Genomic DNA, 57,671 nt, shown 5'->3' with positions numbered 1-57,671 from the left:
ATCGTGCATATCAAGGACTTTCCTCAGCTCATATGGATTGTCATTTTTAAATAATTTTCCTTTTCTGCAACGAGGGCATTTATTTTCCAAAATGCCAGTAATAAAATTAGATTTCTTCATCACAATATTTTCTTCTGATCTTCATGTATATGCCAGATAGATGCATTCCCGATGCGGATAAGGACGAAGCGGCAATCCGATACTGCATTTGAGAGGTAAGATGCCCGTTAATACTATCCGTTAAGTTTCACCAAGATGTTTCGCATTATTATTAAATAATCAATTGGCCACTTTGGATCGGATTAATTTCTGATAGTTTTCAGGTGAAAGAAGCGGGTCCTGGTTGTGGAATTTAAGCGGGGGCACGAAAAATACCCAGCCATTGTCTTGCGGGCTTTCCAATATAAGATTTAGATTCCCTGATAATTTTTGATTCCGGCCAAGATATTTACAACCAAGAGGAGCATGTATAGGTATAATTTGGTCACCGGTATGGATCTCGGCAATAATGGTTCCTTTATCGATAATACCTTTCGGATTATACCATATTATATTGACTATATTTTTAATTCCTTTTAGCCTGTGTGCAGAAACACCTACAAACCCAACACTTCCGTTTAAATCAATCCACTCATGATTATTTGTAAAATTGATTCTCGGGCGAGAAATAGTTGATATTTTCATATTGCAAAGGTACCTTTGATGGTGGTTGGTTTCATTGATACTTTTCAATTAAAAACCTGCAAAAAATCACTTTTTAGCCCAATGGGTCAATTATTATGAGTTTAGACGGTCTGTTTCCCATTTATAAGTGGAATTTTAAATCCCAGTCCATTCTGACTAATCTACCGGAGGATGAATGTGCAGATCTTTATTCCCATATGCAGGAGCAACGATACGGGAAAGGAGAAGTTATATTTAGAGAGGGAGCTGTTGCTTCCGGTATTTTCTTTGTAAAAAAAGGTAAAGTTAAAAAATACCAGGTGGATCAAACTGGCAGGGAACAAATTATATACGTTGCCAATGCAGGGGAATTAATCGGATATCACGCTATTTTAGCCGATGAGCGTTATCCAGACTCTGCTGCTACATTAGAAGAAAGTGTCATTGCATTCATACCCAAAGAAGATTTTATGACTATTATGGGAAGATCCAGCGTGCTGCCGCGTAGATTACTCAAAGCACTCAGTCATGAATTCACTGTATTGGCAAATAGCATTTCTGTATTTGCACAGCGTTCTGTTAAAGAGAGACTTGCAATCACGTTAATTGTTTTGCGTGAAAAATTTAAACAGGAAACAGTTGCAGGGGAAGATATTATGATTAATCTTTCCCGTAGTGATCTGGCAAATATGGTAGGTACCGGTAAAGAGAATATTGTTAGATTTCTAACAGAGTTTAAAGCTGCCGGTATTTTGACATCACATAGCAGGAAGATCTGTATTAAAGACATCAAGCAACTTATTAAGGTATCTGGTTGTGGCCTGGATTGAGTGTAAATAATTTTTGTCCCTTTGCAATGCAGACCATAGTGCGGATTTAAATGATCTAAGCCTGTAACCGATATCTTGTATCACGTAAAAAAAATTGCCAACTTCATTAGAGTGGCCGACCTGCTACCTGTTTCCAGGAGTAGTAATATCCAAATTCATTTCCGGAAATGAAACCGGGTAAATATTTCCTGGAAGCCAACATGCCTTATTCCTTATCAGGAACATATATAGAAAAGATAGGGAGTGCCAGCGACAATGCCGGCAACACTATTACAATAAGTGGTCCAACGCAAAGTTATAATGTAGATCTTGCTCCTCTGGCGGAGAAGTATGTAGAAATAACCAAAGAAGGGGAGACGATTAGTATAAAACTGAACTCGCAGGGATATACGCTGTACCAGTTCAGGGATCCGCTGGCCTCGCGCTGGCAAATGCAGTTAGGGCTGCGATATAGTTTATAGGGATCGGGTGAGAATTCCTAATTCGTAATTCTCAATCCCTGTTGTCACAACATTTGGAGAAACCATCTGCTTTCATTAATTTGCGCCTGCAACTGGTTATTCTAGCATGTATGCAAGAATATTAAAAGGGAATCCGGTGTAAAACCGGAGCTATCCCCGTAGCTGTAAATCCTGCTGCCTGTGTGACCACAGGTATCGTTTTTTCGGAGTTAATTCCTCCTTGCCACTGTTCCGCTTATCTGGAACGGGAAGGCGACCGAAAAAGCAGGAAAGCCAGAAGACCTGCCCTTTGCAACTATATATCATGTTTTCGGGTGAAGAACATGGATGTATTTTTCCCGGTGTTCCGGTTTTTTATTTTTGGTAAAAATGAATTTTTGTATCTGATTGACTGTGCCTGATAGCGCATGTCATCACCTATAACATGTATGTTTTCTTTCGTGAGAGATCATTTGATTTCTTCATGCAGAATCCCTATTCCCTTTATAATAACTATTAACAATGTCTGATAAAAAAATTGACCCACGTTTTCTAGTTTTACTTGTTTTTATTTTAGGCGCAGGCCTCATACGTGTATTAGGTGCGGGTAATCTGATGCCTTATCCAAACTTTACACCGATTGGCGCTATGGCGCTTTTTGCGGGCGCTTACTTCAGTAATCTTTTCAAGTCGTATGCCTTTCCTATTCTGACATTATTCATCAGCGATATCATCATATCTCACCTGATATATCCGGAATACGCTACAGGATTGCTTTATAGTGGCTGGGTATGGAACTATGCCGCCTTTGCACTCATGGTAACAGTGGGCAGAGTGATCATCAAAAAAGTAACGCTTCTCCGCATACTTCTTTCCGCGCTGTCTGCCGGATTGATACATTGGATCGTTTCTGATTTCGGCGTATGGATCAATCATGGTATTGATATTACTACCGGTAAACCCTATACGTACAACCTTGCAGGTTTGTTGCAATGTTACTACCTCGCTTTACCATTTTTAAAGAATATGCTCGTGGCAAATCTTCTTTATTCAGCGGTATTCTTTGGTTCTTTTGAAATACTGAAATACCGGTACCCCAAAGCATTACATGCATAATTGAAACAACTGGAGCTTAATCATCAATCAAATATATAAACATGCGATTTTCGGGAAGTACTTTCTTTGTAGTTTCTATTTTAGCACTGGCGATGTCATGTAAAAAAAATGACGACACCATTCCCGGTCCCGGTGTGGATAAAACCGGAGGTGCAGATTCTATACATATTGGCGCTACGCTTTCTTATCACCCCAGGATAAACAATCCCGTTGGCGCTACGTTCAGCTGGAAAATAAATGGAAATGTAGTCGGAAATGATTCGGTGTATACTTTCACGGCAGGTGCCCGCGGTGATTACCATATCGTATTTACAGCCAGCAATGCCGGCGCTTCAGACTCCGCGATCTACCAGGTAAAGGTGTGGGGTAAGTATGAAAACGGCTTTTGGGTAGTACAGGAAGGACAGTATGGTACTACCTCCGGCGACTTATTCTATTATAGTTATGACAGTAATAAGATTGTTAAAGATGTATTTAAAACAGAAAATCCCGGTAAAGATTTTGGTCCGACCAGCGCAACACTGCAGTTCGCCACCGTCCATAAAGGCAAGGTGTATATGTCAGTAAAAGTAGGCGGTCCTTTGGTGGTAGCTGATGCATATACCATGAAAGAAACAGGCAGGGTAGATCATCTTCCGCAGGACGAAGGTCATGCCTTTACGGGAATAGATGATACAAGAGGTTTGTTAAGTGCAGTAGATGGCGTATACCGTGTAAACCTCGCTGGTCCGACCATAGGGACTAAGATAGATGGCATTAATTCATCTGCCGGTGATATGATGGTGGCCGGAGACTATGTATTTGTACTTACACAAAATGATGGTATCGTTATATTGAAAACATCTGACTACAGCATAGTAAAGAAATATCCCAAAGGTACTATCGGCTTTGCCCGTACTAAAGATGGCGCAGTGTGGGCGGCAGGTGACTCCGCACTGTTACGCATTGACCCTGTTAGTCTTGCTGTGACTGAAACCCCTGTACCATTTAAAGTAACCAACCCATGGGCTTTATGGTCATGGCATTCAGGTGGTATCACTGCCAGCAGATCCGGTAACGATGTATTCATTGCTGAACGTAAAGATGGACCTGGTATTGGTGGTACGCTGGAATACAGCGGAACCAAAATATATAAATACACAGCCGGCAACGAGGCTTCTTTTGCAACGCCATTCATCACGATTCCCAATGGTCAATATTTTTATGGCTCGGCGGTTAGATTCAATGAAAGAACAAAAGAACTCGTAGTGCTGACACTGACAGACGAGTGGGGTAGCAGCAATGATAACAGATGGTTATTCTATGATGCTACTACTGGTTCTTTAAAACAAACAGTACGTTATGCCGGATATTATTTCCCTACACTTCCCGTATTTTATTAAGACGGGAACTATTTAACTGTTTTTAAACCTCAACAATAATTAGTATGCGAAAATCCTATTTGACATCTTTAGGCCTTGGTAGTCTTTTAATGTTGGCTGCCTGTCAGAAAGAGAATCTTTCTGCCGGTCTTGAACCTATGAAGAAGTCTTCCGCTTCGCTTGTCAGCAACGTAGCGGTAAGACCTGCTTTACTGACCAGCAGTCCCCTTATCAGCCATGTATATACGTACATGCCTGCCGCAGGACAGTTTATCAATGATGCGTCGTATGGTACTACTACGGTAGCGCAAAGCCTGGTGGGCAGTACCAGCAACCTGGTATCCCTTGGTGGCTTTGGCGGTTACATTGTATTTGGATTTGATCACTCTGTCGTGAACAGTGCCGGCAATGATTTGGGTATTTATGGTAATCCCTTAGGGCCCACCTATCAATGGTCAGAGCCGGGAGTGGTGATGGTTAGCCAGGATACCAACGGTAATGGCATTCCTGATGATACCTGGTATGAGTTGGCCGGTAGCCAGTATACCGCAACGGGTACTATCAAAAATTATCGCATCACTTATTATAATCCTCATGCTGCGGGTACCAGTGTGTTGTGGAAAGATAACCAGGGCGCTACCGGTTATGTGCAGGCTAACGCTTATCACACTACGAACAACTATTATCCGGCTATGGCGCCTAACCAGGATTCAATCGCCTTTACAGGTACCAAACTTGTAAATACATTACAAACTGGTGGCATCATTACCAATCTTGCGTTCGCATGGGGATATTCCGACAGTTATTCCAGCGAGTATCCGACACTCGGCTATAATACTTTCGACATCTCCTGGGCTGTAAATGCCAGTGGGACAGCAGTAACCTTGAATGCGATTGATTTTGTAAAGGTATATACCGGTCAGAACTGCAGTGCAGGAACGATGTTAGGTGAAATATCTACAGAAGTAAAAGGAGCAAGAGATCTTCATTTATAAGATGTTGTTTAAAGCGAATGGGTTGCAGTTACGTTACTGCAACCCATTATTTTAAAGGAAACCATATCCTGATTCATTAAAACCGTGAAGTATGTGCGAACATGAGCAGAAATATTGCCCGCGCTGTAACAGCGAATTTCAGTGCAAGGTAGGATCCATTCTGATTTGCCAATGTACTTTGCTGCCATTGGATGACCTGGAAAGAAGTTATATCCAGGAACAATTTTCAGATTGTCTCTGTCTTAATTGTCTGAAAGAAATGAAGGCTGCTTATCACGCGAAGCTGTTCCAGGACAGGTTAATGAATATTTCATCCTTGCGTTTTAAGAAAGATAAGTAAGCTGGCAATACGATTATAATACGATTATAGGCCTTTATAATATCATTACAAGATTTCCATCTTCTGGCATTACTACACCTTTGTGGAAGCAGACCATAAACAATTGTCATGAAAGACCTGACCCATCTCGCTTATTCCGAAGACCCGCTCTGGCAAAGGATAAACGATTTTAGTATTGATGACCCTGAAGCCCTTATCCCGTTCTCCGGCAAACTGGCCAGGATGCAAAACTGGAGTGAAGACTTTACCCGGAGAGCCATTCATGAATACAAACGTTTCGTATACCTCAGCTGCATATCCTCTATAGGTGCTTCCCCTTCTCAGGTTGTTGACGCAGTATGGCATCTTCATCTCGAATACACCCAAAATTACTGGGAAGAATTCTGCGATAAAACCCTCGGTAGAAAATTGCATCATCATCCTTCGAAAGGAGGGCCACACGAAAAAAAGAAGTACGAACACTGGCTGAAAGATACACTGATAAACTATAGGCAGGTTTTCAGGAAAGATCCTCCTGCTGATATCTGGAAGAAACATTTCCCGCTGGGGTTGCCCCGTCAGCGATCTACTCCATTCAAAAACTGGTCTTTGGTCTTTCTCTTTTTTTCCGTCATTGTGATGTTGTCGGGTTGTCGCGCAAACTGGATGGTGATTGGGATCCTGGTGTTGTTTGGTTTCTTTGCCCTGCTCATTATTTCGGATCTGACAAGTACAGGTGTGAAAGAGGTGAAGAGCGAGGAGGAGTGTGGAGGAAGGTGTGGTGCATAGCATAAAAAAAGACCTTACAGCTATCTGCTGCAAGGCCTTTCTTTAGGAAACTTATGCTAGAAAATAAAATTAGTACTTAGGAAGTCAGAGCTGTGTTGATTCACGATATCTTCCAGCAGCTTTTTGTTGGTGTCGTTCATCTTGGTAGTTACCAGTGAGCGGATAGAGAATGAACGCAGCGCATCATGCACAGAGAGCGTACCTTCTGCACTGTCTTTCCGGCCGGTGAAGGGGAATACATCCGGTCCACGCTGGCACTGGCTGTTGATATTCACCCTGCTTACCTGGTTTACCAATGGATCGATCAGTGAAGCCACTTCATCAGGATTATTACTAAAGATGCTTACCTGTTGGCCATGTGGCGATTCGATCAGGTAATCGATCGTTTCTTCTATCTCATCATAAGGTACAACAGGGATTACAGGTCCGAATTGTTCTTCCTTATAGAGTTTCATTTTATCATTTACCGGGAATACCACCGCAGGGAATACAAACGATTCATTGCTGGCGCCGCCATTTTCATTGATCACAGCAGCACCGTGGGCGATAGCATCTTCAATCACTTCATGAATGTAGGCAGGCTTGCCAGGTTCTGCTACGGGTGTGAGTTGTACGCCTTTTTCCCATGGCATACCGAATTTCATTTTGCTGATAGACTCACTGAGACGCGCATTGAATTCATTGGCAATGGAGCGGTGTACAAATAATATTTTGATGGCGGTACAACGTTGACCGTTATACGATAATGCCCCCAGGATACATTCATTTACGGCCACCTGTATATCCGCATGTTGCGTGATGATAGCGGCATTCTTGGCATCCAGGCTGAGTACTGCACGCAGGCGGTTCAGTTTGGGATGGTGTTTACGCAGGTCGTTGGCCACTTTACTGGAGCCGATAAAGGCCAGTACGTTGATCTTACCGGTAGCCATGATGCCTGGTATTACGGAGGCGCCGCGACCATATACGGTGTTCACCACGCCTTTCGGGAATGATTCCATGAATGCACGTAGTAATGGATAATGCACCAGGGTACCGTGTTTTGGTGGTTTGAAGAGAATGGTATTACCCATCAGCAGCGCAGGAATCAGCGTAGTAAAGGTTTCATTCAACGGGTAGTTGAATGGTCCCATACAAAGTACCACACCCAGTGGAGAACGGCGGATCTGTGCGATGGTGCCTTCTTTGATTTCGAAGCGGGACGAGCTGCGGTCAATTTCCTTGAGCGCGTCTATGGTCGCGTTAATATATTCTATGGTGCGGTCAAATTCCTTGACAGAGTCAGCATAGGATTTTCCAATTTCCCACATGATCAGTTTTACGATCAGGGAGCGTTGCTCCGTCATTTTACGGGCAAATACGGTGAGACAGTTGATGCGCCCATCCAGTCCCATCGTTGGCCATTCTCCGCGACCGTTATCATATGCTGCGAGGGCAGCATCCAGCGCTTCGAAGGCTTCTTTTTCTGTGCCCAGCGGGTAAGTGCCTATCAACTTGCGTTTCAGGCCATCCGCAGTGGGAATATTAATAGKAGAATATACCTCACTCACCGGTCCATTCCATTGTTTCATCTCCCCGTTTACCAGGTACTCTCTCTGATGAATTTCAGAAATACGGAATTCTTCGGGTATTTCATTTTCTTCAACAAAGAGGTTCTTCAGCTCATCTTGAAAACTCATGTGTTAAAATTTTATGCGTACAAAGTACACAAATTAGGTGGAATAATACACATAGAATGTTTCGATCAGGGAGTGGAGAAAATCTATATGGTAAATTACCAGGAGATAAAACAGCCATGGAAAATGCTGCCGGTATGATCGCTAACTTTTTTATTTTCAACGATTAACCTAATATTGCCGGATATTTTACAGAGAATTAATACGGCACTTATATTTTATAAAACATCTTGCGCATGCCCTTGACGAAAGTTTTGATCACTGTTAAAAGTTACCCCACCGTATCTTCCCATTATGATGAGCAGGTTAGCATCGCCGGTGTCAGAGAAGATGGAACCTTTATCAGGATATATCCCATCCCGTTTTCAAAAAAAACATACGAAGAGCAATATCAGTTATACGACTGGGTGGAGCTGGATCTTATGCGTAACACCCGTGACTTCAGACTGGAAAGTTTCAGACCTGTAGTGGTGGATGCTCCGGTAAAAAAGACAGGACATCTGGGTACGGAAGATCATTGGAGTGAAAGGAAAGCCATGGTGCTGAAGAGTCTATACCGCAACCTGTCCACGTTGATGATGGAAGCGAAACACGAAGCATTTTATACTTCATTGGTGGTATTCAAACCCACACGGATACTAGGTTTTGTAGTGGAAGAAACGGAGCGGGAATGGAATAGCGTCCGGTTGGAGAAATTACAGGAAGAGAAAGAAAATGGTAACGTATATGAGCAGCCGGAAGATCCTTTTGCGGTAATGAAAAAGCTCCCTTATAAGTTTTCCTACCGTTTTATTGATGATAAAAACGAAGAGATCACACTCCCGGTAGAAGACTGGGAACTGGCCTCCCTGTATTGGAAGAGCCTGAAAAAGGGTGGTGGTATTGAAAAAGAACAGAAAGCCATCAACGAGGTGAAAAAGAAATACCAGCAGGAATATGCCAGGAATACGGATCTTCATTTCTTCCTGGGTACTACACAAAATGCACATGCGGGTTCCAGGCAGCCGTTTACAATTGTTGGGTTGTTTCAGCCAACAATGCCGCCGGCAGTAGTGCAGGGTAGCTTATTCTAACAGTTGCGTGTAAGGTCATCTCTGTTGGCCACATTTTTTAATGAAGATTTTTTCAGTATGAAGATGAACAAAAGAGAAGAACTGGAGCATAAGTTGTCCGAAGAAACAGACGGGACAAAGTTTTCCCGTCTTAAAGACAAGCTGATAAAGAATTTTGGCGAATCAGAGCGGGAGGCGGTAATACAGGCATTCATACGTTACGCCAGGGAGGGCAAACTCCTGCATTGGCGCAACTTCCTGATGACAGACATTATCGGACTGGTGCAGGAAGGAGAGGAGGGCTACGCCGCATTTTTTAAATGGGCGCTGACTGTTCCAGACCTGTCTTATTGGGCGGTTAGCGGTTACCTGAAAACAGCTGGTAGGGAAGCTTATCCCTTACTGGTGACAATGGCGATGAGTGATGAAGTGAAGTTGGAGGTGCGTGCAAATGCCATCAAATGCTTATCGGTACATAGTGAACAAAAATTCGATCGTGATCTTCCAGGTGATCCAGGCTATTGGAAGGCCGAACAATTGCCGCTTCCCGCGTTATTGAAGTGGCAGGAAGAAGGGTATTCATCAGGTGTTGGGTATACGGCTCCTGCAACACATCCGGCCTTACTGCAGCCGGTAACACCGCTGGAAATGCTGGTCGCAAAACTTGAAAAACAACTGGCGAAATACCGCAAAGAGCGATACGATAAGGCTAATCCCGGCAACCTGCTGATCATCGCCAATGAAAATGACCTGGCGCGCATTAAAAAAAAATGGGCCTTGCCCGAAGTGTATGCATTATTCCTGAGAGATTTTTCACCCTTGCATGTAATGCTCGATGGTGGCCATATTGAACAGGGGTTGCATCTTTACGGAGCGCAGGAATTAATAGCTAGTCAACAGGGGTACGCTTTTAATCCCGTCACCAACCAGGTCATACAAGATTGGCCTTCGCACCTGTTAGTCATTGCAGATGATGGAGGAGATCCTTATTGCCTGAATCTGTCAATGATCAGTGATGGTGATGCGCCGATACTGTTTAGCCAGCATGGTATGGGACGTTGGGAGTTTGAAGAATTTGCCGGCAGCTTTATGGATTTTCTTAAGAAAATCACAAGCATTTAAGAGATGACTAAATGAAAAATATCAGCAATTGTACTTCTTGTAATATATTAAACCAATAAGGAACCAGGTGCTGTAATACATCCTGATTCCTTATTGGTATTAATTTTTAATAAGAAAGAGGGTTATTTTACTGCTGATGATACACGGCTGCAAACTCTTTGACAAAATCGACGAGCTTCACTTTTCCCAATGTTGGTTTATTCCTGTAGTAATCCTCATACAACACGCCGTCCCCCATGCGGGCCTGCATTTCCGTAAAGCCTTTGGCAACCTGCTGGTTCATGCCTGCTGCTAACCAGCCATTCAATAATTCTTCATCCGGAATGACCTCCCATTGGAGATCCGGTTTTCCGATGGCTTCGCCCAACAGACATGCCGCTTCGTTGGGAGAAAATTCATCGCTCGCGATGTAACGAATCGTCCGGCCTTCGAAAGGTTTTTCCACTTCTTCGGCAATCACTGCCGCAATATCTAAAGGAGACACCCAGGGTTCTTTGTTGTCGCCTCCATAATTTTGTATGATGGCGCCTTTCGCTTTAATGTTTCGTATCAACCCAAACATATTGGTGTAGAACCCAACAGGACGCATGAATTTAATGGAAACATCGGCAGGTAGTTGTTGGAGAATGCTTTCTACATTGTAGTGAAAAGCAAGAATCCCATTTCCTTTAGCCATGTGTGCACCAACACTGCTGAGATGTATCACACGCTTTACACCTGACTCCTGGATGGCTTGTTTGTAGTTAAGGCCAATCTGGCTGATCGTTCCTATGAAGTCAATATTCTGATCAAAGAAAGCGCCGGCAGCGTCAAGTGTTTCCATCACATAAACGATATCTGCGCCTTTGAACGTGGCCGATAGAAAATCAGCGTCCTCCATGGTGCMGATGGCAGCTTTTGCTCCCAATGCTTCGATGTCTTTTTGTCTTTCGGTTCTGCTGCTGATAACTGTAACTGCATGTCCTTTTTGCACTAAGTCCTGTGCAAGTGGTTTTCCAATATGCCCCAGTGAGCCTGTAAGTACGATGTTCATATACTGTTTGTTTGTTGATGCAAAGATCCATCGCAGCGACAAAACAGATGTATCCAGAACAGGCTTTGTTGTAGCCAAAAGCATAGAACAGCAGATTGGGCAATTCCAATATGCTGTCATAAAAAAAGCCTCCGATAAACGGAGGCTTTCTATTAGTTTATTCATTAAATTTTGCCATCAGGCTAAATCAAACCTGTCTAAGTTCATCACTTTATTCCAGGCAGCCACAAAGTCTTTCACAAATTTTTCCTGCGCATCGGCGCTGCCATAAACTTCAGCGATTGCCCTCAGTTCTGAGTTTGCACCAAATACGAGGTCTGCACGCGTGGCATTCCCAATGGGTTCATTGGTAGTTCGGTTTACGCCTGCATATACTTCTTTGTCTGCTCCAACAGGGGTCCAGGCAATGTTCATGTCGAGCAGCGTTACGAAGAAGTCATTAGTCAGCTGGCCAGGGCGTTTAGTGAGGATGCCATTTGCAGAATGATCAAAATTGGTATCCAATGCACGCATACCACCTACCAGTACGGTTAATTCTGGAGGAGTAAGTGTGAGCAACTGTGCTTTATCCAGCAGTAACTCTTCTGTTGACACCGATGGTTTTGATCTGCGGTAGTTGCGGAAGCCGTCGGCAAAAGGTTCGAGGAAGCCTATGGATTCAACATCGGTTTGTTCCTGGGAAGCATCCATGCGACCGGGTGTGAAAGGAACGGTGATGGCATTGCCGGCATCTTTTGCTGCTTTTTCAACAGCGGCAGCACCAGCTAATACAATCAAATCTGCCAGGGAAACTTTTTTACCGCCAGACTGTGCACCGTTAAATTCTTTTTGAATGCCTTCTAATTTATCCAGCACTTTTTGCAGTTGCGGTGGATTGTTTACCTGCCAGTATTTTTGTGGCGCCAAACGAATGCGGGCACCATTGGCGCCACCGCGTTTGTCTGAACCACGGAAGGTGGACGCGGAGGCCCAGGCGGTAGTAGCCAGTTCTGAAACGCTCAGACCTGATGCCAATACTTTTGCCTTCAGGGCAGTAATATCATTTTCGTCTATCAATGCATGGTTAACTGCAGGAATAGGATCTTGCCAGAGCAGTTCTTCTGCTGGTACATCCGGGCCAAGGTAACGTGCGCGGGGCCCCATATCACGGTGTGTTAATTTAAACCATGCCCGGGAAAAGGCATCAGCAAACTGATCTGGGTTTTCCAGGAAGCGTCTGGAGATTTTTTCGTAAGCCGGATCCAGTCTTAATGAAAGATCGGTCGTCAGCATGGTGGGTAGATGCTTCTTAGAGCTATCATATGCATCAGGAATAATGGCTTCTGCATTTTTAGCTACCCATTGGTGTGCGCCGGCGGGACTTTTAGAAAGTTGCCATTCAAAAGCAAACAGGTTTTCGAAGAAGTTATTGCTCCATTGAGTAGGCGTTTTCGTCCATATTACTTCCAGGCCGCTGGTAATGGTATCTGCACCTTTACCGGAGCCGTAGCTGTTTTTCCAGCCCAGGCCCTGCGCTTCCATGTCAGTGGCTTCGGGTTCTTTGCCTACGTGAGTGGCAGGAGCGGCGCCATGGGTTTTACCAAAGCTATGTCCGCCTGCTATCAGGGCTACTGTTTCTTCATCGTTCATGGCCATGCGGCCAAAGGTATCCCGGATGTCTTTAGCGGCGGCAATCGGGTCGGGATTACCATCAGGACCTTCAGGGTTTACATAGATCAATCCCATCTGCACCGCAGCAAGCGGTTTTTCCAGGTTGCGGGAGTGGATATCACCATTGGCATCATCATCGGATATCACTACGCCATGTTTTTCGTCTACGCCGGGGGAGCCATGTGCATAACGGAGGTCGCCACCGAGCCAGGTTGTTTCTGAGCCCCAGTATACAGCTTCATCCGGTTCCCATACATCTTCACGGCCACCTGCAAAGCCGAAGGTTTTAAAGCCCATGGACTCCAGTGCTATGTTACCGGTAAGGATCAGCAAATCTGCCCATGAAATTTTGCGGCCATATTTCTGTTTGATAGGCCAGAGTAGTCTGCGGGCTTTGTCGAGACTCACGTTATCGGGCCAGCTGTTCAGCGGGGCAAAACGTTGCTGTCCTGCGCCTGCTCCACCACGGCCATCACCAACGCGATAGGTACCTGCACTGTGCCAGGCCATGCGGATGAACAGGGGACCGTAATGTCCAAAGTCTGCCGGCCACCATTCCTGCGAGTCGGTCATGAGTGCATGGAGGTCCTTTTTCACTGCTTCCAGGTCGAGGCTTTTAAAAGCTTCGGCATAGTTAAAATCTTCACCCATAGGGTCTGATAAGGATGAGTGCTGACGCAGGATACTCAGCTTTAACTGGTTGGGCCACCAGTTATGGTTCCTGGTGCCGCCACCGCCAACGTTGTGCTTCATAGTGCCATTATGAAACGGGCATTTACTGATGTMGTTTAGTTCTTTCTCCATTTTTGAATGTTTAGGGTATGAAATGAACACATGCTTGCACCTGGTATTTGTGCAGAATTATAAAGTTATGGTATTGAAGTAATAATCACAATCAATTAATTTCTATGTTTCAATAGTTAAAATCTATTGGATGGTGATCCTTCTATCATAAACCGGATCTCCTGCAGCCTACCATCATATGGCTTTCACGAATAGTTAGGTAAGCTGCCTATATAAATAACTGATTTCGGCAGCGAAGGGTTCACACTTCCAAAGGATACATCTGTTTGAGTGGTCTGTTATAATTATTAGCTGTTTTATGGATTAAAAATGAAGATGATTTATTTTTTTCGATATATTTATATATCGTTTTGAAACGAATCTGATAAGCAATCGTGTGAATTTCCCCATTCTCAAAATAACTTTTTTAATTCCACTTCACAAATCGTTTTAACCAAAATTCTACATGCTATGAAGAAAACACACAGCGTTACCGGTGTCCTATTTACTTTATCTGTTATAGTTGTATTAGCATACAACTGTGCAAGCAACAACAAAACAGACACCGATGCAAAATCTGAGCTGAAGGTATCTGTCACGGATGGCGCATTTCTAAACCACAGGGATTCCGTTCCCTCGGCACAACAGTACCCCGATTCTTTATTTGTACTCAGCCATGATTACCCTACAACAGTAACACCTGTTGTAGATCCCCCCTGGCGTCGTGCATTAAACGGGCAGCCCATTTCCGCTTCGAATGTATTTGCTTACATGGATTCATTAAAGAGCTACATCGCTCCCCGTGTAATCCCATTCTTTACCAACAACAGCTCCTGGACATCCGCAAAATATGGCTGGTTTAATGAACCCTGGCTGGGAACTCAGCGGGAAGCCATCCTGGGAGCCTATTTAGGCAACGGCAACCCCGCCAATATGTTCAAGACCTTAAAAGAAGATGAAGCCGGATACGCGCTTGTTTTATACGATTCTACTGCTGCTTATACGGTTGGACAAATCTGGGGTAAAACCGGCCAGAAAGTTAACCTGATGAACGATGCCGCACAATTTAAAGAAGGTAGTGTGGTTGTAAAGCTGGCTTTTTCAAATATCAATGGCCCGGACTGGGCTCCTATGGAGGGGGCGCAAACCTTCCACGTGTTTGATACTATTCCAACAAAAGCCGATCCCAGACTTGGATACCAGATGCGTACCGTCAGCTTTTTCCAGATGGATATCATTGTAAAGGATAGCGCTACCTCTCCTGAAACCGGATGGGTATATTCCACCTTCGTATATGACAGGTACAAGCCTGCTTCAACGCCATGGGGAAAGATGGTACCGCTTGGAGCCATGTGGGGCAATGACCCGGGCATAAACAGTACGTTGGAACCCAATCGTAAGCTGAAGGAAACCGTTATTAATCCGTTAGCGCCGGAATATAGCCGGGAAACACTGGGTTGGGGCGGTCGGTTAAGCGGCCCGAATGATGGTGCTGTTGCACAGGTAGCCTACGATATTAATACGGGCAAGGAGTATAAAAACCTGGCACTGTCTTCCTGTATGAGTTGCCATAGCCCGGCACAGGATTCATTTAACTCCTTCCTGTTACCTGGTCCCTTCCCGAATGACACCTTATTCGTTTATACACCTGGCAGTCCTAAATGGAACCTGTGGTTCCGGAATAATTATGGCAATGTTCCTTTCGACTCCGGTCAGGTAGCGATGGACTACGACATGGTAATGGCATTCAAATCAGTGGGCGCATTTGAAGCGGCGAAATCTTCAGACCAGAACAAGAAGCTGAGAATGAATCTCGAAGCTATCAGGAAATTCAGAAGACATAATACGAATAGTCGGTTCTGGCACTAACGCATACCAGACTATTTATCTGATATAGGATCCGAAAGCGTGATACGTTCGAAAGAATGTGTCACGCTTTCTGTTTCCGCTAATCCTCTCTCCGCTATTTTTGTTTCCCTATCTTTATAAAATAAAACCAGCCATGGAAAAACAAATTGTCATTGATGGAAACCTGATCAGCGATATCCCATCGTTTTACGGGGAATTAAACCGTGTATTTATGACTGGTGAAGACTGGACACTGGGCAATAGCCTGGACGCCTTTAATGACCTCCTTTACGGTGGATTTGGGGCCATCGAAAGTAACGAACCGGTCACCCTGGTATGGAAGCAGATGGAAAAAAGCAGGCTGGCCCTGGGCTATGAGGCCACCAAACAATATTACGAAGAGAAACTCCTGCCAGACTCACCTTTTGATAAAGACCACTTCCGCGAAAAACTGGATGCGTTGAATAAAGGAGAGGGACAAACCTATTTTGACATATTGCTGAACATCATTGCGGAGCATCCCAATATTACACTAGAGGCAATTAACTGATCACCGATGATGTTATTGTGGTAATTTTCCCTTTAGGAGAAAAGAAGCGTTAGCGCAACCTATAGCGATCTAAACAGCTTTGGCAGAAAGAAGAAGGGATAGCACAGCACAAATAAATTGGGCAGCCACCAGGTAAGATCAAAATCCCCCGACAGCGCCCAATAAGAAATCGCCTGCAGTCCTGAAATGCTTGTCAATATAAGAGAAACTAGTGCCCATTTTTTCCAGTCCTTGTTATTTTTCTGATGCAGGGCTATACTCAAAAGTCCGCTGCCGGAAATCAGCATATCCAGTGGGAAAAATGACCAGTTCCAGCTAACCATCACAGGCGACTGGTAATTGTTGTATAAATATTCGGCGGGAAGGAGGTGCAAAATAGTAATCAACCAATAGGCGATAAAGCCAAGGTCTGTCAATAAAAAGAAATACCGGAGCTGTTTCATAGTGCCCTTGTCCAGGTTTGTGTTTGGTGAAAAAGCCCCCAATATCCACGAACCATCAGGGTGTTGTCATCTTCGAGCCACATGATGCATTTATACAACTTTCCTTTTTCGGGATCGTAGATGCTGCCATCTCTCCACATATTGTCTTTATAGCTGAAGTCTTTTAGTATAACCAGATTTATCAGCGGCTGTAATCTTTTACTTTTATCAGGGTTTTCTGAATCCGTATAGGGGCGGCCATTCGCATCGTTGGGAAGCTTCAGCCATACCAGTTTTCCCACATACTTTCCATGCTCTATATATATATCCGTAATGCCGGCCTTATCTTCTGAGCGCCATTTACCCAGGATCTTTTGTTGTGCCTGGACGTAAATACTCAGCTGAAGCAGGAGGAAGGTGAGTCGCCATTTCTTTTGCATCGTTAATATTTTCGACACAAAGCTAGGGCCTGCGCAGCAGATAGAAATTTGATAAAAGTCAAAAAAGAAAAGCCATTACAGGTTCTTGCGGATACGGCTTAATGTTTCCTGTGACATACCGAGATAAGAGGCAACTTGTCCGAGGGCCACCTTTTGCAGGATATAGGGTTGTTCATCCAGTAGCTTCAAATATCTTTCCCGGGCAGAATGGTACTGCAACGACAAGGTACGTGTTTCCAGTTCTATATAATATTTTTCGGAAAGCAGTCTTCCTACTATGTTGAATTCCGGGAAACGCTGATATAGCAGCTGCAGGTGTTCGTAGCTGATACCTTTTACGCTGGCATCTTCCAGGACTTCGATGTTTTCAATAGCAGGTTGGCCTGTTAGAAAGGCCGACATCGAAGTAACCATGTCCTGCTCACGTGCAAACCAGGTGGTGATATCTTTTGAGCCATGTTGATAGTAGCCCCTCAGCAATCCTTTTTCAATGAAGTAGATATGCCGGCAGGGTTCCCCTTGTTCAGCCAGCAGGGCGCCTTTGAGATGGTTGGCCGAAAAAACAATTTCCGGCAGAAACGCAATCAGTGATGTGGGCAGAGGAGTGAGCGCTTCCAATGTGGCGATTAAACGTTGCATGTTGTTTTTTAAGAGTAGACAAGATACTGATTCCTGGTTTTTAATTCATAAAAAAGGGCTGACCGGATTTTTATTTGGGGGCCAGCCCACTCTTTTATCTGGTGGCGCAATCATGCAATACAAACTCTCTGAGCGCTACGCCAATTTCTGCGGGTGAGTCTTCCTGTATGTAATGAATACCTTTCACCGTTACTTCCCGCTGGTTATGCCAGGTGCGGCAAAAATCCAATGCCCTGCCAACCAGCAGCGCTCCCGGCTCTGCGGAGATTAATAATTTCGGTAGTTTATTTTCTGCCATCCATTTTCCATATTGCTCCACGATCAGGGCGATGTCTGCAGGCGACCCATCGATAGGGAGTGAACGAGGGAAGATCAGTGTGGGCAGTCTGTCGGCCTCCTCCCGGAACGGTGCGCGGTAAGCTTCCATTTCCACTTCATCCAGTTTCCGGAGGATGCTTTTGGGCAGCACCGTTTCGATGAAAAAATTATGTTTCATAATCATCTCTTCTCCTTTATCTGATAACAATGCGCGGAAAATAGTATCCCTGCCGGTAGGGAAGTCTTCCCAGCGTCTTGGCTGTACAATGGCTTCCATGTAGGCAATGCCTTTGATTTGTTCAGGATAACGAAAAGCACGGTGGAAGCCTAACGCAGAGCCCCAGTCATGTAATACCAGTATAATATTTTCTTTTAATCCTACCGCTTCAAACCAGGCATCGAGGTAGGCGGCATGGTCTGTAAACTGGTAGCGTTGCTCCGGTGATTTGCCTGATTTCCCCATGCCTGCCAGGTCAGGAGCCAGGCAACGACGGTACTTGCTCAGCCAGGGAATAATATTGCGCCACAAATAAGAGGAGGTAGGGTTGCCGTGCAGAAACACTACAGGTTCGCCCTCACCGGCGTCAATGTAGCTAATTTCGGTATCCAGTGCCATCACGGTTTTACGGGGCAGATGATCAGTGTTGCTGATAGTAGTTTCAGTCACTTCAGGAGTAGTTGTTTTCATCGTTTTTTTATTTATGAAACAAAGCTACTTTCATCATGGATAACTGATTAAGACCATTTTCACCATTTCACTAAGACCACCTGTAATTTATTGTGTAGCACGCTGCAGGCAGGTGGCCAGTTTTTCAATACCTGTTTTAAGCTTGTATCCGGAATAAGCCGTGAAGCCTAGCAAAATGGCCGGTGGCAAATGATGGGTAGTGGTGAAATTTTCTACAAAGGAAACACTCAATGCCTGTGATTTGATTTCCTGTTTTAGTTTCGTGATATCTATACCTTCTTTTAACCAACAAAGAAGATGCATGCCGGAAGGAGTATTGTGTACCTCCAGGTAATCACTCAGCTTTGTAAGAACGAGTTGAATGAGCAGTTGTTGGCGTTCTGCATAGAGTAACCGCATTTTACGGATATGGCGCAGGAAATGACCTCCCTCCATGAAATGATATAGCAGATACTGTTCCATAGCGGGGGACTGGCGATCTGTGTTTTCCTTGATTTTTTTGAATTTACTGACCAGTTCCGCAGAAGGAAGTACCAGGTAAGCCAGTCTCAATCCCGGGAACAATACCTTGCTAAAGGTGCCCGCATAGATTACTCTGCCGGCATTATCGGCTCCCTGCAAACAGGGCAGGGGCATTCCTTCGTAACGGTATTCGCTGTCGTAATCATCTTCCAGTATCCAGCTGTTATTGGTGGCAGCCCATTCCAGCAACAGCTTTTTCTTTTCCGCTGAGAGGGTATACCCGGTTGGGAATTGATGGGAGGGTGTTACATAGGCTAGTTTAGCGTCCGGGTAATGTTCCATGGCATAACTTACATCCAGGCCATCTTCCTGTACCGGAACCGGGCAGGCAGTGATATGGGCATGTTTAAACGCAAGGCGGGCGCCATGATAACCGGGATCTTCCATCCATGCTTTATCGCGGGGCTGTAATAATGCCTGCACTACCAGGTTGAGTCCCTGTTGGGAACCCGTCACCACCATTACCTGTGCGGCTTCGCAGGTAACGCCCCGGGCCAGTCTCAGGTAGACGGCAATCTCTTTACGGAGTTCCCATAATCCGAGGGTGTCTTCATATCCAAGATGATATTTTTTCAGGTCCCTTAATACATGGTTACCGATCTTCTGCCAGGTATGATACGGGAAACGGTCCAGGGAAGGCATGCCTATCTGGAAAGGTTGGGCTATAATGCGGCTGCCTGATTTTTTTTCGGCTGGTGGTGGTGTTGTTTTTAAAGCAGGTGGATTGTTTGCGGATGATGTGTTCACCTGTAATAACTGCTCTGGTTGTACCTGGGCCACAAAGGTGCCGGAGCCGGTTTTACCTTCAAGATATCCTTCTATGATAAGATATTCAAAACACTGGCTCACGATGACACGCGATACGTTAAGTTCCGCAGCGAGGACTCTGCTGGAAGGAATACGGTTCCCGGGTCGTAGTTGTTTGGATGCGATCAGTTCTTTAATCTGCTGGTATAGCTGCATGTACAGAGGTACAGCGGATTCCCTGGAGATTTGTATGCCTGCCGGCATGATCACGGAAGATGCTTTGGCCATATTTTCTGCTGTGATGAGGTGAATATACAGGAAGAAAATAAAAGCCTTCAAATCGTTAGACTTGAAGGCTCTTTATATGAACATTAATTCAATAATCGTTAGAACTTAATCAACAGTTTTTCAGAGATCAGCTTACCGTCTTTGTAGTATTCAAAATGCCATTCTCCACCTTTCTTCAGCACTATTCCATGAGATGTTGCGTTGTCGGCAATAAAATAATCGGGAGCTGAAGTTTTCAGTAAGGTTAAAACTATTTTTGGTGCGGTATCAATTAACTGATATCCATTGGCTGTTGCCTGGGCGTATAATGTTCCGGCAGCTTCCTTTACCTCTGCTACCACCGGTGTTGCGACAGGAGAGGGCGCAGGAGCAACGGTAGCAGTAGCAGTGACAACACCAGCGGCAGCAGCAGGTGTTACTTGTTGTGGCTTCTCATTGACGGTGCCATTATAAGCATATGGTACATCATTCAGTGATGTAAAGGCATCTCTCAAGGCAAGATTATAGGAAGTTGCAAATTCTTTCTCCCTGCTTTTACCTTCTTTACTTTTAAAGATGATATTACCCTGGCAGTCCTTGAGTATAACGGTCAGATTGGTAACAAACAGTCCTTTTTTCTGCACTACCTCAGTATTCAGGGCATTACATCTGTTGCCGGCCAGTTCTTTTGGTACTTCTGAATTGTCAAAATAAACGGTAAATCCTTTTTCTTCCAGCAGTGATTTGGCCAGGGTGTTTAACCCATACTGGTTTTCTTCTCTGGAGAAATTAAATTTTTCCGGTACCAGCACGTACTTGTAGTTATTAATCGTGTTCTGGGCAAATCCCGAAAATGAAGCAAGTAAAAGCAGTAATAAAGCGTATCCTTTCATATAGTATTTTGTCTTCTGATTAAGACGAATATATACAAAATAATTGTCAAAATCAGCACAAACGTTTGTCTGCCAGCTCCTATGAAAAAGCGGGTGATGTAAAACGGGGTTGCACATTAAATTTTTGTAGGCGCAGCCCCATATTGCTTTTTAAAAGCAAATGAAAAATGGGAGAGGTCTTCAAAACCCAGGTCCAGGTAAATATCGGAGGGGGTTTTACCTTGTTCCTTAATAAGATAATAGGCTTCCTGTAACCTTCGTTGTTGCAGCCAGCGGCTGGGAGTGGAGTGGAATAGTTTTTCGAAATCCCGCTTAAAGGTGCCCAGGCTTCTGCCGGTCAGGTAAGCAAACCGGTTAAGGTCTACATTAAAGTGGAAATTCCTGTTCATAAAAGCCTCCAGGTCTATTTTCCCTGGCTCGCTGAAATTAAACAGGATGTCTTTCATTTCAGGGTTTACTTTTAGGAGCAGCAGGATGGCTTCTTTCAGTTTCACGGTAATCAAGGGTGCATCGACTTCGCCATTCAGGGGCATGTACGACAACAGGGAATCAAAATAGTTTTTATACAAGGGATCCTGTTTCAGGCAGAAGACGGCATTGCCGGGGACATGTTTTTCAGATGTATACCCGGCTTCCATGCTGAAGTTCCGTAAAAAGGGTTGGTCGAAGTGAACGGATATCGATCGGAATTCCCCTCCATCGGGCGGCAGTTTATTGAATTTCATCAGCTGGTTCCGCCTGCCGAGTCTAAAGTCGCCGGGGTTAAAAATATACTCCTGGCTGCCATCATTCATGATCATCGTGCCTGATTCCTGGTAGCTGAATGTAAACTCGGGTATAAATTGTTCTCCCGCCCTGCTGCTGGTAGTGTAGCAGGAATAAGCGATGGGTGATGGTTTTCTATTGAGTGCTGGCATTCTTAAATTTATTATTTTCTGGGAAAACGTTTACCCGTTTCCGTTTGCATAAAACCTATGGCGTCCCGGCATCGGTGGAAATGCTTACCGGCAGCCATTTTTCCATTTCTTCGTTTGTGGCAGCACTGGCTTGTTTTATCCTGCCGATGGCGTCATTGCCGAGTAGCAGGTGTACCGGCGGTTCCGGATGGTCCACCAGGGCGATCATTACCTTTGCGGCTTTGTCAGGGTCGCCTGCCAGGATAAAGTTACTGCTTTTAAACTGCGCTATCCGCATGCCAACAGTGCTTTCATAGCCCTCTATGGTGGGTGCGCAGCTCATGGAACTAAATACTTCGGTACGGAAACCGCCGGGCTCAATACTGGTTACCAGTATGCCCAGTGGCTTCACCTCTTTCGCCAGCGCCTCGCTGAAGCCACTCAAACCGAATTTTGCGGCCTGGTAGATGGTAAGGGCAGGACCACCCACCCGGCCACCTATGGAGCTGATCTGTAAAATTCTGCCGGAACGTTGCCGGCGCATGTAAGGTAATATGGCCCGGGTGATGGCGATGGGCGCATATAAATTTGTTTCCAGCTGGCTGCGCACCTGTTCCCCGCTGTAAGCCTCCGCAGCGCCGAGAATGCCAAAGCCGGCATTATTTACCAACACATCTATCCGGCCAAATTTCTCCATCGTATTTTCAACTGCTGCCATGATCGCTGCTGGGTTGGTGACATCTAACGTTAACGGATAAATGTGATCGGGATACTTTTCAGCCAGATCTTGTAATTGCTCCGGATGCCGGGCGGTGGCGGCTACGAGGTCGCCGTTGGCTAATGCTGCTGTAGTCAGACTTCTTCCCAATCCGCGGGAGCTGCCGGTAATAAACCAAACTTTTGCCATTCATTTATAAGCTAGTGTTTATCAAAGGTCGGCTCAATTTGATACGGCCATTTTGTTAAAACGTTCAAATTACTTTGTTGAAACGTACATGTTTTGTGTGAGATCCGTATCACGGGTGGAGATCCTACTGCGGGTAATCAGCAGTGATTTATAAAATTTATGCAAACGATTGCATTTTCAAATAAAATACTTATTTTAGAGAAAGGTCAGGCGTAAATGCCATGAGTAAGACCTGTTGATGATATATGTATTGCGCAATAGAAGGATCCTGTATAACCTGCTATATTCCCCGTTGATGTTACGAATTCCATATGAAAAAAGTGTATGTCAATTTCAATCAAAATCACCTTCTAAATCGATCAAAATGAGTCGGAAAAACTACTCCCTGTTATGCGGGCTGCAGATGCGCCGCATGATGAAACGAACTATTTTTTGTATGTTATGTCTCGTGGCAGCAGTAAGACTTTCAGCTGCCACTATTAATGTATCTTCTTTATCCGCTTTGCAAACAGCGATCAACAATGCGGTGGCAGGTGATGTCATCATTCTTGCCAATGGTGTATATACTGCATCCACCGATGTTACGATCAGTAAACAGGGAACTGCAGCGCAACCCATTACCATTGCTGCACAAACCATAGGCGGAGCGGAAATAAAAGGTACTGCCGGTTTTAGTATTCTGAGTCCCGCAAAATATATTATCATCCGGGGATTCAAATTTACGCACAATGCTTCCCAGGCTACCATGGCCACTGGTACCAGCTTTTGCAGATGGACCTGCAATGTTTTCCAGAATCCCGGTGCAGGAGAAAACCTGTTGATATATGGAAACGACCAGGAGATAGATCACAATACCTTTCAGCATAAAAATGCGATGGGACGATTTATCGCGGTGCGCGGAAGTGGTAGCCAGATTTCACAACGGCTGCATATCCATCATAACTACTTCCTGGATCAACAGCCGCAAACAGAGAATGGCGCGGAAACATTCCAGTTTGGCCTGAGCGGTTTTAGTCTTTCTTCCTCCAACAGTATTGTTGAGTATAATCTTTTTGAAGATTGTGCAGGTGAAAATGAGTTGCTGTCTGTGAAATCATCGGCAGTTACGGTGCGTTACAACACCATCCGGAATTGCCCTGCACAGCTTACTTTGCGGCATGGTAATCACTGCGACGTATATGGTAACTATTTTATTAACACACCGGGCATCCGCATTTTCGGAGATGATCACAACATTTTCAGCAACCATTTTGAAAATTGTAACCCTGCTATCAACATCGGTAATGGTGATGGAGAGGTGGCAAACGGCGATGCGCTGACGGTACATGATCGTCCCGATCGTACACTGATAGCGTATAATACCCTCGTGAATAACACCGGGAATATAGTACAGAACGGTCGCGCAAGTGGACTGGGTGCTACTACACAAACGGTTGTCAATAATGTGATCCAGGGTGGTGGCCCGGCAGCTTCCATTGCAGGACCTTATACAGGCGGTGTATGGTCGGGTAATTTGCTCTATAATACCAATGGCGCCGGTAGTATGCCCGGTAGCGGATATACCACAGCTAATCCATTGCTGGCAAGGGATAGCACCGGCACTTTCCATCTGCAGGCCGGAAGCCCTGCAATCAATACAGGCACCGGGTCTTATGCGGTTGTTACGACCKACATGGACGGACAGCCACGCAATTCTCCGCTGGACAAAGGTGCCGATGAAGTTTCTACTGCTCCGGTTACTGCCCGTATACTAACACCCGCCATGGTAGGTCCTTTTGCCAGTGACCTCACACCAGCCTGTCAGCCCGTTATTGCAAGCAGTGATGATGGCAATGTCGCGGCGAATGTCCTGGACGGAGACCTGAATACCCGCTGGTCTGCCAACGGTAACGGACAATGGATACAGTTTTGCCTGAATGATACCGTGGTGGTATCAGGCGTACAAATCGCCTTCTTAAGCGGCAATGTGCGGACCTCTACATTTGATGTATTGGTAGGTAATGATACTGTTAACTGGACCACCGCAGCAGCTGGCCTGGTGAGCGGCGGCACTTCACTTAACCTGCAAACGTTTTCATTTACACCTAAAAACGGGAGATACGTACGGATAGTGGGGCATGGCAACAGTGTAAATACATGGAACAGCTATACGGAAGTAAGAATACAAACAGGTGGCAGCGCGCTGGCAACAGCGAAGATGAGCGTTGCACCGGTGACAGAAGATCCGTTCGCATTAAACAGTTACCCCAATCCGTTTAATGACCACGCCAGCATCAGCTTCAAACTGAAAAAAGCTGGTATGGTGAGTCTGGATGTATATGACATCAATGGTAAAAGGGTAAAAGCATTGATCACTTCACAACGTTTAGAGGCAGGCATTTATAATTTCCCGTTTGATGCCGGCAATAAACCAACAGGCACCTATATACTGTCGCTGACTTATAACGGAAAAATGAGTGTAAGAAAAATACAGAAATTGTAATCCATCTACCTCATAAAAAAAAATAAAGGCGCGATTAATCGCGCCTTTGTTTTGCTTATCCGTAGCTTACTGTGAGGGAAGAGATGACCATCGTAGTACCGCCACCGGCAACCGGTAACTGCACCGTTTCGCCGTTGAAGGCGACAATACTCTGGCCTGAAGGAGCCGTGAAATTAAAAGCAATAGAAGAAGAAACATTATTCATAGTGCCGAAAGGGCCGTGTACATTTCCTGAACTGGTTTTAAAGGATAGCTGTGCAATGATGTCCCAGCCAAACCAAATACCACTGTAGCCATACACTTCCGTGATCAGTTCACCCGGAGCCAGGTTGATCGTCTGGTTGTGACCACCATTCCCGCCATGTTGTAACAGGCCCAATACGTTTTGTGTACCATTGGTGGTCCAGGTGTTGGTGGCCTGCAATGCATCCAGCACTTCTCCACTGTTGATACTAAGACTCGTAACAGGTGGGTTACCAGCGTTACTCACAATGGCACCATCGTTAAAGGAAACACCGGAAATGCCGTAAGCCAGCTCGTACAGCAATATCTGTTGTCCCTGCTCAAACTCATAGTTGTTTGAATTCAACCGCCACTGGGTGATATTATTATAAATGTATTGCTGGTTTTTGTATTTAAATCCTTTGCTGGCCTGATCATATGCGTTGCTGGCATTCTGGTAATTGGATTCGAACTTGGCGCCGTAGGCCATCAGCAATGGATTGATGCCTATGTCAACAAATGAGCTGACAGACGTGAACCCGGAATACAACTGCAGGTTCACGATATCAAAGCAGCTGTTCATGGTTGCTACGTCCAGGTTGCCTACTGATGCCGGTGAAAGGCTCAGGTACAGGTAGGAGCCGCTGTTGGCATTAAAGGCCTGTCGGATCGCATTGAAAAGAATGCTGAATTGCTGGGCGGTGATCGCAACAGAAAAACTTCCTTCCCAGTCGATATCGATGCCGTTCATCTGGTTGGTGGCCAGGAAATTAGTGGCATTGGTCGCAAAGTTCGCGGCTTCTGTCTGCCACTGACTGGAGTCGGATGAAAAAATCTGGGAAAGGGTATTGGTATTATAGTTGATGGTAGCCAATAACTTCACATCCGGATTTTGTGCACGGGCATCCTGTATGGTGTATTGCAGGTATTGGGCGGTGGTGGAACCATCCGGGTGAACAGTACCCGCATTGCCGATGTCGATCGTGTAATATCCTTGTTCGTTTAGTAATACGGCGAAGAAACAGATCATCACCATATCCGTATTTTTATAAACGTTGTTGTTGACCAGCGACTGGTAGCTGCTGTTTAAAGAGGTGTAGCCTGTGCCCTTGGGTTCATCTTCATCCAGGTAAATCCAGGCATTTACACTTTTTGAGGGAATGTTGGGAGTTGTCATAAAATAGGGCTTTGCCGTGATAGTTGTAACAAATATAACGAGTACCGCCATGGCATATACCCGTGAAAATCCCCGTATGCCCCTGATAGTTGATCTGGTAACCGGATAAGGTTAAAATGAACGCATATTCTGTTAATTACTGCAAACAGATATCTGCTAAAGAAAGTCATATTTGATATGGTGCCCTGACTTAACCTGGTACTGAAAAAACATTCCTATGCCCGATGCTTCCCGGCCGTTATCTCATCCCAAAGGTCTTTATATATTGTTTGTCACCGAAATGTGGGAACGGTTCAACTACTACGGAATGCGTGCGGTACTGATCCTGTTTATGACCAAAGCGTTGTTATTCAGTAAGGTATTTGCCGCCAACCTGTATGGGAGCTATACGGGACTTATTTACCTTACGCCACTACTGGGTGGCTATATCGCCGACCGTTACTGGGGTAACCGGCGTTCCATCATTACCGGTGGTATTGTGATGGCCATAGGGGAGATGATCCTCTTCGTGAGTGCCTCCTTATTTCATAGTTATCCKGCGGTTTCGCTGTTACTGTTCTTTTGCGGTCTTGGTTTTATGATTTCCGGCAACGGCTTCTTTAAACCCAATATATCTTCCCTGGTAGGGCAGTTATATGTAGATGGAGATAAAAGGAAAGACACTGCTTATACCATTTTTTACATGGGCATTAATACCGGCGGGGCGTTGGGGCCTATCATCTGCGGCCTTACCGGAGATACCGGCAACCCGGCAGATTTCAAATGGGCCTTCCTGGCAGGTGGCATCAGCATGATTATCAGTGTGGTGGTGCAGGTAGTATTTCATCACCGGTATGTGAAAGACCCCCAGGGAAATGTGCTGGGCCTGATCCCGGAAGGCGCACCGGTCAAGCTATTACAGCCGCTTATTGTTATCATCGGGTTATTGCTGACCACCTTTTTGATGATCGGGTTACTCTACCTGGACGCAGAAGTAGTCAATTACTTGTCTTATTTGTTGCTGGCAGCGGTATTGCTGATTGCCGTAATTATTTTCAGAGACAAATCGCTCACGCCGGCGGAAAAACAGCGGATCAAATTAATTTTTATCATTTCTTTTTTTGTGATATTCTTCTGGGCTGCTTTTGAACAGGCAGGTGCTTCACTCACATTCTTTGCAGATGAACAAACCAACCGGCAACTGGGCTGGCAAATACCTGTGTGGAGCATTCAGCTGGTGTCTGTTTTTTTATTGTACGGGTTATACCGATTGTTCCAAAAGGCTGGAAGACAGCTGTCATCCGCTGCCGATCATCTCTTGCGTAATACGGTATACGGGTTATTATTCCTCTTCCTGGGGGGCATTGTTGGGGTAAATGCATATTTTCTCGTGCAGCATGAAAATGTGCTGTCGCTGCATGAAATACCACCCAGCCTGTTTCTTTCCCTGGGCTCCATCTACATCGTTTTGTTTGCACCTTTCTTTGCCTGGCTGTGGCCCCGGCTGGGAAAATATGAACCTTCCGCACCGGTGAAGATGGCAATCGGTTTGCTATTGTTGTCGTTGGGATATTTATGGATTGCATTTGGGGTGAACGCCGTGGCGCCGGGTACGAAAGTAAGTATTATCTGGATTACCGGGATGTATGCGTTGCATTCCTTCGGAGAGCTTTGTTTGTCACCAATAGGGCTTTCACTTGTCAATAAATTATCACCGCTGAAATTCTCTTCCTTACTGATGGCGGTATGGTTCCTGGCTACTGCGGCGGCTAACAAGTTTGCGGGCGTATTAAGTACCCTGTACCCTGAACGGGGCAGGACGATTAGTTTCGGAGGGTATATCATCCGCGATGCGTACGACTTCTTCCTGCTTTTTGTAATTATGGTGGGGGCGGCAGGCGTGTTGCTGTTGCTGATTTCAAAACGGCTGTCTGCCATGGCGGTTGCCCGTAAGTAAGCAGACAGCGTTTTGAAGAATAATTATGGCTGATTCCCTTTGAGGTCGGTCGGCGTAATTTCGTTGCTGAGCAGGTGGCCAAAGCTTTCCCATCTCTTTTGCTGATCACCATTGGCGCTGGCGGAGATATAGTTTTTGATCAGGTCCTGTCCATAATTGTAGTTGATGACATAGCTACGGTTTTTCTTAATAAACAGTAACCCTTTCGCGGCTGCTTCCTGGTTTAGTAACGTATAGTCCAGCAGCCAGTGTACAGCCGCAGAATCGGACATGCTGCCGTTCAGTAAGCCTCTGCCTACTTCATTGCGGGCATAGTTAAGCGCTCCTTTTATTGCCAGCGCATTGAAATAGGTGTCTAAGCCGGTAGTATCCAACCCTGCGAGTGGCAATAAGATGTTTTTGGTAAACGTATTTTTTTCTTCTCCGGGAAAAGCGATTTCTATCCCGTAGTTAGCACTGCCTTCCGCAATAAGCGACTGAGGACTGAATAAGGGATAGAGCGAAATTTCCACCCAGCCTTTATCATGATAAAGATTTTTTTCCAGCATCATATTGTATACATGATGCCCGGGATATCCTTCATGACAGGCCAGGTCTATTGCTTTTTCGATGAAGATATTCAGGTCCGCGCTGATTTGAATCAGGCTCACATAATTTCCCTTGTACCAGTTGTAGCCCATCCAGGGTTTACCGGCAACATATTCCAGGGTAAAGTTTTCTGTTGATGGTAACGCATAATGTTGTAAAGTGCGTTTGCGGGCTTCTGCAATAGCAGCTTTAAAAACGGTATCCAGTTTGTCTTTCGGAATGATGAAGCGATTGGCCAATTGCTGAAAACGGTCCTGCACAGGACCTTTACCGGGCAGCAGGCTATCCAGCTTCGCCACCAGCGACTGATAATATTTCTCCGGGTAGCTGGGTGCAGTTGCATCAAACAATTCCTTTGATTCCATATCGAAAGAACCGTATTCGCCGGAAAATATTTTTATGCGCCTGCTGAAGGCCGTGAGTTGTTTCGTGATCCAGTTAGCCCTGATGCGGATGGTGTCATCTTTGGTTTCACCAGAAAGCTGTTGCAGTGATGCTTTTAATGCATCCACTGCCAGCAGGAAGCTATCTTTCGGGAAGCTGGCCTGCTTTGCAGCCGGCTTTAAGGAATCCGGGCCATAATAAGCATCTACAAAGTCGGGATCATATTGACCGATACTCAATCCGAGCCGCACATATTTTTCTGCCAGGAGATTTAATTTATTATTTCCGGTATCCTCATTTTTGCGGGCATTGCAGGCGAGCAAAAATAAAAAGGATACTAACAGTAGTTTGTTGCTCATATGTAGCAGGATATTTATAAAGCGATCAGGTTTTCAATTTCAGTGGCGGTTCTGGCAAATGGGCGACCCAGGAGGCGACTGCCACCGGCTGTTATCAGGAAATTATCTTCCAGCCGTACTCCTCCGAAATTGGCATAGGGCGCTAATTTCTCATAGTTGATAAAAGAAGCACACTTACCTACTGCCTGCCAGGACTCCGTCAGCAAAGGGTTAAAATAGATACCAGGTTCGATGGTCAATACAAAGCCTTCTTCCAGCTCACGTCCAAGGCGCAATGATTTTAATCCGAACGCTGTACTTTTCTGCAGGGTCTCTGTATAACCTACATATTCTTCTCCCAGGTTTTCCATGTCATGAATATCCAGTCCCAGCATATGTCCCAAACCGCAAGGGAAAAACAGTGTATGTGCGCCGGCAGCTACCGCTTCTCTGGCATTGCCCTTCATCAGCCCCAGTGCAATCAGTCCTTCTGCCAGTTGTTCGCAGGCCAGCAGGTGCACGTCTTTATAACGTATCCCTGGTTTCACGGCATCTGCCGCGGCTTTGTATGCATGATACACAATGTCATAAATTTCTCTTTGGGCAGTTGTGAATTTTTTATTGACAGGATGGGTGCGGGTTAGATCTCCTGCATAGCGCATTTCATTTTCTGCACCGCAGTCACATAGTACCAACTGTCCGTTTTGCAGGGGCGTCCGGTGTGGATGATTATGCAGGAACTGTCCATTGGCAGTAAGGATAACAGGGAAGGAGATATTACCTCCCGCCGCAATTGCCACGGCTTGTAAGCGACCGGCTATCTCCGTTTCGGTAACACCGGCAGCTGCCAGCTCCATCGCTTTCAGTTGCATGTCGATGGTAGTGTTCACAGCGATCTCTATTTGTTCTACCTCTTCATTGGTTTTAATAGCCCGCTGACGAATGATGGCGTGAATCAGCTTTTGGGATACGCGCTGTGGTATCATGCTGGCGGGTATGCCCAGCCAGGCACTCAGTTTTATGGTGTTATCAGCTCTGTAAGGCAAAAGAAAATGGACTGTTTGTTTGCTGCTGATACAGCCGGTCAGGAAATCCGAAAGCCGGGATAAGGGCTGTATCTCGGTGATACCTGCTCTCGCAGCCTGTGCTGCCAGCGAATCTACGGGACCGGTCCACATGATTTCCTCTATCGTGAGTTCATCTCCAAATAATATCTCCCTGTTATTATCTATATCAATAACAAATGTAAGCCCTTGCCTGTCGATGCCCGCAAAGTATAAAAAGCTGCTGTCCTGCCGGAATGGATAGACGTTGTCCAGGTAGTTCATACCGCTGTCATCGTTACCGGGGAGTAAAATAATTCCGCTGCCTATATCTGATTGCAGCCTGTTTCTTCTTTTGGCGTATGTTTCGGGTGAAAACATCTGAKTGTTTTTTTAATGAATGTCCAATAATATTAGGTTAAAAGTAACTAACAAACACTGATAATCAGTCACCGGGTTAAAAAGAGCAGACAGATGGTTAATTATTGCAAAGAAATAAATGAGACTACCGAATGCTAAGCAACGTCGAAAAAAAAATCTTGATTTTTGTCAAGCAGACTATCCCGATCAAATGCAATATTTGTGGAGAAGAAAATTCATACGCATCATCGTTGATGAGTACTAAATAAACACTTGTCAGCGTTTTACGTAACGTTATAATTTAAAACAAATCTTATGTTTATCGGACATTTCGGACTGGGGATGGTCACCAAAAAAATAGCCCCGCAACTCTCGCTGGGAACACTTTTCATGGCAGTGCAGTTTTCTGACCTCATTTGGCCTACTTTATTGCTGCTGGGCGTAGAAAAAGTGGCACTGCATCCCGAACTTGAAGGACAAAGAGCCATTGAGTTTACAAGCTATCCATTTACACATAGCCTGGTGGGCGCTTTCATATTGGCGATCTTATTTGGTGCGGTGCATTATGCAATTAAGAAAAATGCAAGGAATGCCCTGATATTGGGAGCTGCGGTGCTCAGTCACTGGTTGCTGGATCTTATTGTACACTTTCATGATTTGCCGTTATCGCCGGGGGCATCGGTGAAAGTTGGCTTTTCGCTCTGGTCTTCCGTAGGAGGTACCTTGTTGGTAGAATTGATATTGTTTATATCCGGCATTGTTTTTTACCTGCGTTCAACAACGCCTTTAAACGCAAAAGCAAGGATTATTTTCTGGGTGAATATCGTTTTACTCCTCTTAGTACAGCTTTCCAACTTTTGGGGACCTGTTCCTGAAAATGTTACGGCACTCGCCTGGTCTGCCCAGTTTCAATGGCTATTTGTGATCCTGGGCTATTGGGCAGATAACAATACTGTATCAGTCCCGCAGGAAAGTAAATATCAACAGCTGAGTAGTATTTAATTATAGCCAGGCACCTGATACGATCTTCAGGTGCCTGGTTCATAAATGATGTGGAAGCCCGCTACGCGATGATGGCAGCGCTTTTTAAGGAGTTGACAAATGTTTCGCAATGCTGCTTAGAGTTACCATAGACATGGATATAGCAGGCAGCACGATCGTACCAGGTTCCTTTATGAATGACAATGTCGCCCGATGATAACCATTTATTATAGTCATCACTCGCCGTCAAATGCTGGAAGTAGTCTTTCGTGAGCCAGTCAAATTCTTTTGGGTTAATTAAGTCATAGAATGGAGGATGTTCATATTTGTTTTCCCTGCTTAAGAGATCTTCAAAAGCGTAGGTTTCAATAAATTTATCGAAAGAAGAAAAAATAGTATTGACGGAGCCATTGTTGCTGTTGTAGGTACATAGTTGTCCTTGCTCACTTAATACAAACCAGAATTGCGCAGTTTCATGGTCCCCACAAAAGAAATAAGACTGTCCGTTTACCTTTATCAGCTCGATTTTAGTATTTTTTGCAACGTTACTTCTGGAGAAAAGCCTTGCGTTAAATGTTGCCCCCCGGCATTTTGAAATCGTCAGCTCCAATCCTGAAAACTTCATTTGAAAATCAATGACAGGGTCGAAGGCGGTAATATTTTGTTTAGCCAGGTAATTAATGACTTCATTACTGTCTGCGATAACGAATTCCTTATCACGGTTTAATTTATCAAGATATTTATAGGCCTTGTTTGAAAACTTCATGGTGTAATGATTGGTTCCGAATTGTTGTACCTTCTCTGAAATCTGCAGGGAATTATATGGCTTATTTATTTAAACCTGTATTGCCCTGAAATATTCCTATTAATGTAATAAACTTATGGAGAAAAGACCGCTTTCCCGTACCGCATATTTTACAGCTGCCAGCATTTTATTCATCTATATATTGGCATTATTGTTTAAAGGATATGTTTTTTGGATTTACCAGATCAGCGGAGATAGTCCTCTGAATGTTGTGTTTGAGGGGAGTATGCCACAGCATCAGTTATCAGCTTACCTGATGCTGGTCCTTTCATTTGCCATATTATATCCCTTGCTGGTGATTTGTATGCACCATTACGCAACATCACCCGTTACAGCTATCGCTGTTTTTTTGGGATTATTCTTTTCCAGTTCAATCGAAATATGTTTGCAAGCCATTTACCTATTCAGAATGACAATAGAATTGCCTTCGGAGATGATGACGATGAATGGTCCTCATATGGAGGAAGATGCTGTTCGCGAATTGTACAAATTTTTGAGTATACGTCGGTACCTGAATTTTCCGGTAACATTTTCACTTATTATATCCAGTATTATGCTGGCATTTACTTTCAGCCGGCAATTAAGAATAAATTTCCTGATTAACCTGGCGTTTGGCATGAATGCATGCTATATGGGCATACATCTTTGGTGTCTTTTTTCGAGACTGGATGCGATAGAAGACTATAACAGAACTTTATACCTGCCGGTGGAAGTATTCATTTATAGCCTGGTCCTCGTGTGGCTTATACGCATTCCTTTCCTGATCGACTTACCGCCCGCTAAACAAAAATAGTCTGTCCCTCGCGGAGCAGTTCACAGGCCGTTTCAAACCTAAAACTATATTCTTTTAAATCTGTATCGAAAGGTATCACCGCCGGAACTAATGGATATCCATCGGGTACCTGCCCGCCGGTGAAACTACTTTTTATTTCCTGTGCCTCCAATCCTTCGGTGTCGTATATGTCAAAGCTGTAACATGCGCCCTGGGTGTTACCTTCTACGTTGATCTGGTACATAAAACCATCCAGGAGATATGTGGTGGTGAGGTTCCCTTTTATCAGCAGTCTGCCGCCAGGTTCTCCATAGTAGCCCAGCACTGTTCCGGTAATGGTGGCATTTCCTCCTATGATGATGTCCAGCCAGCCGGATAACAGTAGGTTGTTGGCCCGGAGATCACCGGCAACGTAAATGAATTGAGGCAATGCTTCTATATTCCGGCCGGCATCCAGGTTGCCGTTGATTGTGAGATGACCATTCACGATGATATTCCTGCTGGCCGTTTGGGCGGTTGTTGCCAGTTCGGAATAGTCGATCACCAGGTCTCCCTCAATAACGGTATCGCCGGGATACAAACAGAAATTACGGAGTACGGGGTTGCTCAAATATTCATTGACATCATTCAGAAATGGCGGTTCAAATTGTGTTTCAATTGTTTCCCAGGGAACAATTTGATAGTCCTTCCCGGATGGTTCCTGTGTTAACGCTAACAGCGCAGCAGCGGCTGTTTTAAGGTGCTCCTGGTACTGTGTTTCCGTGATGGCTGCGTATCCGTTCTTCAACAATTTCTCCGGGAAGCTGGAGGGCATTTTCTCATCTTTCTCCCAGGTTTCCACTGCCCCGGTTTGTATCCGGAAGCCTTTCATTTGTGCGCTTATCTTTTCTGCTACTATATCTGAAACGGAGACCAATCGTATTTCTTTGGGTGTCTGATGAATGAAATATTGCATCTCTTTTTTCAATAAATGTAAAATATTTTTCGGTAAGGGGAGGGAAGAGGGAATGGCGAAATTAAAATATAGGATGTAAATAAAAGAGCCGGCAACCATCGCTGCCGGCTCTTTTATTTATCATGTTATTTTATTTCCAACCACCGCCGAGGTCTCTGTAAACATTGATGACCGCATTCAGTTGTTGTTTTTTTGTTTCTATCAGTTCGAGTTTAGATTCCAGCGCATCCCGTTGTGTCATCAGTACTTCCAGGTAATCGGCTCTGGCAGACTTAAACAGGTCATTGGAAATGTCGATCGACCTGGTGAGAGCATCCACTTGTTTCGACTTTAAATCATAGCTCTTTTCCAGGTTGCTGATGTTAGAGAGCTGATTAGATACTTCGAGGTACGCATGTAAAACGGTACGCTCATAATTATACATGGCCTGTAGCTGTTTGGCGTTGGCCTTGTTAAATTCCGCTTTGATGGCATTCCGGTTAATCAATGGTCCGGCAAGCTCCCCGGCCAGCGAGTACAGTAACGACTCCGGCGACTTCACCAGGTAAGATGGCTTGAAGGCTTGTAAACCCAGTCCGGCGGAAATACCGAGGGAAGGATAAAATTCAGCCCGGGCCACTTTTACGTCCAGCTTCGCGGCAGTTAATTCCAGTTCTGCCTGTTTAATATCCGGACGGTTGGCCAGCAATTGTGATGGAATACCGGCGCTGATGGTCAAAGGAAGAGAACCGGTGAAGGCATCTTTATCCCGGATAATTTCCTGCGGATAACGACCCAGCAGGAAGTTGATCTTGTTCTCTGCTTCTTTTATATTCTGCAGTATATCAAACTCCAGGCTCTGAGACTTTAATACTTCCGCCTGGAATTTTTGAACTGCGAGTTCCGTCGCCCTGGTGGCTTCTTTCTGCACCTTTACAATTTCAAGCGCATTTTTTTGCAGCTCAATGTTTTGTTTAACGATTTCGAACTGCTTATCGAGCGATAACAATTCATAGTAAGAATTGGCTACCTCTGCGATCAGGTTGGTGAGTACAAAATTTTTGCCTTCTACCGTAGATAAATACCTGGTTACTGCGGCTTTCTTGGCGTTATGCAGTTTCTTCCAGATATCTACTTCCCAGTTAGCGTAAGCGCCAATCGTAAAATCCGTCAGTGGATCAGGCATCTCTTTGCCTGGCTCAATCTCCGTGGAGGCATCACCTGCACCCTGACTGGTATATCTTCCTACCTTTTCAACGCCGGCACCTGCCTTTGCAGTGACTGTAGGAAGTAATGCGCCGTGTTTGAACCGGATTTCACTCTTTGCAATTTCAATTTCCTGTAAGGTGACCAGCAACTCCTGATTGTTTTTCAGTGCAGTATCAATCAGACTTACCAGGTTCTTATCGGTAAAAAAGTTGCGCCACTGCATGCTGGACGTATTGGTCGTATCAGCACTGTTGTCGTAGGATGCCGGAACAGCCTTGTTTTCAGCTGATGGCATGATTGCCGGCACCTTGCAGCTGGCTATTGCCAGACAAGCACTCAGCATACCAATGCCGCTATGTATCCTGAATTTATACATTGTGATCAATTTCTTCTGTTAATGGATTTTCTTCTTCGTCTTTCACAAGTGCATGTCGCTCTGCAATTCTGCCGAATATGTAATACAGTCCGGGAATAATCAGCACGCCGAATACCGTTCCGAAAAGCATACCCCCGGCAGCAGCCGTACCAATGGTTCTGTTACCCAATGCACCAGGACCAGACGCCATCACCAATGGAATCAATCCCGCAATAAATGCGAAGGAAGTCATCAGGATAGGACGGAACCTCACCTTAGAACCCTCCATGGCAGCTTGAAACACAGTGGCTCCACCCCGGTGTTTCTGCACGGCAAACTCCACAATCAACACCGCATTTTTACCCAGCAAACCGATGAGCATTACCATCGCTACCTGCGCATAAATGTTATTTTCCAGCCCCAGTAATTTCAGTAAGAGGAACGCACCAAAAATTCCGGGAGGCAGCGACAGTACCACTGCCAGCGGCAGGATAAAGCTTTCATATTGTGCTGCGAGGATCAGGTATACGAAACCAAGACAGATGAGGAATATATAAATGGCCTGGTTGCCCTGTGCCACCTCATCTTTGGAAATACCAGCCCAGTCTATCCCAAACCCTCTGGGTAAGGTTTTCTTCGCTACTTCATCGATGACTTTAATGGCTTCGCCACTACTGTATCCCGGTGCGGCGGCGCCACTTATTTCTGAGGCGTTGTACATGTTATGCCGCGTGATTTCTGACAGGCCATACACTTTTTCCATTTTCATGAAAGCAGAGAAAGGCACCATTTCATCACGGTCATTTTTTACGTACAACTTCAGGATATCTTCCGGCAATGCACGGTACTCCGGCGATGCCTGTATGATCACCTTGTATTGACGGTCGAATTTAATAAAGCTGATTTCGTAGTTACTTCCAATGAGTGTAGAAAGCGTGTTCATGGCATTGTCAATGCTGACACCTTTTTGTTGGGCAATATCATTGTCCACTCTCAGCATATATTGCGGGAAGCTGGCGCTGTAGAAGCTGAATACAGAAGATAGTTCGCGACGCTTAGTAAGTTCTTTTACAAACTCCCTGCTCACGGTTTCCATCTTTTTATAATCACCTGATCCGGCTTTATCCAGCAAGCGCAGCTCGAAACCACCGGCAGCACCATAACCAGGCACGGCAGGCGGCTGGAAAAATTCGATGGTAGCACCTGGAATATCTTTGGATTTCTCTTCCAGCTCGGTCATGATTTCCTGCACGGAATGTTTGCGATCTTCCCAGCTTTTCAGGTTAATCAAACAGGTACCCGAGTTGGAGCCTGTTCCTTCTGTCAGGATTTCATAGCCTGCCAGCGCAGAAACAGATTGCACGCCTTCAATACCTTCCGCTACTTTTTGCAGCTTCTCGGCTATCTGGTTGGTTCTTTCCAGCGATGATCCCGGTGGTGTTTGTATGATGGCATAGAACATTCCCTGGTCTTCATTCGGGATGAAGCCGGAAGGAACATTGCTGTTCAGTATCCAGGTGCCGGCGCAGAAAGTGAGTAATACCACAATGGTGACTACTCTTCTGTTAACGATGGCGCCCAGTATTTTCTGGTATTTTCCGGATGCACGGTTGAATGAGTTATTAAAGCCATCGAGGAACCTGTCTACAGGATTTTTCTTTTTAGGTTGTCCATGTCCATTCTTCAGGATCATGGCGCAAAGCGCAGGTGTAAGGGTCAGCGCCACCACACCCGAAAGAATAATGGCCGTTGCCATGGTAATGGAAAACTGTCTGTAGAAGATCCCTACCGGACCGGACATAAATGCTACCGGGATAAATACCGCTGCCATCAGGAACGTAATGGCAATGATCGCCCCGCTGATTTCATGCATCGCTTTTTTGGTGGCCTTCAATGGTGAGAGATGCTCTTCTTCCATTTTGGCATGCACCGCTTCAATCACCACAATCGCATCATCCACCACCACACCAATGGCCAGCACCAACGCAAACAGCGTGATGAGGTTGAGTGTGATACCGAAAAACTGCATGAACATAAATGTTCCGATAAGCGATACCGGTACGGCCATGGCAGGAATCAGGGTAGAGCGCCAGTCGCCCAGGAAGAGGAATACCACCAATCCTACAAGGATAAAGGCTTCCACCAGGGTATGGATTACTTTTTCAATAGAAGCATCCAGGAATTTTGATACGTCATAGCTGATCTCATAATCCATTCCTTTAGGGAAAGAGCTGGATTTGATCTCCTTCATTTTTGCTTTGATATCCTTGATTACCTGGCTGGCATTACTTCCATAGGATTGCTTTAACACAATGGCGGCGGAAGGTTTGCCATTCAGGTTGGAGTAAATATCATACATCGAGCTTCCGAACTCTACACCCGCCACATCTTTCAGGCGGAGTATTTCTCCATTGGGGCTGGATCTTAAGATAACATTCTCGTATCCTTCCTTCGTGGTGAACCTGCCGGGATATTTCAATACATATTCGAAGGTCTGGGATCTTTTGCCAGAGCTTTCACCAGTTTTACCGGGAGAAGCTTCCAGGCTTTGTTCTCCCAGGGCTTTCATTACTTCGTCGGCAGAAATCTTATAAGCCAGCATGCGGTCGGGCTTCAGCCAGATTCTCATGGCGTATTCCCTGTTACCAAGAATGTCAGCAAACCCAACACCATCCACTCTTTTCAACTCCGGCAATATATTGATGTCGGCGAAGTTGAACAGGAATTTCTGATCCGCCTGTGGATCATTGCTGTAAAGGTTGATGTACATCAGCATGTTTGATTCCTCACGGGTAATCTTAACACCTTCACGTACCACCAGTGGGGGCAGTTTATTCACTACTGATGCCACCCTGTTTTGAACATTCAACGATGCCTGGTTAGGATCGGTTCCCAGGTTAAATACTACCTGTATGGAAGCCTCTCCATCATTACCCGCATCTGATGCGATATATTTAAGCCCCGGAACGCCGTTGATGGCTCTTTCCAGGGGAATGATCACAGATTTGATCATTAGTTCACCGTTTGCTCCGGGATATTCCGCTGTCACATTTACCTTTGGTGGAGATATAGAAGGAAATTGTGTTACCGGTAACTGGGTAATGGCCAGCACCCCCAGGAACACAATAATGAGCGATATCACTATGGATAGAACCGGTCGCTGTATAAATTTATTAAACATTGCGCTACGCTATTAGGACTTGAACTGAACTACTATTCCGCTTTCAATCGCAGTTGGGAAATAACTTCCTCGGGTTTCCGGTATTCGTATTTGATCTTGTCATCATCTTTTACCTTCTGAACACCTTCGAGCAGTATCTTATCATTTTCTGAAATGCCACTTTCCACTACATACAGGTCGGGCATCTGGCCACGGATAGCAATGTTGCGGGACCTTACCACATTGTTGTTGTCTACCACAAAAACATATAGCTTATCCTGAATTTCGTAGGTCGCCTTTTGTGGGATGACTAACGCATTTTTAAGCGGAATGGTCATCAGTACTTTACCTGTTTCTCCATTTCTCAGCAGCTTCTCAGGATTCGGGAATCTTGCCCTGAAGGCAATGTTTCCTGTTTCATTGTTGAATTCACTTTCAATGGTTTCCACATCTCCTTTATACTGGAGGGGCTGATTATTGGCTAACAGCAGTCCTACTTTGCTGTTACCGCGGCCTTTGGTGTTGGTAGCATAGTCCAGGTATTCCGGTTCAGATACGTTGAAGTAGGCAAACATCTGGGTGTTGTCTGAAAGGCTTGTCAGTAACCCACCTTCATCGATTACGCTACCCAGTTTGAATGGGATGCGGTCAATGGTGCCATCAAATGGCGCCCTGATTTCAGTGAATGACAGGTGAAGTTTCGCCAATGCCATTTCTGCTTTGGCCTGATCCAGTTTGGCCTGCGCCATTGCCTGCTCATTTTTGGAGACAACATTTTTGTCGACCAGGGTTTTGGTATTCTGCAGTTCTATTTCTGCTGCCCTGGTTTCCGCTTCCGCTTTCTGAAGTTCTGCCTCATACATTTTAGGCATGATCCTGAACAGCAGCTGGCCAGCTTTTACAAACTGTCCCTCATCTACATAAATGTTCTGGAGGTAACCCCTTTCCTGTACCCTGATTTCTATGTTCCTGACAGATTTTATCTGGGAAACATATTCATGGGTGAAGGAAGTATCCACTCTGGATGGACTGGTAACGGTGTATTTGCCAGCTTCTTCTTTTTCTTCCTTTCTAGGTTTACAGCTTGTTAAGTACAGCAGGGCAAAGAAGCCCGTAAACATGACAATTCTATTCATGATATTTAATGGATATTAAGCGATGGCATGGTAGTAAGGCAAAGACGCCTATGGATGCAGAACGTTATCAGTCGCCAGGGTAACCTGAACGGCAATGCAGGAGGATGTATTATCAATATACATCTATCAGGTTGGCATGGTCACACGTTTGGTAACTGATACAGGTAACAGATCAGATCCTTAGCGCTCCCTGCGTAAGATAAATATTGGAAAGATGACCCCAAAAGAGTGGTGGGGCCTGAAAATATTTGCGTAGATAACTTAAAGTAGACAGGTGAGCGCGTGACAAATTGCACCTGGCCAGTAGCCTGTATTTCCTGACAAGGAAATTACTCGCATCGTCATCTTCCACATCATCACTTACCAGGTATTCGGCTTCCTCATCTACATCGGTATCGGATGCGATGGTGTCGTCCTGATTGGTGTCTGTAATTTTTAATAGCGACTGGCTATTGAGATGCTGCGTGGGATTGTTGCAGATATTGTGATGAGGCGTAAATGAAAATGCGCATTTATCTCCTCTTAACAGTAGGAAACATAAGCATGCAAAAAATATTACTACTCTCATTCGGGGACCAAAAGTAATAAAAGTTTGATAGAAAAAAAGAAATCATGTCCACATGTGCATGAAAAAACAATTATTACTTAAATAAGTAACAATTTTTTAACGTTAAAGTGAAATTTAAACATAGCGATATTTTTATAATATGTCTGGTTGCCTGGGATACCCCAATAAAAAACCTGCGACAACTGCGCAGGTTTTTTATTGGGGTATCCCGACCAGGTGCATTGCTGCCATCCTCCCGACAATGGATGCCTGGCCGGGTCTAGTTTTCTGCGGTGTATCCTTTTGCCGTTGCCAGCCGTACTATGGAATGGTTGATCGCAGCGCCCAGATCATCGGTCGTAACCGTCTTTTTTACTGCCTCATCAATATATTTTTGTCGTTGTTTGCCCAGTGTGGCCATTTCTTTCTGAATGCTTTCCCGTTCTTTGCTTTTGGCTGCCACCAGGGCTTCCAGCTCGGCAACGCTTTTTCCCTGCAGTTCTTTGGGTAAATCACGCTGGCTGATGCTTTTCAAAACGGTTTTGTCCTGGTTAACACGATCCACCAGGTCCCAGCTTTCATTTCTATAGGCGCCTTTTGATTTACTGACATAACGTTCAACGGAGTTAGCGGAGGATAGTGACTTCGCATTTTTATCCTGCATGATCTGGTTACTTTTCTTGGATGCGCCATAAGCGCCGTACCCGATATAGGTTTGGTTGATGCGTTCATTGCAGGCCTCTATTTTCCCGTCATAAGGGGTTTCAATAAAAACAACTTTTTTATCGGAGTCGATATTGAAATACTGGCCATGGCCTCTGTCGGCGCCATCTTTCCAGTTGGTGCTGATGCCTTCCTGTTTATCACCACAGTAGATCGTATTTATAAAGATGTTCTTGCCAACAGCTTCACTGGCGGCCTCTTTATAACTGATCCGTCCCTGGGTAAACGCTTCGTTACCGGCGATATAAATGAGTTTCATATCTGCCTGATCCTTTCCCCAACGCAGTGATTTTACCGCTTCGGTGATGACTGCACCACAATATTCTGAACCGCCATTGGTGCGAAGGGTGAATAGTTTTTCAGAGATGAGATCCAGGTCGGTGGTGAGTGGGGTAACCTGCCGGATGAAATTACTTGCAGGAGAAAGACCGTCATTACCATATTCATAAAGGGAAATCTCGATTACCGGTGCTTTCCCTTTATATCTCAGGGTAGTAAGGGTATTGATAATATTCCACAACCTTGATTTTGCCTGGTCTATCAATCCATCCATGCTATTAGAGGTGTCCAGTAGTAAAGCTACCTGTATGTGGGTATTGTCTTCGGCGGAAGGAGGAGTCACATAAGCACATATTGGAGTAGCTTTATCGCTTTCTTTATCCAGGAGGTATGGACGTGTATCATATTTCCATACCAGGAATCCCGATGCCAGCAGTGCGCTGGCTAATAGTGTCGTTTTCATGTTGCTTGATTTAAGATGACCCCATGAAAATAGGGGGTCTTATTTGCCTGTTAGAGACCACTTGGTGAAATCGTATTTTGAATGGGTGAAATACCCGGTTGCCCACACTGAAAAAACCTATTTTGCGGTTGAATCAATTAACATGGTACGCTACGGTATTTATATAATTATCTTGTTGGGTTGCTTTGGTGTCTGTGAAACAGCGGAGGCGCAGGGTAAAAAGGGCGGGGTATCCAAAGCAGCGAGGGATTTGAAAAAATCGCTTTCCAGCGATGATGATGCCCTGAAGACAGCCAGTCACTACGAGGCCCTGGCAAAAGAGCTGATGGATCAAAGTGAATATGCCAAAGCAGAAGAGTATCTTAAAAAGGCATTGGAAATATACACCCGGCTGAATGATAAAGACGCGGCCGCCACCACCGGACGCGCCCTGGCCAAAGTGCAGGAATTGCAAGAAAAAATAATTCCGGCCATACAAAATTACCAGTCAGCCGGTGACCTGACGAAAGATAAAACGCTGGAGAGCATTAATTTCAATGATGCCAACCGTTTGCGGAATAACAGTAACCCCCAGGCACAAATAGGTTACGTACAATCCAATCTTGTTATTTTTGAAAAGGAAGGAAAGAAACAGGAAGCCGCAGATGCCTACAAGCAACTGGGCAATAGTCAGCTATCACAGCATAATACCTCTGACGCCATTGCCAGCTATAAAAAAGCGATTGAAAAGAGTGACAATACCCGTGAAATCAGCGCTATCAGTAAGAAGATATCCAAAGTATATGTGGCTGGAAATAATATTGATGAAGCGATCCTGCTGAATGAATCCATCCTGGAAAAAGCAAAACGGGAGCAGAACGTAGATCTGCAAATTGACCAGGTCCGTGAGCTGGCGCAACTGTATTCCAGGAAACAACAACCCGAAAAAACAGGCAGTCTGCTGGAGGAAGCATATGCGCTGGCATTCAGTAGTGGTAATACTTCCAAAACAAAAGACTGTTTGCTGGCACTGACAAAATATTATCGGGAACAGCGCCGGGAAGATGCTGCCCTGAGCCGGTACGATGATTTCCTGCATCATTTGGATACGCTCATCAGAACGGATAGTTCGCTCGTAGATGCCAGCCTGTTTGATGTTACAGAAGGAAGAATCAAAGACCTGGAAAGAGAACGGGCCTTGCAGCAGGCATTGATCAGTAATAAAAATACCCTCAACTATTTCCTGACGGCTTCCATCCTKGCAATGGCAGTGTTATTGTTTTTTATTATCCGCGCATTACGTGCCATCAAGATCAAGAATAAAAAAATTGCTTTGCAGTCTTTGCGGCGGGAGATGAATCCACACTTTATTTTTAACAGCCTCAATAGCGTCAATCAATATATTGCAGAGAGTAATGAGGTGGAAGCAAATAAATACCTGACTTCTTATTCTGGTCTGATGCGGAATGTGATGGAACATTCCAGTAAAGACTTTGTGCCTTTATCTGTAGAGGTAGAACAGCTGAAAAGCTACCTGGATCTGGAACAGCTGCGCTTCAGTGATAAATTTGTGTATGTGTTGGAGATAGATGAAGCATTGGATACCGATGCGGTAATGATTCCCAATATGCTGATCCAACCTCATCTTGAAAATGCAGTCTGGCATGGGCTCCGCTATAAAGCCACGAAAGGGTTGCTTAGGCTGACCTTCGAAAAACAGGGACCGGTGATGCAGGTACTGATAGAAGATGATGGGATCGGACTGGCAGAGAGCCAGAAATTGAAAACAACGCATCAGAAAGCGCATCAATCCCGGGGAATTACCAATACGACCGAACGAATCAGTTTACTCAATGACATATACCATTTGCATATCCGGCTGCTGATGGAAGAAATAACGCTGGATGGCGCTACCGGAACGCGGATAATCCTGCAAATTCCCTTAATGAACAAAAATGATTTTACCAGAAAAAATAACTTCAGTTATCGTTGAAGATGAAGCCGCTGCGATGGCTGCCTTGCAAAACTATCTCCGGAAATTCTGCCCCCAGGTAGAAGTAGCAGGAACGGCGCAGAATAGCCGGGAGGCGATTCAATTATTACACGAGTTGCGTCCGCAACTGGTGTTTCTGGACGTGGAAATGCCCTTTGGCAATGCTTTTGATGTGCTCGAAGGCTGTCAGGATCTCCAGTTTGAAACCATTTTTGTAACCGCTTTTTCTGAATATTCCCTGAAAGCACTCAACCAGAGTGCAGCTTATTATTTGTTGAAACCTGTGAGCATAGAAGAATTGATCCTGGCGGTGAATAAGGTGCAGCAACAATTACAGCAAAAGCAATGGCTGAACAGGAACCGCATCATCATGGAAAATGCAAAAGAAGTCAACCCCGGTATGCAACAGGTGATCCTGCCTACATTGGATGGATTTGATGTGGTGAAGATGGGGGAAATTGTGCGCCTGAAAGGGAATGGTAATTTTACAGATGTTTATCTTACCAATGGCAATAAAAAGATGGTCTGCCGTTTTCTGAAACACTTCTCTGAGATGTTACCCCATCCCTTTGTACGGGTGCACAAATCACATATCATCAACATTCATTACGTACAGTCCTACCACAAGGGTGCGGGTGGTTATGTGAGTTTGAATGATGGCACGGCAGTGGAAGTGTCGCCGGCTTATAAAGATAATTTACTGAAAGCATTTCAGTAAGAGAGTAAGGGAAATGAATTCCCCTCTGTCGTCTTACTATCGTAAATAATTCTCCCATTGCGGCTCTGTTTTCAGCAATAGAATTAGCGCCTATTTAAATACTTTTGTACAGTATCAGATTACCCTATTTATTTACTTCCAACTTTAGTCATGCAGAAAGATATATCAATTAGGCCGATGCAGATTCATATTCCCGAGGAGGACATTGCGGATCTGCACCGCCGCCTGCGTCACACCCGCTGGGCGCATCCTATTGCCGGCTCCGGCTGGGCGGATGGTACCGATGGCGCCTACTTACAGGATCTCGCCGCTTACTGGCTATCGGAATATGATTGGCGGGAACGGGAAGCGCAATTGAATCGCTTTGATCATTATCTCGCTGAGGTAGACGGCTCACAGCTTCACTTTATCCGCGCTGCCGGTCAGGGACCGAACCCGATCCCCTTGTTGCTGATGCAGGGGTGGCCGAGTAGTTTTGTGCAGATGCTGCAGATCATTCCACTGTTGACAGCGGCGGGAACAGATGGCACGCCTTCTTTCGATGTGATCGCGCTATCACCTCCGGGTTACCCTTTTACGGAATTCCCGCGGGAGCATGGGATGAACTTTGCCCGGATCGGGGAGCTGGCCACCCGGTTGATGACAGATGGACTGGGATATGAACGCTTCGCCTGTCGTGGTTCCGACCAGGGTGGATGGATACAGCAACAAATTGCGCTTAAATATCCCGAACGAGTGATAGGGCTGCATCGTTCCTCTGTAACCTCTTCCCTGGTGCCATTGCCGGATGATCTCAGCCCTGCGGAAATAGCCTATCAAAAACAGGTAGAGGAATGGGGGCCGCTGGAAACGGCATATGCCCAGCTGCAAGCCCTTCGTCCGGAGACGTTGACGCCCGCGCTGGCGGATTCCCCTGTAGGTCTGGCCAGCTGGTTCATAGAAAAATTTCAACGATGGGGTGATGGTGGTCTTTTAATCGATGATCATTTTGGACGGGATGCCCTGCTCGACAATATCTCTCTGCATTGGTTTACGGGCGCCGGTGCGGCCGCTATAAGGCTATATAGAGAAGTTGCCCGTGACCCGGGCATAAAAGGCCGTGTGGAAGTTCCAACGGCTATTCTGATGCCTTTACGGGACGGAGTAAACGTTCCTGCACCCCGTGAGTGGGCGGAGCGTACTTTCAACGTGCAGCGCTGGACGTTGATGGAATGCGGCGGCCATTTCCCTGAATGGGAAGTACCGGACCTGGTAGCTACCGATATCAGGCAGTTTTTTGGCAGCCTGCAAGCATAAACAGAGGAGATGGGGAGACCATTTTGCGAAATTCAAATAACTTTGACGCTACCAATATCAGCCAGGTATCATGAATGATGAATTATTACTTCAAAATATAGCACGGCATATTCACCTGGAGCAGAACGAAATCGACTTCTTTTTCTCGTTACTAACTTTCCGGACGTTGAAAAAGAAAGAATTCCTGCTCAGGCAGGGAGATGTTTGTAAAACTGAAAACTTTATCGCCAAAGGATGTGTGAGAATGTATACGATAGACGAGAGTGGGTTTGAGCACATCGTGATGTTTGGTGTGGAAGGGTGGTGGACCAGCGATTTTTTCAGTTTTTTCACCAACACGGCTTCCGATTATTATATTGATGCCCTGGAAGATACTGAACTGTGGCAGATTTCAAAGGAGCACCTCGACCAGTTGTATGAGCAGGTGCCGAAGTTTGAACGTTTTTTCAGAATCCTGCTGCAGAATGCTTTCATTGCACAGCAAAAACGGATTAATCAAAATCTCTCCTTTACAGCAGAACAACGATATGTAGATTTTGTAAAAAAGTATCCTCAGCTCGAACAACGTATTCCTCAAAAGCAAGTGGCTGCTTATTTAGGTATGACACCGGTATTTTTGAGCATGCTGCGTAAAAAACAAAGCAGCCGGTAATTTCTTCAACTACTTTAATTTTTTAGATTTTTCTGCATCGTTTATTTGTGGTTCTAAATGCACATGCAAATAAATGAAAAACTACATCTTTAGCACACGCAACGATTGGACCGGCCTGATTATCCGACTGACACTGGGATTGATATTGTTTCCCCATGGCGCACAAAAAGTACTCGGATGGTTTGGCGGCCCCGGTTTCACAAAGGAAATGACCTTTTTTACCGATACCCTTCACCTGCCCTGGATCATCGCTTTCGGGGTGATCATCATTGAATTTTTTGGCGCACTTTCATTGATCCTGGGTATTGCAGCCAGAATCTGGTCTGTCGCCATCATCGGCCTGTTTGTGGGTATTATTTTCATGGAACACCTGGATAATGGTTTCTTTATGAATTGGTTTGGTACACAAAAAGGAGAAGGGTTTGAATACCATTTACTGATCATAGGCCTGGCGCTGGCGGTAATTGTGAATGGCAGTGGTAAATATTCGCTCCACAACATTGTGTTTAAACAGCCGTATATCCCTGGATCTTCTGTAGCCCTGATGGGTGCTGTCCTCCTGGGGCTATCTGCCTGCCAGCAACCAGCGCAGACGGTGGAAGATAAAAATAAGCAGTTGGTGGAACGCTACTTTAACGAGGTATGGAATAATGGTAAAGTGGAATTACTGGATGAGCAGCTGAGTGCCGACTATATTAATCATACACCCTCTGTGCCCAATCCTCCGAAAGGGGCAGCGGGCTTAAAACCAATTGTGATGGCTATCAGGCGAGCTTTCCCGGACCTGCATTATACGATCAAAGATGTGATCGCTACAAAAAACAGGGCGGTGGTAAGAGTGGTGATGACCGGAACGCAGAAGGACAGCTTATTTAATATTCCCCCTACCGGAAAATATGTAACTGTTAACCAGGTTAACATTGAAGAAATCATCGATGGTAAAATAGCGGAACACTGGCGGGTGACCGATGAGCTGACGATGATGAAGCAGCTGGGAGTGGTGAAATAACCACTTCCCGGCTCTTTGATGTAACACGACTATTTTTTATCATCATCATCCGGATCTTCCGTTTCTTCCAGCTTATCTTTATCACTTCCCCTGCGCAGTTTAACGACTGGATTATTCTGGCTGCCGGTAACGTTGAAGGGTATACCGAATATGCCTAATGGCGGAAGCCCCAGGCGTCCTTTGAGGTTTAGTTTACCATCCAGACTCACCTGTCCTTCGAAACGTGGACGGAAGCCGGCGATGCGCATTTTTGTTCTGTTAATGGTAATGATATTATTGTTGATGGTGGATTTGATATCTACCTGGGAAAGATCCGGATCTTTCATATCTTCTTTGCCGGTGCTGCTGCTGACGGCATTAAATAACTTAAAGCCTTTTAGTTTTATTTTTTTAACAGATAGCACGCCTCCGCCTTTCAGGGAAGGATATACGGGATTCATATTTTCATCCAGCTTACCATTCAGGCTGTAGTCCAGGCCAACGATACCGCTGGCATAAGACGCCGAGGAGGCCATATCGTGAAAGATCTTTATTTCGTTATAGGCTCTTTTGATGTCAAACTCTTTTGCACTGATATGATAGTCGAACATGGCTCTTTTCGGCTGCAGACTCACATAGGTAGCGTCCATTTCCACTGCCGCACCAACGATTGTAAAGCCGGTTTGGTTTAACTTAAGCTTACTGCTATCGATCACCAGCTGTCCATGGAAACTGTTGATGTCCATGCCCTTGAATCGGATCTTGTCAGCAGCGGCATTGAGCGTCAGCGACAGGTTGCCCGGTATGATGACTACGCCGGAAGGCCCGGCAGGGGCACTTTTGCCGGCCGCCGTACTTTTGCCGGCTCCGTTTACCATCATCTCATCTACCAGTATATAAGCGCTTTTCAGGTCAAAGGACCCTCGGAGAGGCTGGTCTTTGGTGGTGGCATAACCAATCACATTACTAAGGTATCCGTTGAGGTTAATCAATGATTTGCCATAGCTGGCGTTAAACTGATCAAACCACATTTTGTCCTGGTCAAAACGGAAAACGCCGTTATTGATTAAAAAAGGCAGGGGCAGCGATTCGGATGTTAACGCGATATTTTTTATGATGAGGGTACCGCTGTTACTCAGGTTATTATACCGGCCCGAGGTGGCGTCACTTTGTGTGCCACGCAGTAACAGGTTGGTTTTGATAAGACCTTTCAGGTCGTATCCCTTTATGGCAAATAGCTGGTAGATGCGCCCCAGGTCTATTACCCCGTTAGATGCGATGTTATACCGGAGGTTATCGAAATTATTCAGGTCGGCCTTCAGTACGAAGGGCTGCCCTTCAAACTCGAAGGAAATGGGTTTGATGTCTACGTTCAGTGAACGCATGGTTCCGGTGGTATTGGTAACGGTGGCGTCTATATTAATTTTTTCCAGTGGATGGGGATAGTATTTCGTTTGTACGGCGCCGTTATTCATGGTCAGTTTGGCGGTAGTAACCGGGAATAATCTTTTGGCCGGCAGGTAGGTACCTTTCGTGACCACATTTACCGCCAGGTCGCCGGTCATATCCAGACTGTCTATCGGGTATACTTTTTTAAGATCGTTCATATGCAGCAATGACTCCAGTTTGGCGTCAATGAGTGGTTGCTGCGCGTTGGTAAGCTTTAAGTATCCCCTGATATAATTGCTCAGCATATTGGCATTGATATCGTTGATGCTGAAATAGGTATGGGTGTAGTTCCCATCCGGGCAGGAGGCCTGTGCATTAAAACGAATGTCCTTTACCGCTTCCGGCAAGGAGGCAAACTTAAAGTAGCCGTTTCGTAAAGTAGCATCAAAGTTAAAGACAGGGATGCTGCTGATCACCGTGTCTGCGCGGTGTTGCAGGCCCTTATAAACTACGCTTTTTTCATACCGGCCATCGGCCTGCAGATGCGCCTGCAGTCTTCCTTTCAGGTCAATGGATTTCAACCCTACCGCCTGGTTCCATTTCTCCAGGTCTATGTCGGTATTCATTTTAATATGGATATCCGGAGTTTTAAGGCCCTTCACGCGGATAACAGAGCTGAAATAATCTTTGTCGATGTTGAAAAAGATAGAATCTACATTGACGTAAAGGCTATCTGTATTGAGTTGCGCCAGTGTAGACTGGAAGTTCAGGAAGAGGTTTTTTACCGGGGCAGGTGCTTTATCGTTGGTGACCGTACCATTTCTTACTTTCATATTGAAGGTAAGGTCGGGCATGGTGTTACTTTCCGCAATGTACTGGCCGATCAGTGTAGCATTGACATCCGCCGTTCCGGTGATGTTCATGTGTTCTGCCCATTTCGCGTATTCCGGTGGTAACGCACCAAAAATTGCATGCAGCTCTGATTCCATGGAGCTAAGGCGAAAGTCCATCTTGTAGCCATTTTTCAGGAATCCGAATGCGCCGTTAAACCGCACCGGCAATTCATTTATTTTCAGATCATTCTTTTCGAAAATGAAGTCGAGTGAATTGGTGTTGATCTTTGTGATCAGTTCTCCATTCAGTTTTTTGGATAAAATGTACTGGGTGCCGGCGTAACTGATATCAAATGAACCAATGCTGACTTTTGAATACAGGTCAAACTGTGCTTTGCTGAGATCCCCTTTACCCAGGTAGTTCACCTCATTGGCGCGGATATACATGGGGAGTGACTGATCATTGTAAATAATATTGCAATGCTCCAGCTGTATCCGTGCGATCTGCATAGAGGCGCTGCCACTGTCGGCCTGGCTGGGTGTGGAAGAAGGACTTGATTTATATACATTGTAGTTGGGATGCCCTGCTGTATCCACCAGCACACGGATATTTCCCTTCGTCAGATAGATTTGGTCAATATTAATAGCGCTGGAAAATACGCTGGACAGGTTAATTCCCAGTGCCACCTCGTTTGCTGATATCAGCGTATCTGCTTGAAAAGGAGCGGCTCCTTTCAGGCTAAAGTCGTATAATGTGAGTGTTAGTGCGGGGAAATGGTTAAAGAACGACAGCCGGGCCCTGGAAAAATTAAGATCGCCGGTGATGCTGTTGTTAGTCCATGTTTTTATTTTATTGGATATCGTTGTAGGAAAAAGAACAGGCAATAAAAACAGTAAAAAGATAATAGCGGCAATAGATATGGAAATTATTTTTAATGCCTTTAGGGCGATTTTTTTAATATTAGTATGGCGCATGAAATGATTGTTACTATCTCAATGTAAATATGAAAAGGCCATGATGGCCTTTTTTCAGGGGAAATTTTATACCTGATTTCAATGATGACTCCCGGCAAAGGTAGTTATTTTTTTATGATCAGTTCGGTATGGCAGAGTGGTTATTTATTTGCTGTCTGGCTTATGTTCTGGACATTTCAAAAACCTTTTCATGATAAAGTATTTTATAATATTTAACAACTCATTCGTTTGTCCGCAGGTTATAATCTGTAATTTAATAAGATTGATCCCAACAATCATTTCTTTATATGCCCATCAAATTGTTATCCTTATTGCTATTGTTTACAGCAGTACCTGTATCGTTTGTTTTTGCCCAACAGCCGCAAATGGAGATATCGGGAAGGGCAAAAGATCTGCAAAGCCAGCAGCCGCTGAGGGGAGTCAGCATCACGATAAACAGAAGCGGCACCGGAACTATCACCAACAGCATGGGTGACTTTCGTTTGCAGGTACCCGCTAACGCATTACATGATACACTGAGAGTATCTTCCCTGGGGTATAAAGTACAGTACCTGCCGGTAGTAGTGAACCGGGAAATGAATATCATGCTGGAACCTGCTTCCCTGGCTTTAAAAGAAGTGGCAGTAGTGATGAAAGATCCGGTAAAGCTCCTGAAAGAGGCGATCAGAAGGATACCTGATAATTATATCAATAAACCACACCAGTTAAGAGGTTTTTACCGCATCAATACCACACGCGGAGAGGATTATATGCAATTATCTGAAGCCGTTTTTGATATCTTCAATCACGGTTACGGCGAAAAAACAGGCAACGAATTGTACCTGATCCGCATGCGGTATGTCAAAGACGAAGCCGCTTCTCATGGCCTGGATCTGGGACTGAAGCCGGATTACCTGTTTGACTATGATATGGTGAAAGAAATTAAAAGCAGTAAAATATTGAGTGAAGAAGGGTTAACGAATCACCTTTTTGCTATCCAGGGCATTGTTGATTATAAAGGTGCCCCTGCTTATGAAATTACATTTGATCAGCGTGCAGGCGTGAAAAAATCTTTGTACAGAGGTAAGTTGTACCTCGATAAAGAAACATTGACCTTCCTGAAAATGGAGCGGGAGCTGAGTCCCAGAGGTTTGTCCTATGCCAGTTATGGAGATCTGGCTTCCAAAACGTTGATGTCATTGCTGGATATCCATATCAATCCCCGGAAAGATGTGCTGAGTGTGGAGTACCAGAAAGTAGGGGAGCGCTGGGTACTGTCTGATGTAGTGAGTAATACTTTGTTGAATTTTTATAGTAAAAAACGACAATACAATTTTACTGCTGATATAAAAGTAAACTACATTGTTACCGGTGTAGATACCACAAAAGAACAGGCGGTTTCTATTGGTAAAAGGCTCGGTGATAGTAAGGTCATAGAAAATCAAACGACGCCCCTGGAACCAGATTTCTGGCGCCACAATACCATGTTGTTACCTGATTTTGATGCAGAAGCAATAGCTGCTATTCTTAAGACAAGGAATGAAAACGGCCGGCTGCAAAAACAGGTCCGTGGAAAAATTCAACAGATGCCTCATGATCCTGCTGCCAGGATAGATTCCATCCTCAGCTATTATCATCTGAACAATCAATTTAATGGCACCGCTTTGGTGAAAAATAAAAGCGGAATTATCCTGAGCAAAAGCTATGGATATGCCGACAAAGAACAAAAGCTGCCGGCAGACAGCAATACCCAATACCGGATAGGCTCTTTATCTAAATCATTTACGGCTATCGTCATCTTACAGCTGATGCAGCAGGGAAAGCTACAGCTGAAAGACTCCGTTAAAAAGTTCCTGCCTGATTATATTCATGGAGACGTAACGATTGATCAATTGCTCACACATCAATCGGGGATTCCGAATTACACCAACAACCCTGATTATTTTTCGAAAATCATGCATCAATCTTTTTCGCTTAAAGAGCTGGTGGCAAAATTCTGTAGTGATTCGCTGGAGTTTTTACCTGGAACACAATTTCAATACAGCAATTCAGGATATGTGCTGCTGGCTTGTCTGGCAGAAGAAATTTATGGTAAACCGTTTGTGAAGGTATTGAAAGAAAATATTTTTTTGCCGGCAGGGATGCAACATACTTATGCCGGAATTGATACTGCGGGTGATAACAGGATGGCAACGGGTTATCTGTATGAAACCAAAGAACCGCCGTATTTCACCGCTAATACCCTCGGCGCCGGTGGTATCGTTTCCACGGCAGCAGACTTGCTAAAATGGTCTGCTGCATTATCTTCCAATAAATTACTTTCCAAAGAAACGATAACAGCAATGTGTCAGCCACGTGCGGCTTATGCAGACTGGGAAGCTTTTTATGGATATGGATGGATGATAGATCAGCGACGCTTTGCATTGTCTGCCGCACAACACAAAATCATTTATCACCCTGGAACAGATATCGGATTTTACACCATGTTTGTAAAACAGGAAGATAATGACGGCGTAATTATCTTGTTGAATAATACCGGCGACTTTCCCCGTTTCGACCTCACAGATATGATACTGACAGAAATAAACGCAGACCGCTGAATAGCCGCACTAAGCTTTTACAAACCCGGAATTAATAAAATTATTGTCTGGATAAGAAGTGACGTATTTCTCAACAGGAAGAAAGAACACGCGCTTTATATTTGTGAAATAATTTTATGTATCTATGAAAAAGTATTTCCTATTATGTACTGCAGCACTTGTGGGTGGCCTATACGCGCAGGCGCAGGTGACTTTTGGCTTAAAGGCTGGTTTTAGCGCAGCCAACATGTCATCCAAATTTGAAGGTGACAGTGGAATTGCCGGCAGAAAGGCCGACACCAAAATGATTCCTGCTTTCCACGCCGGTGTTATTGTTGATATTGCACTGGATGATCAACTTTCCTTGCAACCTGGTTTATTTTTCAGTCAGAAAGGAGCTAAGTTAGAAGCGGTGACGCCTGATTTGCTTGATCGTCCTGTTACGATTAAAACAACTACCCGTTTAAATTACCTGGAGTTACCTGTTAATCTGTTGTATAAGCATCAGATAGGAAGCGGTAAATTATTTGCAGGCCTCGGTGCCTATTTTGCTTATGGCATTAGTGGTAAGATGAAGATGACATCTCCTGATATAGCTACAGTAGATGAGAGTATTAAAGTGAAATTCAAGAATTCGACTGAGTACAGCGCCACTGAGGTATATGTAAAACCTTTTGACGCCGGCGCTAATTTCACTGCAGGTTATGAACTGAAAATGGGGCTTCAGTTCAGTGTAAACTATAGCCTTGGCCTGGTAAACAGCAGCCCTTACAAAAACGAAAAAGAAAAGAACCGTTACTTAGGCGTAAGTGTGGGATATCTTTTTAAGAGATAGATAATGCCACTTTTTTATGTGAGCTTGATAGCCGGCACCTGGTAAGTGCCGGCTATTAAATTATTGGCCCTTCCCGGAGTATCATCTACCTCTCTGATGAAAGTAGCAGCTATTTGTGCAGCGTATCTTCAGTGCTGCTGTTTGCTGCATCGTTCTTTTTGTTAAAATAAGTTTACTATTAGTCACTTAAGTTCCAGAAAGCGTGAGATAGTTCATCTATTTTTAAATTTTCGATTTTGTAACACGGAAATATATGATGAAGAGCATATTATTATTAAGCGCGCTTGTCGGGATGCTTAATTACTGCCAGGCCCAATTGCAGCAACCAGCTCAAAAGCCCAACGCTGCTCAGCGGGATATGATCAAACGCGGCTACGGGATGTTCATCCATTTCGGGATCAATACCTTTGCGGATGTGGAGTGGTCAGATGGTACTATTCCGGTGGAGAAATATCATCCTACTCACCTTGATCCGGACCAATGGGTGCGCACAGCGAGAGATGCCGGATTTCGTTATGTATTGCTGATCACCAAACATCATGATGGCTTCTGCCTATGGGATAGCAAATATACCACCTATGATGTAGGCGCTTCGCCGGTTAAAACAGATGTGGTAAAAGCGGTATCGGATGCCTGTAAAAAATACGGACTTCAGTTTGCGATCTATTATTCTCTCTGGGATCGTCATGAACCGTCTTATAAGGATCAGGACAAACAAAAGTATGTGAACTATATGCTCAACCAGTTGACGGAGCTGTTTACCAATTATGGCAGCATCTGTGAACTATGGCTGGATGGGGGCTGGGACCGGAAGCCAGACGAATGGGGTGTTGACCAGGTGTATCAGTTGGTAAAGAAATTTAATCCTGCCTGCGCTGTGAGTGTCAATCACACTATTGTAAATGAAGAGGGAAAACGGCAGCCCACCGTGCCGGGGGAAATGACTGCTGACAATAAATATTACTTCCAGTATTTCCCTTCTGATTTCCGTTTATGGGATCCGAAAATGATTACAAGATTTGATAAAAAACAATATCTGCATAAAGGCCAGTCCTATTATCTTCCCTTTGAACATACCATCTGCATCAGCGACCGACTGAACTGGTTTGAAAAATCCCCACAGCTGCCTGTACGCGAGCTGGACGAACTGGAAGAGTTATTTTACTGGAGCACCGATAATGATAATTGCCTCGTGATGAATGTCCCTCCTGATCAAACGGGCCGCATCAGGGAATATACGGCGCTCAGGGCAATTGATTTGGGTAAGAGACTGGGATTGTCCGTCGGTAAACCATTACCTAAGAATGGCCGGTTTATTTCAGCATTAAAGCCTGCAGCAGCTTCCAGTGTATATCCGGATAAAAACAATCAGTATAGTGGTAGCGCTGTCAATGATGGTAACCTGGATAGCCGTTGGGCAGCTACAGATACCATTGCCAGTGTGGAAATGGATCTGAACCCCTCAGATGCTTTCAATAAGGTCAGCATTTTCGAGTACAAAGACACGAAGGAGCTGCCGGATGGCTTTTCACAAATCAGGCTTCCCCGCATCCAGGAATATGCGATAGATATATTCAATAATGGAGAGTGGCAAACGATTTACATGGAGTCGAAACCCATGGGCGATTGTAAAGTGGTGAGGCTGCCACGCAGCTATCATGCCAGCAAGCTGCGCTTCCGGGTCACCAAAGCCAGTGCGCCTCCATCGTTGTATGAGATTTGTGTGATAGATATGAAATAAAGTTAAAAGCAAAACACGATGCGGCCAACCTTCACCGGTGGCCGCATTGTTGTTAGCGGACTCATTGTTTGATTTAATATAAACTTTACATCCCTTCCATTTGTAATAGAAGTTACTGCCGTAGCTTTAAGCTAACCATTGCATTACTCATCCTGTTTCAGGCAGATTTTTCAAACCAATAAAACTTTCATCATGGCAAACAAAGAGGTAACAATCATCCTTGTCCATGGGGCTTGGGGAGATGGTTCACATTGGAGGCATATTATTCCTTCCCTGCATAAGGAAGGGTATAAGGTCAGAAGTGTACAGAATCCCCTGACCTCCTTAGAAGATGACATCAATAAAACCAGGGATTTAATTGATGCGCAGGAAGGGAAGGTGCTGTTGGTAGGACACTCTTATGGTGGTGCAGTCATTACTGGTGCGGGAAATCATGATAAAGTAGTGGGCCTGGTGTATATTGCGGCCTTTGCGCCGGACGAAGGGGATAGCCTTGGAGCCATTTTCGGCCGCAGGGCGCAGCCGGCGGGAGGCGCCAGCATCTATCCCGATAGCAAAGGGTTTTTATGGTTGAAGTATGATGAATTCCATGCCTCCTTTTGTGCGGATCTGCGGGAAGAGGAAGCCCTGGTCATGTCGTTATCCCAGAAGCCCATACATGGCCGATGCTTCGGTGATGCAACGGGTACTCCAGCCTGGAAAACCAAACCCAGCTGGTACCAGGTATCGGATAAAGACCTGATGATCCCACCTGAAACAGAACAGGAAATGGCGGAGCATATCAAGGCCAGGAAGATTATTCATCTCGACGCCAGCCATGCCTCGCTGGCTTCTCATCCTGAAGAAGTAGTGGC

Annotated in this window: 48 protein-coding genes and 1 riboswitch (2 of these 49 only partly in view); of the genes, 24 read left to right on the top strand and 24 right to left on the bottom strand. The window is 45.0% G+C overall.

Going from position 1 to position 57,671, the window contains the following annotated elements; all coding sequences use genetic code 11:
* Together AC1DCV_RS20735 and AC1DCV_RS20730 are read right to left on the bottom strand one after the other, a co-directional pair.
* Positions 1-120, bottom strand: partial view of a DUF983 domain-containing protein gene (locus tag AC1DCV_RS20735; RefSeq protein ID WP_477024958.1) — the 5' portion only. It extends 297 nt beyond the left edge of the window; only the first 120 of its 417 coding nucleotides appear in the window; its start codon is at positions 118-120; its stop codon lies off the left edge, out of view.
* A gap of 159 nt (positions 121-279) precedes the next feature.
* Positions 280-684, bottom strand: a complete 405-nt coding sequence (locus AC1DCV_RS20730; protein WP_477024957.1) for a biotin/lipoyl attachment domain-containing protein — start codon at positions 682-684, stop codon at positions 280-282.
* Between the two features lie 95 nt (positions 685-779).
* On the opposite strand from AC1DCV_RS20730, the gene AC1DCV_RS20725 reads away from it, so the two are divergent.
* The 7 genes from AC1DCV_RS20725 to AC1DCV_RS20695 all read left to right on the top strand — a co-directional run bounded on the left by AC1DCV_RS20725 (position 780) and on the right by AC1DCV_RS20695 (position 6,513).
* Positions 780-1,493, top strand: a complete 714-nt coding sequence (locus AC1DCV_RS20725) for a Crp/Fnr family transcriptional regulator (RefSeq protein WP_477024956.1) — start codon at positions 780-782, stop codon at positions 1,491-1,493.
* Positions 1,494-1,660: 167 nt separating this feature from the next.
* Complete coding sequence (locus tag AC1DCV_RS20720) at positions 1,661-1,954, top strand: hypothetical protein (protein WP_477024955.1); 294 nt, start codon at positions 1,661-1,663, stop codon at positions 1,952-1,954.
* 76 nt (positions 1,955-2,030) lie between these two features.
* Positions 2,031-2,258, top strand: a riboswitch (cobalamin riboswitch).
* A gap of 197 nt (positions 2,259-2,455) precedes the next feature.
* Positions 2,456-3,049: a DUF6580 family putative transport protein gene (locus tag AC1DCV_RS20715; RefSeq protein ID WP_477024954.1), complete on the top strand. Its 594-nt coding sequence runs from the start codon at positions 2,456-2,458 to the stop codon at positions 3,047-3,049.
* A gap of 41 nt (positions 3,050-3,090) precedes the next feature.
* The gene (locus AC1DCV_RS20710; protein WP_477024953.1) at positions 3,091-4,431 is read left to right on the top strand and encodes a DUF5074 domain-containing protein; all 1,341 of its coding nucleotides are present in this window, start codon (positions 3,091-3,093) and stop codon (positions 4,429-4,431) included.
* Between the two features lie 44 nt (positions 4,432-4,475).
* Positions 4,476-5,405: a hypothetical protein gene (locus tag AC1DCV_RS20705; protein ID WP_477024952.1), complete on the top strand. Its 930-nt coding sequence runs from the start codon at positions 4,476-4,478 to the stop codon at positions 5,403-5,405.
* Positions 5,406-5,496: 91 nt separating this feature from the next.
* Positions 5,497-5,745 carry a cysteine-rich CWC family protein gene (locus AC1DCV_RS20700; RefSeq protein ID WP_477024951.1) on the top strand — a complete coding sequence of 83 codons (249 nt, stop codon included), beginning with the start codon at positions 5,497-5,499 and terminating at the stop codon, positions 5,743-5,745.
* A gap of 108 nt (positions 5,746-5,853) precedes the next feature.
* A complete protein-coding gene (locus AC1DCV_RS20695; RefSeq protein ID WP_477024950.1) occupies positions 5,854-6,513 on the top strand; it encodes a glycine-rich domain-containing protein in 660 nt (219 codons plus the stop codon).
* Between the two features lie 56 nt (positions 6,514-6,569).
* Here the strand turns inward: AC1DCV_RS20695 and AC1DCV_RS20690 are convergent, their stop codons facing one another.
* A complete protein-coding gene (locus AC1DCV_RS20690; RefSeq protein ID WP_477024949.1) occupies positions 6,570-8,192 on the bottom strand; it encodes an NADP-dependent glyceraldehyde-3-phosphate dehydrogenase in 1,623 nt (540 codons plus the stop codon).
* 233 nt (positions 8,193-8,425) lie between these two features.
* On the opposite strand from AC1DCV_RS20690, the gene AC1DCV_RS20685 reads away from it, so the two are divergent.
* A complete protein-coding gene (locus AC1DCV_RS20685) occupies positions 8,426-9,262 on the top strand; it encodes a hypothetical protein (RefSeq protein ID WP_477024948.1) in 837 nt (278 codons plus the stop codon).
* 57 nt (positions 9,263-9,319) lie between these two features.
* Positions 9,320-10,363: an SMI1/KNR4 family protein gene (locus tag AC1DCV_RS20680; RefSeq protein ID WP_477024947.1), complete on the top strand. Its 1,044-nt coding sequence runs from the start codon at positions 9,320-9,322 to the stop codon at positions 10,361-10,363.
* Positions 10,364-10,490: 127 nt separating this feature from the next.
* Here the strand turns inward: AC1DCV_RS20680 and AC1DCV_RS20675 are convergent, their stop codons facing one another.
* Positions 10,491-11,396, bottom strand: a complete 906-nt coding sequence (locus AC1DCV_RS20675; RefSeq protein ID WP_477024946.1) for an NmrA family NAD(P)-binding protein — start codon at positions 11,394-11,396, stop codon at positions 10,491-10,493.
* A 177-nt stretch (positions 11,397-11,573) separates the two neighbouring features.
* Positions 11,574-13,799, bottom strand: a complete 2,226-nt coding sequence (katG, locus tag AC1DCV_RS20670; protein WP_477024945.1) for a catalase/peroxidase HPI — start codon at positions 13,797-13,799, stop codon at positions 11,574-11,576.
* Positions 13,800-14,300: 501 nt separating this feature from the next.
* Here katG and AC1DCV_RS20665 point away from each other — a divergent pair.
* Together AC1DCV_RS20665 and AC1DCV_RS20660 are read left to right on the top strand one after the other, a co-directional pair.
* On the top strand, positions 14,301-15,698 hold the full coding sequence (locus AC1DCV_RS20665; RefSeq protein WP_477024944.1) for a hypothetical protein: 1,398 nt from the start codon (positions 14,301-14,303) through the stop codon (positions 15,696-15,698).
* 133 nt (positions 15,699-15,831) lie between these two features.
* Entirely contained in the window at positions 15,832-16,227 is a 396-nt protein-coding gene (locus AC1DCV_RS20660) for a barstar family protein (protein ID WP_477024943.1), read from the top strand.
* A gap of 59 nt (positions 16,228-16,286) precedes the next feature.
* Here AC1DCV_RS20660 and AC1DCV_RS20655 read toward each other — a convergent pair whose 3' ends face one another.
* The 8 genes from AC1DCV_RS20655 to AC1DCV_RS20620 form a co-directional block, all read right to left on the bottom strand.
* Positions 16,287-16,670, bottom strand: coding sequence for a DUF5360 family protein (locus AC1DCV_RS20655; RefSeq protein WP_477024942.1), 384 nt, complete (start codon positions 16,668-16,670; stop codon positions 16,287-16,289).
* Positions 16,667-17,089, bottom strand: coding sequence for a DUF2147 domain-containing protein (locus AC1DCV_RS20650; RefSeq protein ID WP_477024941.1), 423 nt, complete (start codon positions 17,087-17,089; stop codon positions 16,667-16,669). The genes AC1DCV_RS20655 and AC1DCV_RS20650 overlap by 4 nt, the downstream gene beginning before the upstream one ends.
* A 75-nt stretch (positions 17,090-17,164) precedes the next feature.
* Positions 17,165-17,728, bottom strand: a complete 564-nt coding sequence (locus tag AC1DCV_RS20645) for a Crp/Fnr family transcriptional regulator (protein ID WP_477024940.1) — start codon at positions 17,726-17,728, stop codon at positions 17,165-17,167.
* 94 nt (positions 17,729-17,822) lie between these two features.
* The gene (locus AC1DCV_RS20640) at positions 17,823-18,734 is read right to left on the bottom strand and encodes a haloalkane dehalogenase (protein ID WP_477024939.1); all 912 of its coding nucleotides are present in this window, start codon (positions 18,732-18,734) and stop codon (positions 17,823-17,825) included.
* An 87-nt stretch (positions 18,735-18,821) separates the two neighbouring features.
* On the bottom strand, positions 18,822-20,342 hold the full coding sequence (pdxR, locus tag AC1DCV_RS20635; RefSeq protein ID WP_477024938.1) for a MocR-like pyridoxine biosynthesis transcription factor PdxR: 1,521 nt from the start codon (positions 20,340-20,342) through the stop codon (positions 18,822-18,824).
* A gap of 47 nt (positions 20,343-20,389) precedes the next feature.
* The gene (locus tag AC1DCV_RS20630) at positions 20,390-21,163 is read right to left on the bottom strand and encodes a hypothetical protein (protein ID WP_477024937.1); all 774 of its coding nucleotides are present in this window, start codon (positions 21,161-21,163) and stop codon (positions 20,390-20,392) included.
* 116 nt (positions 21,164-21,279) lie between these two features.
* Positions 21,280-22,080 carry a helix-turn-helix domain-containing protein gene (locus AC1DCV_RS20625; protein WP_477024936.1) on the bottom strand — a complete coding sequence of 267 codons (801 nt, stop codon included), beginning with the start codon at positions 22,078-22,080 and terminating at the stop codon, positions 21,280-21,282.
* 55 nt (positions 22,081-22,135) lie between these two features.
* A complete protein-coding gene (locus tag AC1DCV_RS20620) occupies positions 22,136-22,966 on the bottom strand; it encodes an SDR family NAD(P)-dependent oxidoreductase (RefSeq protein WP_477024935.1) in 831 nt (276 codons plus the stop codon).
* 364 nt (positions 22,967-23,330) lie between these two features.
* Between AC1DCV_RS20620 and AC1DCV_RS20615 the strand changes: the two genes are divergently transcribed.
* A complete protein-coding gene (locus AC1DCV_RS20615; protein ID WP_477024934.1) occupies positions 23,331-25,448 on the top strand; it encodes a chondroitinase-B domain-containing protein in 2,118 nt (705 codons plus the stop codon).
* A gap of 55 nt (positions 25,449-25,503) precedes the next feature.
* Here the strand turns inward: AC1DCV_RS20615 and AC1DCV_RS20610 are convergent, their stop codons facing one another.
* On the bottom strand, positions 25,504-26,847 hold the full coding sequence (locus AC1DCV_RS20610; RefSeq protein WP_477024933.1) for a jacalin-like lectin: 1,344 nt from the start codon (positions 26,845-26,847) through the stop codon (positions 25,504-25,506).
* 217 nt (positions 26,848-27,064) lie between these two features.
* Here AC1DCV_RS20610 and AC1DCV_RS20605 point away from each other — a divergent pair, with 217 nt between their 5' ends.
* Positions 27,065-28,783, top strand: coding sequence for a peptide MFS transporter (locus AC1DCV_RS20605; RefSeq protein ID WP_477024932.1), 1,719 nt, complete (start codon positions 27,065-27,067; stop codon positions 28,781-28,783).
* A 23-nt stretch (positions 28,784-28,806) separates the two neighbouring features.
* On the opposite strand, the gene AC1DCV_RS20600 is transcribed toward AC1DCV_RS20605, so the two are convergent.
* Positions 28,807-30,114 carry a hypothetical protein gene (locus tag AC1DCV_RS20600; protein ID WP_477024931.1) on the bottom strand — a complete coding sequence of 436 codons (1,308 nt, stop codon included), beginning with the start codon at positions 30,112-30,114 and terminating at the stop codon, positions 28,807-28,809.
* A gap of 14 nt (positions 30,115-30,128) precedes the next feature.
* Positions 30,129-31,517, bottom strand: a complete 1,389-nt coding sequence (locus tag AC1DCV_RS20595; RefSeq protein ID WP_477024930.1) for an aminopeptidase P family protein — start codon at positions 31,515-31,517, stop codon at positions 30,129-30,131.
* Between the two features lie 294 nt (positions 31,518-31,811).
* Between AC1DCV_RS20595 and AC1DCV_RS20590 the strand changes: the two genes are divergently transcribed.
* Entirely contained in the window at positions 31,812-32,498 is a 687-nt protein-coding gene (locus AC1DCV_RS20590; RefSeq protein ID WP_477024929.1) for a hypothetical protein, read from the top strand.
* A gap of 61 nt (positions 32,499-32,559) precedes the next feature.
* Here AC1DCV_RS20590 and AC1DCV_RS20585 read toward each other — a convergent pair whose 3' ends face one another.
* Complete coding sequence (locus AC1DCV_RS20585) at positions 32,560-33,243, bottom strand: hypothetical protein (RefSeq protein WP_477024928.1); 684 nt, start codon at positions 33,241-33,243, stop codon at positions 32,560-32,562.
* A 115-nt stretch (positions 33,244-33,358) separates the two neighbouring features.
* Here AC1DCV_RS20585 and AC1DCV_RS20580 point away from each other — a divergent pair, with 115 nt between their 5' ends.
* Entirely contained in the window at positions 33,359-34,075 is a 717-nt protein-coding gene (locus tag AC1DCV_RS20580) for a hypothetical protein (RefSeq protein ID WP_477024927.1), read from the top strand.
* Here AC1DCV_RS20580 and AC1DCV_RS20575 read toward each other — a convergent pair.
* The 6 genes from AC1DCV_RS20575 to AC1DCV_RS20550 all read right to left on the bottom strand — a co-directional run bounded on the left by AC1DCV_RS20575 (position 34,062) and on the right by AC1DCV_RS20550 (position 42,860).
* Positions 34,062-35,009 (bottom strand): hypothetical protein, encoded by a 948-nt coding sequence (locus AC1DCV_RS20575; protein ID WP_477024926.1) that lies wholly within the window; start codon positions 35,007-35,009, stop codon positions 34,062-34,064. The two genes, AC1DCV_RS20580 and AC1DCV_RS20575, sit on opposite strands and share 14 nt — an antisense overlap.
* A gap of 130 nt (positions 35,010-35,139) precedes the next feature.
* The gene (locus AC1DCV_RS20570) at positions 35,140-36,573 is read right to left on the bottom strand and encodes a TolC family protein (RefSeq protein WP_477024925.1); all 1,434 of its coding nucleotides are present in this window, start codon (positions 36,571-36,573) and stop codon (positions 35,140-35,142) included.
* Positions 36,566-39,733, bottom strand: coding sequence for an efflux RND transporter permease subunit (locus AC1DCV_RS20565; RefSeq protein ID WP_477024924.1), 3,168 nt, complete (start codon positions 39,731-39,733; stop codon positions 36,566-36,568). Before AC1DCV_RS20565 ends, AC1DCV_RS20570 begins: the two co-directional genes overlap by 8 nt.
* 32 nt (positions 39,734-39,765) lie before the next feature.
* Complete coding sequence (locus tag AC1DCV_RS20560; RefSeq protein WP_477024923.1) at positions 39,766-40,848, bottom strand: efflux RND transporter periplasmic adaptor subunit; 1,083 nt, start codon at positions 40,846-40,848, stop codon at positions 39,766-39,768.
* 172 nt (positions 40,849-41,020) lie between these two features.
* Positions 41,021-41,416: a hypothetical protein gene (locus AC1DCV_RS20555; RefSeq protein WP_477024922.1), complete on the bottom strand. Its 396-nt coding sequence runs from the start codon at positions 41,414-41,416 to the stop codon at positions 41,021-41,023.
* Positions 41,417-41,675: 259 nt separating this feature from the next.
* Positions 41,676-42,860: a vWA domain-containing protein gene (locus AC1DCV_RS20550; protein WP_477024921.1), complete on the bottom strand. Its 1,185-nt coding sequence runs from the start codon at positions 42,858-42,860 to the stop codon at positions 41,676-41,678.
* Between the two features lie 250 nt (positions 42,861-43,110).
* On the opposite strand from AC1DCV_RS20550, the gene AC1DCV_RS20545 reads away from it, so the two are divergent.
* The 5 genes from AC1DCV_RS20545 (at position 43,111) to AC1DCV_RS20525 (ending at position 48,507) form a co-directional block, all read left to right on the top strand.
* Positions 43,111-44,832: a tetratricopeptide repeat-containing sensor histidine kinase gene (locus AC1DCV_RS20545; protein WP_477024920.1), complete on the top strand. Its 1,722-nt coding sequence runs from the start codon at positions 43,111-43,113 to the stop codon at positions 44,830-44,832.
* The gene (locus AC1DCV_RS20540; protein ID WP_477024919.1) at positions 44,795-45,550 is read left to right on the top strand and encodes a LytR/AlgR family response regulator transcription factor; all 756 of its coding nucleotides are present in this window, start codon (positions 44,795-44,797) and stop codon (positions 45,548-45,550) included. The genes AC1DCV_RS20545 and AC1DCV_RS20540 overlap by 38 nt, the downstream gene beginning before the upstream one ends.
* 177 nt (positions 45,551-45,727) lie before the next feature.
* Entirely contained in the window at positions 45,728-46,846 is a 1,119-nt protein-coding gene (locus AC1DCV_RS20535) for an epoxide hydrolase family protein (protein WP_477024918.1), read from the top strand.
* A gap of 70 nt (positions 46,847-46,916) precedes the next feature.
* The gene (locus AC1DCV_RS20530; protein ID WP_477024917.1) at positions 46,917-47,498 is read left to right on the top strand and encodes a Crp/Fnr family transcriptional regulator; all 582 of its coding nucleotides are present in this window, start codon (positions 46,917-46,919) and stop codon (positions 47,496-47,498) included.
* Positions 47,499-47,571: 73 nt separating this feature from the next.
* Positions 47,572-48,507, top strand: coding sequence for an ester cyclase (locus AC1DCV_RS20525; RefSeq protein ID WP_477024916.1), 936 nt, complete (start codon positions 47,572-47,574; stop codon positions 48,505-48,507).
* Positions 48,508-48,536: 29 nt separating this feature from the next.
* Here the strand turns inward: AC1DCV_RS20525 and AC1DCV_RS20520 are convergent, their stop codons facing one another.
* Positions 48,537-51,683 carry an AsmA family protein gene (locus AC1DCV_RS20520; RefSeq protein WP_477024915.1) on the bottom strand — a complete coding sequence of 1,049 codons (3,147 nt, stop codon included), beginning with the start codon at positions 51,681-51,683 and terminating at the stop codon, positions 48,537-48,539.
* Positions 51,684-51,970: 287 nt separating this feature from the next.
* Here AC1DCV_RS20520 and AC1DCV_RS20515 point away from each other — a divergent pair, with 287 nt between their 5' ends.
* The 4 genes from AC1DCV_RS20515 to AC1DCV_RS20500 all read left to right on the top strand — a co-directional run.
* On the top strand, positions 51,971-54,262 hold the full coding sequence (locus tag AC1DCV_RS20515) for a serine hydrolase (RefSeq protein ID WP_477024914.1): 2,292 nt from the start codon (positions 51,971-51,973) through the stop codon (positions 54,260-54,262).
* A 124-nt stretch (positions 54,263-54,386) separates the two neighbouring features.
* The gene (locus tag AC1DCV_RS20510; RefSeq protein ID WP_477024913.1) at positions 54,387-55,076 is read left to right on the top strand and encodes a porin family protein; all 690 of its coding nucleotides are present in this window, start codon (positions 54,387-54,389) and stop codon (positions 55,074-55,076) included.
* Between the two features lie 253 nt (positions 55,077-55,329).
* Complete coding sequence (locus AC1DCV_RS20505; RefSeq protein ID WP_477024912.1) at positions 55,330-56,817, top strand: alpha-L-fucosidase; 1,488 nt, start codon at positions 55,330-55,332, stop codon at positions 56,815-56,817.
* Positions 56,818-57,009: 192 nt separating this feature from the next.
* Positions 57,010-57,671, top strand: the 5' portion of a protein-coding gene (locus tag AC1DCV_RS20500; protein WP_477024911.1) for an alpha/beta hydrolase. It continues 31 nt past the right edge of the window; only the first 662 of its 693 coding nucleotides appear in the window; it begins with the start codon at positions 57,010-57,012; the stop codon falls past the right edge of the window.

The organism is Chitinophaga sp. 10T418 (assembly GCF_056394125.1).
The sequence above is the reverse complement of the archived record's forward strand: the minus strand, read 5'-3'. Positions and strand labels throughout refer to the sequence as shown.

Excerpts from the sequence above, each read along its gene's own strand:
- AC1DCV_RS20730 (WP_477024957.1), bottom strand. The coding sequence starts at position 684 with ATGAAAATATCAACTATTTCTCGCCCGAGAATCAATTTTACAAATAAT.
- AC1DCV_RS20725 (WP_477024956.1), top strand. The coding sequence starts at position 780 with ATGAGTTTAGACGGTCTGTTTCCCATTTATAAGTGGAATTTTAAATCC.
- AC1DCV_RS20720 (WP_477024955.1), top strand. The coding sequence starts at position 1,661 with ATGAAACCGGGTAAATATTTCCTGGAAGCCAACATGCCTTATTCCTTA.
- AC1DCV_RS20715 (WP_477024954.1), top strand. The coding sequence starts at position 2,456 with ATGTCTGATAAAAAAATTGACCCACGTTTTCTAGTTTTACTTGTTTTT.
- AC1DCV_RS20710 (WP_477024953.1), top strand. The coding sequence starts at position 3,091 with ATGCGATTTTCGGGAAGTACTTTCTTTGTAGTTTCTATTTTAGCACTG.
- AC1DCV_RS20705 (WP_477024952.1), top strand. The coding sequence starts at position 4,476 with ATGCGAAAATCCTATTTGACATCTTTAGGCCTTGGTAGTCTTTTAATG.
- AC1DCV_RS20700 (WP_477024951.1), top strand. The coding sequence starts at position 5,497 with ATGTGCGAACATGAGCAGAAATATTGCCCGCGCTGTAACAGCGAATTT.
- AC1DCV_RS20695 (WP_477024950.1), top strand. The coding sequence starts at position 5,854 with ATGAAAGACCTGACCCATCTCGCTTATTCCGAAGACCCGCTCTGGCAA.
- AC1DCV_RS20685 (WP_477024948.1), top strand. The coding sequence starts at position 8,426 with ATGCCCTTGACGAAAGTTTTGATCACTGTTAAAAGTTACCCCACCGTA.
- AC1DCV_RS20680 (WP_477024947.1), top strand. The coding sequence starts at position 9,320 with ATGAAGATGAACAAAAGAGAAGAACTGGAGCATAAGTTGTCCGAAGAA.
- katG (WP_477024945.1), bottom strand. The coding sequence starts at position 13,799 with ATGAAGCACAACGTTGGCGGTGGCGGCACCAGGAACCATAACTGGTGG.
- AC1DCV_RS20665 (WP_477024944.1), top strand. The coding sequence starts at position 14,301 with ATGAAGAAAACACACAGCGTTACCGGTGTCCTATTTACTTTATCTGTT.
- AC1DCV_RS20660 (WP_477024943.1), top strand. The coding sequence starts at position 15,832 with ATGGAAAAACAAATTGTCATTGATGGAAACCTGATCAGCGATATCCCA.
- AC1DCV_RS20655 (WP_477024942.1), bottom strand. The coding sequence starts at position 16,670 with ATGAAACAGCTCCGGTATTTCTTTTTATTGACAGACCTTGGCTTTATC.
- AC1DCV_RS20650 (WP_477024941.1), bottom strand. The coding sequence starts at position 17,089 with ATGCAAAAGAAATGGCGACTCACCTTCCTCCTGCTTCAGCTGAGTATT.
- AC1DCV_RS20645 (WP_477024940.1), bottom strand. The coding sequence starts at position 17,728 with ATGCAACGTTTAATCGCCACATTGGAAGCGCTCACTCCTCTGCCCACA.
- AC1DCV_RS20640 (WP_477024939.1), bottom strand. The coding sequence starts at position 18,734 with ATGAAAACAACTACTCCTGAAGTGACTGAAACTACTATCAGCAACACT.
- AC1DCV_RS20630 (WP_477024937.1), bottom strand. The coding sequence starts at position 21,163 with ATGAAAGGATACGCTTTATTACTGCTTTTACTTGCTTCATTTTCGGGA.
- AC1DCV_RS20625 (WP_477024936.1), bottom strand. The coding sequence starts at position 22,080 with ATGCCAGCACTCAATAGAAAACCATCACCCATCGCTTATTCCTGCTAC.
- AC1DCV_RS20620 (WP_477024935.1), bottom strand. The coding sequence starts at position 22,966 with ATGGCAAAAGTTTGGTTTATTACCGGCAGCTCCCGCGGATTGGGAAGA.
- AC1DCV_RS20610 (WP_477024933.1), bottom strand. The coding sequence starts at position 26,847 with ATGACAACTCCCAACATTCCCTCAAAAAGTGTAAATGCCTGGATTTAC.
- AC1DCV_RS20600 (WP_477024931.1), bottom strand. The coding sequence starts at position 30,114 with ATGAGCAACAAACTACTGTTAGTATCCTTTTTATTTTTGCTCGCCTGC.
- AC1DCV_RS20595 (WP_477024930.1), bottom strand. The coding sequence starts at position 31,517 with ATGTTTTCACCCGAAACATACGCCAAAAGAAGAAACAGGCTGCAATCA.
- AC1DCV_RS20590 (WP_477024929.1), top strand. The coding sequence starts at position 31,812 with ATGTTTATCGGACATTTCGGACTGGGGATGGTCACCAAAAAAATAGCC.
- AC1DCV_RS20585 (WP_477024928.1), bottom strand. The coding sequence starts at position 33,243 with ATGAAGTTTTCAAACAAGGCCTATAAATATCTTGATAAATTAAACCGT.
- AC1DCV_RS20580 (WP_477024927.1), top strand. The coding sequence starts at position 33,359 with ATGGAGAAAAGACCGCTTTCCCGTACCGCATATTTTACAGCTGCCAGC.
- AC1DCV_RS20575 (WP_477024926.1), bottom strand. The coding sequence starts at position 35,009 with ATGCAATATTTCATTCATCAGACACCCAAAGAAATACGATTGGTCTCC.
- AC1DCV_RS20570 (WP_477024925.1), bottom strand. The coding sequence starts at position 36,573 with ATGTATAAATTCAGGATACATAGCGGCATTGGTATGCTGAGTGCTTGT.
- AC1DCV_RS20565 (WP_477024924.1), bottom strand. The coding sequence starts at position 39,733 with ATGTTTAATAAATTTATACAGCGACCGGTTCTATCCATAGTGATATCG.
- AC1DCV_RS20560 (WP_477024923.1), bottom strand. The coding sequence starts at position 40,848 with ATGAATAGAATTGTCATGTTTACGGGCTTCTTTGCCCTGCTGTACTTA.
- AC1DCV_RS20555 (WP_477024922.1), bottom strand. The coding sequence starts at position 41,416 with ATGAGAGTAGTAATATTTTTTGCATGCTTATGTTTCCTACTGTTAAGA.
- AC1DCV_RS20550 (WP_477024921.1), bottom strand. The coding sequence starts at position 42,860 with ATGAAAACGACACTATTAGCCAGCGCACTGCTGGCATCGGGATTCCTG.
- AC1DCV_RS20540 (WP_477024919.1), top strand. The coding sequence starts at position 44,795 with ATGATTTTACCAGAAAAAATAACTTCAGTTATCGTTGAAGATGAAGCC.
- AC1DCV_RS20535 (WP_477024918.1), top strand. The coding sequence starts at position 45,728 with ATGCAGATTCATATTCCCGAGGAGGACATTGCGGATCTGCACCGCCGC.
- AC1DCV_RS20530 (WP_477024917.1), top strand. The coding sequence starts at position 46,917 with ATGAATGATGAATTATTACTTCAAAATATAGCACGGCATATTCACCTG.
- AC1DCV_RS20525 (WP_477024916.1), top strand. The coding sequence starts at position 47,572 with ATGAAAAACTACATCTTTAGCACACGCAACGATTGGACCGGCCTGATT.
- AC1DCV_RS20520 (WP_477024915.1), bottom strand. The coding sequence starts at position 51,683 with ATGCGCCATACTAATATTAAAAAAATCGCCCTAAAGGCATTAAAAATA.
- AC1DCV_RS20515 (WP_477024914.1), top strand. The coding sequence starts at position 51,971 with ATGCCCATCAAATTGTTATCCTTATTGCTATTGTTTACAGCAGTACCT.
- AC1DCV_RS20510 (WP_477024913.1), top strand. The coding sequence starts at position 54,387 with ATGAAAAAGTATTTCCTATTATGTACTGCAGCACTTGTGGGTGGCCTA.
- AC1DCV_RS20505 (WP_477024912.1), top strand. The coding sequence starts at position 55,330 with ATGATGAAGAGCATATTATTATTAAGCGCGCTTGTCGGGATGCTTAAT.